Genomic DNA, 44,038 nt, shown 5'->3' with positions numbered 1-44,038 from the left:
GCTGGATTTTCAGCCCGTCCGGCGATTGAGGACACGGCCGAAGGCCGTACGGGGGCGAAGCCCCCCGGGGCGACGGTGACGTGCCCTGTGCGGGCTGCCCGCGGGGCGCTGCCCCGGACCCCGCGCCTCAAACTCCCCCAGACTTCGTCCGGGGGGACCCCCACGAGGCTGGGATCCCGCCTCAAACTCCCCCAGACTTCGTCCGGGGGGACCCCCACGAGGCTTGGATGGCCCCCTACCCCTTCCTCTCCGCCGCCGCCCTCGCCATCTCCTCCAGCATCGTCAGGAGCGGCATCGGGTCCGTGCCCACTGTTCCCGGGAGGAAGTCGGCGATCTTCTCCGGGGTCCAGGCGCCTTCCGCGTAGCCCGCCCGCAGTTCTCTCGGCTGGGCCCAGACCGCGATCTTGGGGCCCGCGATCGTGTAGACCTGGCCTGTGATGGCCTCCGCCTTCGCGCGGTCGGAGAGCAGGTAGACGACCAGCGCCGCCACGTCCTCCGGCTCGCCGATCTCCTTCAGCTCCATGGGGACGTTCGCCGACATCCGGGTCCGTGCCACCGGGGCGATCGCGTTCGCCGTCACGCCGTACTTGTGCAGGCCCAGCGCCGCGCTGCGCACGAGCGAGATGATCCCGCCCTTCGCGGCCGAGTAGTTGGCCTGCGCCACCGATCCCTGGTGGTTGCCGCTGGTGAAGCCGATCAGCGTGCCGCCGCCCTGTTGGCGCATCACCGCCGACGCCGCGCGGAAGACCGTGAACGTCCCCTTCAAGTGCGTCGCGACGACCGGGTCCCACTCCTCCTCGGACATGTTGAAGAGCATCCGCTCGCGCAGGATTCCGGCCACGCACACGACGCCGTCGATGCGTCCGTACTCCGCCAGCGCCACGTCCACGATCCGCTGGCCGCCGGCCATCGTGGAGATGTCGTCGGCCACGGCGACGGCCGAGCCGCCGGCCGCGACGATCTCCTTGACGACCGACGTCGCGACGTCCGAGGTGGGCTCGCCGCCCTCGATGGAGACGCCGTAGTCGTTGACGACGACCCGCGCCCCCTCCGCCGCCGCGGCCAGGGCCACCGCTCTGCCGATGCCGCGCCCCGCTCCGGTCACGGCGACGACCTTGCCTGCCAAGAAGTTCCCCACGCCTGGCCCCTTCCCGCGGTTTCTGACGGACCGTTAGATTCTACGGTCAGTCAGATACCCGAGCACAAGCCCCAGGAGGCCCGATGTCACGGCCAGCGCTGCCACCCCAGTTCCACGACATCGCCAAGCGCGTGAACAACTGGGGCCGCTGGGGCGCCGACGACGAGATCGGCGCCCTCAACCTGATCACCGACGACGTGGTCCGCAGCGCCGCCGCCGAGATACGCACCGGCCGCCGCGTCCCGCTCGCCCTCCCCCTCCACCAGGACGGCATCCAGACCGGCCTCATCCCGGGCAGGGTCAACCCCCTGCACACCATGGTCCAGATCAACCAGGAGCTCTTCGGCCCCGGCACGGTCGCCACCAGCGACGACGCCGTGACCATGGGCCTGCAGGCGGCCACCCACTGGGACGCCCTGACGCATGTCTCGCACTCGGGGAAGATCTACAACGGCCGCCCCGCCGACACCGTCACCGCGCACGGCCGCTCCGAGTTCAGCGGCATCGACAAGGCGCCGCACATCGTCTCGCGCGGCGTGCTGCTCGACGTGGCCCGCGCGAAGGGGCTCGACCGGCTGCCCGGCGACCACGCCGTGACGCCCGAGGACCTGGACGAGGCCGCCGAGCTCGCGGGGGTCACGGTCCGGTCCGGCGACATCGTTCTCGTACGGACGGGGCAGATTCAGCTGGCGCTGGGCGGCGACAAGCACGGCTACGGATATCCGTCCCCGGGCCTGTCCGTCCGTACGCCCGAGTGGTTCCACGCCCACGACGTCGCCGCCGTCGCGAACGACACCCTCACCTTCGAGATCTTCCCGCCGGAGATCGAGAACCTCTGGCTGCCCGTGCACGCCCTCGACCTCGTCGAGATGGGGATGCTTCAGGGGCAGAACTGGAATCTGGAGAACTTGTCCACAGCCTGTGCGGAAGAGCGGCGCTACGCCTTCCTGCTCTCCGCGATGCCCGAGCCGTTCGTCGGCGGCACGGGAACCCCCGTCGCCCCGGTCGCGATCCTCTGACGCGGGGGGAGGCAGGTCTCACGGGGAGGGTGAGCGGGTCTTTCCACGGGTGGCGGCACGTCCAATGCGCGCCCCGAGCACGGCACCACGGCCGCCACCCGCTCGCTACGGCGCACCTCGTGCTGCTCCTCCGCCCCGAAAGAGCCGACGCCGAGCCCGCGACCCGCACTCGCCGAGGTCGGACCTCGCCCGGGCCCTCGGCGTCCCCTCGCAGCGAATCGCTCACCCAAGGGTGATCAGACGGAATCCGTCCGTCAACAGCGAATCTGGGATTTACACCTTATGCCCGGTGTGTGACGGCGCACGACGGCTCGTATGACTCCGCGCCGAACGCGCCGGTCTTATACGCCCCGGAGGACGTCGGTTCGTACGCCCCCCTCGCCACGACCGGTGCGCATCGGTCCACCTCGCACCAGATGGACTTGCCGGCGCCCTCCGGCTGCCAGCCCCAGCGGTCGGCGAGTCCGTCGACCAGCTCCAGGCCGCGGCCGTTGGTGTCCTCGCCCTTGGCGTGGCGGGGGCGCGGCGGGCAGGCGCTGATGTCGGCGACCTCCACGCGGACCGTGCCCGCCTCCGTCGCTCCCGCGCCGAAGAGCATGCGCAGCACGGCCGGACAGCCGGTGTGCACCACGGCGTTGGTGACCAGCTCGGAGATCAGCAGGATCAATGTGTCGGCGAGCGGCTCGTCGTCTCCTATGCCCGACCCGGCCAGGCGCGAGCGGGCCCACCTCCGGGCTCGCCCCACCTCCGCGGGATCGGCCCCGACCTCCAGCTGAACCTGAAGCACCTGCACCGCTCACACCATCCGAACCGGCGGACACATCGCCTCGCGCCTCGACAAGGTCCTCAACAAGGTCACTGAACGTGACTCCCTTGTGGGACAGCATGGTTGACGTACAGTCACCGCAACAAGCGCTTCGGGCATATTCCAGCGCGAAGGAGTACCCGTAGTGCATACTGTGCGACGCACGTTGCGGGGAGTCGAACAGCAGAGCGCAGCCCATACCCATCCGGGGCGAGCAGCGCGCATTCCCGGGTCCGGTGCAGCCGAATCGGCAACACCGTGGAAAATGGCCCTCGGAACGACTCGCATCCACCGGAGAGTACCGGAGCAGGACCCCGACTCCGGCCCGTGACGAGTCGCGGGAAGGACACAACCCGATATCAACGTTCGATCATCGCTCGAGCGCTGTGCGTCAACTCTCGGTGACGCTTCAGAGTGCTGAGGCCAACGCCTCCCCCGCCGAATCCCCGTCCCCCGCCCACGCCCGGGCCGCCAGCGCCTGCGCCTGGATCTCCTGGGCCTCCGCCGCGCTCAGCCCCATCAGGCCGCGCACCCATGCCCGCTTGAGGTGGAGGTGGACGTCGGCCTCCCAGGTGAAGCCCATGCCGCCGTGGACCTGGAGGCAGTCGCGGGCGTTGCACACGGCCGCCTCGTCGGCGAGCAGCTTGGCCCCGGCGATCTCGGCGAAGTCCTCGGTGACGGCGGCCGCGTAGACGGCGGCGCGCGCGAGCTCCGTGCGTACGAGCATCTGGGCACATAGATGTTTGACTGCCTGGAAGCCGCCGATGGGCTGGCCGAACTGGTGGCGCTCCTTGGCGTATTGGACGCTCGTCTCGGTCGTGCGCGCCGCGCTGCCGAGCTGCTCGGCGGCGGTGAGGAGCACGGCGACGGGATCGGGGGCAAGGGCGGGGTCGGGTGCGGCCCGCCCGTGTCCGCCGGGCAGCCCGTGTCCGCCGGGCAGCCGGTGCAGCGGGGTGAGCGGGTCGACGGACTGGATCGGCACGGCGCCCGCGGTGTCGCCGAGGACCTCGTCCGCGGCCTCCAGCCAGGCCGCCAGCGCGCCGTCCGCCATAGCGACCGCCTTCTCCCCCTCGGCCGCGCCCTCGATCCGCCCGGCCGCCAGATGCGTGGCCACCAGCGGCCCGGGCAGCAGGGCCCTCCCCGCCTCCTCGAAGGCGAGCACGGCCTCGGGCAGCCCGAGCCCGACGCCGCCCCGGGACTCCGGCAGCCGCAGTGCGAAGAACCCCAGCTCGCCCAGCTCCCGCCAGAGCGCGCGGTCCAGACGCCCTGGGCGCTCCACGGCCGCGCGCAGGGCCTCGCGGCCGAAGCGGCGGGCCAGCATCTCCCGTATCCCGCCCTGCAACGCCTTCTGGTCGTCGGTCAGTTGGAAGTCCACGGTCAGCGGCCCTTCGGCAGGCCGAGGATCCGCTCGGCGACGATGTTCTGCTGGATCTGGGAGGTTCCGGCGGCGATGGTGTACGAGAGGGAGGAGAGCCGGTCCAGCGTCCACGGGCAGGACAGGTCGAGCGCGTCGGGCCCGAGGACCTCGGCGCTCGCCTCGTACAGCTCCTGGCGGGCGTGGGAGTAGCGCAGCTTGAAGACGGAGCCTCCGACGCCGGGGACGCCTCCGCCGCGCTGCGACTCGCTGACGTTCCACTGGATGAGCCGCCACAGCGCCGTGAACTCCGCGTTCAGCCGCCCCAGTCGGCGGCGCAGCGCGGTGTCGTCCCAGCTGCCGCTCCGCCGCGCCGCGCGGGCCAGCTCGGCCAGGGTGCGGCGGCAGGCCACGACCTCGCCGGCGAAGGCGGCGCCGCGCTCGAAGGAGAGGGTGACCATGGTGACGCGCCAGCCGTCGTTCTCCGCGCCGACCCGGTTGGCGACCGGCACCCTGACCTCGTCGAGGAACACCTCGGCGAACTCGGCGGAGCCGGCGAGCGTGCGCAGCGGGCGGACCGTGACGCCGGGCGCGTCCATAGGCATCGCGAGCCAGGTGATGCCTCGGTGCCGGGGGGCGTCGGGGTCGGTGCGGACGAGCAGCTCGCACCAGTCGGCGACCTCGGCGTGGGAGGTCCAGATCTTGGCGCCGGAGACCACGTAGGAGTCGCCGTCGCGGACGGCCCTTGTGCGCAGCGAGGCGAGGTCCGAGCCCGCGTCGGGCTCGCTGAAGCCCTGGCACCAGACCTCGTCGCCGCGCAGGATCGGCGGCAGCCAGCGGGCGCGCTGCTCGGGCGTGCCCTCGGCGGCGACGGTGGGGCCCGCGTGCAGCAGGCCCACGAAGTTCGCGCCGACGTAGGGCGCTCCGGCGAGCTCGGTCTCCTCGAGGAAGATCAGGCGCTGGGTCGGGGAGGCCTCCCAGTGGAGCTGCCCGTACCCGGCGTCGTACAGCGTCTTCTGCCAGCCGAGGTCGTAGGCGCGGCGGCCCGGCCAGTCGCCCGGGTCGGGCTTCGGCGGCAGCTTGGGCAGCGTCCGCCCGAGCCACTCCCGCAGCGCGGCTCTGAAGGATTCCTCTTCCTCCGTGCAGGCGAGGTCCACCGACGCCCTCCGTGTCCATAGCTGACGGTCAGTCAGATTTCAGGCTAGCTCCGCGGACTCTGGACCGACAAGGCGCGGAGCCCTACGCTCTCCCGCATGATCTGACTAACCGTCAGTTATGGAGGGGTACGGGCATGGACGAGACCACGGGCAGGAACGAGACCGCACACGCCCTGGGCGCATCGCGCACGCTCTGGGAGCTCGTCCAGCGCAGGGCGGACCTCACCCCGGACCGCCCGGTCCTCCTCCAAGACGACCGCACCCTCGACTTCGCCGGGCTGCGGGACCGCTCCGAGCGGGTCGCGGCCGGGCTGTGGGGGCTGGGGGTGCGGCCCGGCAGCGTGGTCGCCTGGCAGCTGCCCACCCGTATCGAGACGGCGCTGCTCTCCTTCGCGCTCGCCCGGATCGGCGCGGTGCAGTCGCCGGTCATCCCCTTCTACCGGGAGCGGGAGGTCGGGTTCGCGCTGCGCGAGTCGAAGGCGTCGTTCTTCGCGACGCCGGGCCGGTGGCGGGGCTTCGACCACACGAGGATGGCCCACCGGCTCGCGCTGGAGCTGCCCGAGCCGCCGCTCGTCTTCCCGGCGTACGACGTCCTGCCCGACGGCGATCCCGCCGTACTGCCCCCGCCGCCGGCCGACGGCACGGACGTGCGCTGGATCTACTGGACCTCGGGCACGACCTCGGACCCCAAGGGCGTGCTGCACACCGACCGTTCGCTGATCGCGGGCGGCTCCTGCCTGGCGCACGCGCTGCGGCTGTCGTCCCGGGACGTCGGGTCGATGGCCTTCCCCTTCGCGCACATCGCGGGACCCGACTACACAGTGATGCTGCTGCTGTACGGCTTCCCCGCGGTCATGTTCGAGCACTTCGCGCTGCCCGAGGCGCTGGAGGCGTACCGCGCGCACGGGGTGACCGTCGCGGGCGGCTCCACGGCCTTCTACTCGATGTTCCTCGCCGAGCAACGCAAGCAGCCGCAGCGCCCGCTCATCCCGAGCCTGCGGCTGCTCGCCGGGGGCGGGGCGCCCAAGCCGCCGGAGGTCTACCACGCGGTCGTACGGGAGATGGGCTGCCAGCTCACCCACGGCTACGGCATGACCGAGGTCCCGATGATCACTATGGGCGCGCCGGACGACACCGCGGAGAACCTCGCCACGACGGAGGGGCGCCCGCCGGCGGGCATGGAGATCCGGATCGCCGACGAGGACGGCAAGCCCCTGCCGGCCGGGGTCGACGGCGAGGTGCGGCTGCGCGGCGAAGCGGTCTGCCAGGGCTACTTGGACCCGGTCCAGAGCGCGGCCGCCTTCGACGGCGAGGGCTTCCTCCGCACCGGCGACCTGGGACACATGACCGCGTCGGGCCATCTCGTGCTGACCGGACGGCTCAAGGACGTCATCATCCGCAAGGGAGAGAACATCTCCGCGAAGGAGATCGAGGACCTGCTGCACGCCCACGCGGCCGTCGCGGACGCAGCGGTGATCGGGCTCCCCGACGCGGAGCGCGGGGAGCGGGTGTGCGCGGTGATCGAACAGCCCGCCGGAGCGGGCGAGCTGACGCTTCAGACGGTGACCGCGTATCTGCGGGGGGAGGGGCTGTCCGTGCACAAGCTGCCGGAGCAGCTGGAGGTCGTGGACGCCCTCCCCCGGAACGAGACCCTGCGCAAGGTGCTCAAGTACAAGCTCAGGGAGCGGTACTCCTGAGTCCTACGCGTCGGGGGCGGGGGTGACGTAGTACGCGGCGAAGGCGGAGAGGATCTCGTCCTCGCTGATCCGCCCGTCGGCGTCGGCGTCCAGAGCCGCCGCCACCTGGGAGGCGGTCTCGGGCGGCACGCCCAGCACGCGCAGCACGCGCTCGGCGGCGGATGGCTTCACTCCCTTGCCGTCCTCGTCGGCGATCGCGACGACGGCGTGCAGGAAGGGGCGTGCGATCTCGGCGAACCGCTCGGGATTGTCGCGAAGCCGCTTCACCGCGCCGGTCACGAACTCCGGCTTGGTGACCCGCTGGTCGCCGTCCACGTCGGCGATCCCGGCCAACCCCTGCCAGAACGCCTCGGCCCCGCTATAGAGGGCCTGGCCCTTGTCGGAGCGGGCGGTAGTGGAGAACTCCGCCAGCAGGGCGGCGGCCGCCCCGCTGAAGTCCTCACGGTCGATATAGCCATTGCCGTCCTGGTCAAAGGCGGCGAAGCGAGAAGCGATCTTGCGCTCATACTCTGCGCTGTCCATGCGGGGAGCGTACGACCCCGGAAGCTGACGCGTGCAACTACCCGTCGAATTGCGCACGGGTGAGCACCAGGTGACGGGAATCGGTCACAGGGGGTACGAAGTCGCATGCGGAGAGCGCTGCCGGGGGGCGGCGGTGGGGCGGGTCCGGTGACGAGGGTCACGTCGGGGCGCGGCGCCGGGACCGGCGGGCGATCAGTCGGCGACGTGGTCACGCGGTCGCCGTGGTGCCAGGTCACGCCGTAATGGCAGGTCAACCGGTCATGCGGGCTCCTCGGGCACGTCGTCACGCGGGCACGCGGTCGCCTCGGACACCCCGTCGCCCCGGCACGCGGCCCCTCGGGCACGCCAGCACGCCAGCACGCGCCCCTCGGGCACCCCGTCACCCCGCCACGCGGCCCCTCGGGCACGCCATCGCACCGCCGTGCCGCCGCCCGCGTCGCCTCACGCCGAGAGCGGCTCCGCGCCCTCCACCGTCGCCACCAGCGCGTCCGCGTAGACGTCGAAGAGGCGGCGCACGCCCAGCGCCGCCAGGACGCGGTTGACGTGCGAGCCGTCCTCCGCGCCGTGGGCCGGGAGGATCAGACGCAGCCTGCCCTGGCAGGAGCGCATCAGGCGGCGCGAGGCGACCAGCACGCCCACGCCGCTGGAGTCGCAGAAGAACACCTCCGACAGGTCCAGGACCACGTCGTGTCTGCCCGCCGCCACCGCGTCGTGGACCCGTTGCCGTACCACCGGCGAGGAGACCAGATCGAGCTCGCCGCAGACGTGCAGCACGGTCCACCCGTCGCGCCGGGTCTCGTCCACCTTGAGCGACACGCCTGGACCTCTCCTTCGACGACGCAGACACGGACTGCTGACTACGGAATTCGGAAGCCTGCCTTCCTGCGCGGCTGCCCAGCCGTCAACCCGCGAAACCCGATGCTCACAGCGGGTTCCCGAGCGCTGCGAGCCCTACCATTCCGGCCCTCTTCGGGGGCGCACTTGCCGCAAAGGAGGCGTGTATGCGCCGCCCTCGCATTACATTCGGGGGCAGGCGACAGGCGATATCGCGACAAGCACCGCACAGGGGCGCAAGGCTTGGGGGCCGAATGGCAAAGGACACACCGCCGCGCTGGGACCGCAAGATGCAGCAGCGGCTCGCGCGGGGAGAGGCCGCCGCGCTCGGCGAGCTCTACGACAGGTTCGCCTCGCTGGTCCACATGCTGGCCCACCGGGTGCTCGACGACGACGCGGCCGCCGACCAGGTGACCCGCGAGGTCTTCGGCTACATCTGGGAGAACCCCGACGCCTACGACCCCAAGCAGGGCTCCCTGCGCTCCTGGGTCGCCAAGATCACCAACAGCCAGGCCGTGAACCGGCTGCGCCAGACCGAGGCGGCCGCCCTCGCCGACGGCGGCGACGGCACCCCCGAGGAGCTGGAGCAGAAAGTCCGCAAGGCCGCCGTCGCCGCCCGCGCCGACTACATCGTCACCTCCATGCCCGCGCCCCTGCGGGCCGCCCTGGAGCTGGCGTACTACCAGCGCCGCGACTACCGCCAGACCGCCGCCGACCTCGGCGTCACCGAGGACGAGGCCCGACGCAGGCTCCGCCTCGGCCTCCAGCTGCTCTCCACCGCCAACACGCGTCCGCTCGAAGGCTCGTCCCCGCCCGCGTACGGACGGTCCCTGTGACCGGGCCTCTCGACGGCGGCCGGGGCGGCCGCGGGGACGGCGACGACGGCCGCGACGAGGTGCGGGGCGCTCCGCGCATACCGTCCCCGCGGTCCGCGGCCGACGATCTGGAGCCGCCCCTCACGCCGCCGCTGCCGCCGGCCGACGCGCCGGTCGAGCCGGCCCCGGCGCCCTCGCACGCCGTGCTGAAGTCCCTGCTCGGCGCGTGGGCGCTGTCCGCCTGCTCCGCCGAGGAGACCGCGGCCGTCGAGACGCACCTCGGCGACTGCGCGCCCTGCGCGGAGGAGGCCCTGCGGCTGCGCGACGCCGTGGGCCTGCTGCACACCGACCGCGACCTGGACCTCGATCCGCTGCTGCGCTTCCGCGTGCTCGAGAACTGCCTGGGCCGCAGGCCCGCCCGCATCCCCGTGCCCGCCTGGGCCAGTCCGTACGACGCCGAGACGGCGCGGCTCGACGCGCTGCTGCGGGACATCGGCGACTCGGAGTGGCACGCGCCGGTACGGCTCAAGTGGTTCGAGGGCGAGCAGCAGGTGACCCGCAGGACCACCGTCGCCGGTGTCATAGGGCATCTGATGTCCGTCGACGGACTGGTCGCCGGGGCCCTCGGCCTCGACGACCCGCTCGGCTCGGACGCGCCCAGAGCGCCCGCCGAGCGCACCGAGGCCTTCTGGGACACCTCGGGGCTGCCGCCCACCAGGACCGTGCGCGAGCCCTGGCGGGAACAGAGCCACACCCTGATCCGGACGGTCTCCTTCGCCGGCCGGAGCGTGGTCGAGCTCTCCGTCTCGTACGGCGAATTCGCCCTCCCGCTGCGGGACTCCCTCCTCGACCGCGCCTTCGAGTGCTGGATGCACGCGGGCGACATCGCGGACGCGGTGGACTATCCGTACGAGCCGCCCAGCGGCGCGCATCTCAACCGGATGATCGACCTGGCCGCGCGGCTGCTGCCCGCGGCGCTCGCCGAGCGCAGACGCGCGGGCCTCGCCGGACCCGCCAGGCAGCTGGTCGCCGCGGGCGCGCCGGGCCGGTCGCTGCATCTGGAGGTCGAGGGCTCGGGCGGAGGGAACTGGTACATCGCGCTGGACTCCCCCGCCGCGGTCGCCTCGCCCGACCAGTCGGTGGCGCAGGTGGCCCTGGACGGGGTGGAGTTCTGCCGGCTGGTGGCGGGCCACGTCTCTCCCGAGGAGGCCGCGGCCGGGCAGGACGGCGACCGGGAGGCGATCAGGGACGTGCTCTTCGCGGCGGCGTCGCTGAGCAGGCTGTAGGTGTAGGGCGGGCGGGGGTGCGGCTGCGGCCGCGCCCCCGGTTCTCCTCGGCGCGTCCTCCGTCGGCGGGCCAGGTCACGCGCCTCCCGCCCTGAGGTGGGGTTCACGCGCCTCCCACGCTGCCGTCGCGGTTCACGCGCCTCCCACTCCGACGTGGGTCACCCGCCTCCCGCCCTGCCGTGCGGGTCGCCTCCCACTCCGAGGCGCCGGTCACTCGCCTCCCACTCTGAGGTGCGGGTCCCCGTTCTTGCCCTCCGGCTTCAGCTCGATCTTGATCGTGTGCGTGCGGTCCCGGCCCGTCGAGGCGCCCCCGCCCGCCGTCACCACCCCGATCCGCAGCCCCGCCCGGCCGCCGCTCTCCGCGCGGACCTGCACCGCGAACTCCAGGTCCACCTTCTCCACGCTGAACTTGAGGTCGCGGTCCGCCCCCGCCTGCTGGGCCAGCTCCAGCTCGTCGCGGACCTTGCCGATCACCTCGGCCAGTCCTGCCACCGCCGTCTCGTCACGCTCAGCCATCGCGCCCCTCGCTTCCCGTAGTTATCGTTGAGCAGTATGAGGGAGCCGTCGAGCACGTCCAACTCATCCGGGTACGACGAGAGTTGGCGGGTCTGCCTGCTGCGGACGCAGGACCGGGCGGGCCGGCCGCTGGGGGCGGGCGTGCTGCTTCCCGGGGGCCTGGTGCTCACCTGCGCCCACACCGTGCTCTCCCGGCCCGGCAAGGACGGATCGCGCACGCCGATCGACACCGTCTACGCGGACATCCGGCGCACCGCCCACGACGACGGGGGCGCGCACCCGCCTCAGCTGCTGCGCGCCCGGCTGCTGCGGGAGTACTTCGTCCCGCCCACCCCGTACTTCAGCGGCGACCTCGCCCTGCTCAAGCTGGACCACGCGCCGCGCGTGCCGCACGCCGTGCTGCACCGCCAGATCCCCGCGCGCGGCGAGCCCGTGCACTTCACCGGCTACCCCGAGGACCTGCCGGGCGGCGAGCACGTCGACGCGCGGCTGATGGGGCGCGGCGGGCCCGCGCCCACGCCCGAGTGGGTGCAGCTCGACACGCACGGCTCGCCCTACGTCGTACGGCACGGCTACAGCGGCGGCGGAGTCGTGCACAGCCGCTCGCGCCGCCTCATCGGCATCGTCGCCCACCAGTTCGGCACTCCGCAGGCGCGCGTGCGCCGGGAGCACGCGTACATGATCCCGACCGAGACGGTGCTGCGGCATCTGCCGCTGGAGCGGCTCGGCATCACCGTCACCGGGCCCCGGGCCGTCTCCCGCGACGTCGCCGTCGCCCCCGACAGGACCGCGTCGGGCCGGGTCCCCGGGCTGCACCGGCGCCTGACGCGCTGGCTGGACGGCGAGCCGGACACCGGCCGCGTCGAGCTCGCCTTCGCCGGCGAGGGCGAGCACGAGCTGCTCCACACCGTCCGCACCGTCCTCACCCTCGCCGACCGCGAGCAGAGCCCGCCCTCCGCCTCCGGCGCGTCCCTGGCGGGCGAACCGCAGGTCGGCAGCATCGACTTCGCCGTCGACGCCACCAACAGCACCGCGGCGGACCTCGCCGAGGACGCCGCGGGCCGCATCGGTCTGGACACCGCGCCCGGCGCCTCCCCCAGCGAGCTGCTCGCCCAGATCGCCGACACGAGCCCGCCGCTCAGCGCCGCGTTCCTCGCCGTCGACCGCTCCGCATCGGCCGACGAGGAGATCGTGGCGCTGCTGCGGGCCCTGCTGGCCCACCCCGACAGCAGACTGCTGCTCGTCTTCAGCGATCCGCGCTCGCCGCTGCCGGCCATGGTCCGCGCCGAGCTGCTGGGGCCCCACTGGCCCGCGCGCCGCGCCGAGCAGCTCGCGGCGCGGGTCGGCCGGCTCGCCGAGACCGAGCAGCGGCTGCGGCAGCTGCCGCAGCGCACGGGGGCGCCCCGGCGGCCCGCCGCGCGCCGCCCCGAGAGCCGGGCCGCGAAACTGCGCCAGGAGCTTGTGCAGCTGAGCCCGGGCGGCCCGCTGCACGGCGCTCCCGCGCTGCCGCACGCCCTGTTCCGGCTCGCCGTCGACGTCGAAGGGGCGCTGCTGGAGGCCGAGGCGGCCGAGCAGGCGCTGGCCGGTCCGCTGGGCCCGCACGAGTTCGTGGTGGAGCCCCCGGGCGACGGGCTGACCGATCTGCCGGTCGTCGCCGTACGCGACCCGGACGCGCTGGTCACCGCGCCCGCCGGGGCGCATCTGGCGAGCGGCGACCGGCTGCACCAGCAGTACGAGGTGGTGGGGCCGTTCGGACAGGGCAGCCACGGCCAGGTCTACCTCGCGCGCGATCTGCTGCTGGAGAACCGGCCCGTGGCGCTCAAGGGCATCCTCGACCCGGGCAATCCCGCCGCCGTCCTCCAGGCGCACCAGGAGCGGCTGCGGCTGGTCAGCCTCAACCACCCGTCGGTCATACGGGTGGTCAACTACGCCCGCCATACGTCGACTTCGGCGGAGTTCATCGTGATGGAGTTCGCCGACGGCGCGCCTCTGGAGTGGGTCGCCGCCCGGATCGCGCAGGCGGACCCGCCGTTCGCGGGCCCCCGGGTGCGGGAGTTCATCGTGGCGTACGGACTGCGCATCCTGGACGCGCTCAGCTATCTGCACGACCAGGAGGAGTTCGTCTACGGCGACCTCTCCCTCACCAACGTGCTGCACTGCGGCAACGGCATCAAGCTCATCGACGTCGCCGGCGTACGGGAGCCGGGCGCGCCCGGGCCCGTCAGCCACCGGCCCCCGGAGACCGGGTCCGGCGGCGAGATGACCACCGCGGGCGACCTCTACAGCGTCGGCGCGGTGCTGGACCGGCTGCTCGCCAAGGACCCGGCGCCGCCCGCCGACCTCGGCACCGAGTCGCTCCAGCGGGCGCTGCGGCGGGCGATGTCCGCCGATCCGAGGCTGCGGTACGCCTCCGCCCAGGAGATGGCCGTCCAGCTGCGCGGGGTGCTGCGCGAGCTGAGGTCCCTGCGGCTGGGCGAGGAGACGTTCGAGCCGTCGCCGCTCTTCGACCCGGCCGCCATGGCGCTCGACGGGCAGCTGGGCAAGGCGCCGCCGCTGGAGCGCTGGCGGGCGGGCGGCGACGGGCGCCGGCTGGAGGCCGGGGTGCCGGGACCGGCCGAGGCGGCCGTCGCGCTGCCCGTGCCGAAGGCCGACCAGCAGGACCCGAACTGGAAGGAGCTCCAGCGCACCTCGTACGACGACCCGGCCGGGCTCCTCCAGCTCAGCCACGAGTGGCTGCCCTCCCCCGAGCTGCATCTGCTGCGCTGCCGGCTCCATCTGGAGCTCGCCCGCGACCAGGCGCGGGGACGGGACCCGGAGACCGCCGGCGAGCACGTCCCGGGCCGGGACCGGGAGCTGGTCACCGCGGCCCTCGAACTGGAGCGGGCCCACCGGCTGCTGGGCGACCGCGCGCGCTACGACTGGCGGCTCGACTGGCACCGCGGCCTGACCGACCTCGCCCAGGGCCGGCTGGACCGGGCGCTGGCGTCCTTCGACGCCGTCTACAGCGCCATTCCGGGCGAGTACGCCCCCAAGCTGGCTCTCGGCTACTGCCACGAGAAGCTCGCCGCCGAGCAGCGCGCCGTCGAAGGGGCGGAAGGCGTGACCGAGACGTACGACGGCGAGGGCGCAGAGGGCGCGAAGAGAGCGGAGGGAGCGGAGTCGAACGGCGAAGGGGCGCACGCGATCGGCAAGGCGCGGGCGGCGCGCGAGAGGCGCGAGGCGCACGAGCGGCAGGCCATGCAGTTCTACGACGCCGTGTGGCGGCGCAACCACGCGCTCGGCAGCGCCGCCTTCGGCCTCGCCCGCATCCATCTCGCCCGCGGCCGGCCCGACCAGGCCCTCGCCTCCCTCGACGGCGTGCCGCCGGACTCCCGGCACCGCACCGCCGCCCGTACGGCGATGCTCCGCATCCACGCCAGCCCGCCCGCCGACGGCTCGCCGCCCACCACCGCGTCGGCCGTGCGCGCCTTCGCCGCCCTGTACCGGCTGGTCAGCCACGAGGGCCTGACCGACCGGCACGCCCACGAGCGGCTCACCGCCGAACTGCGCGAGCTGCTCCTCGAGCTGGTCGGCGCCGCGCGGGACGGGGACCCCGATCCGCTCGCCGAGATCCGCGCCTCGCTGCCGCCCGCGGCGCCGGTCCCGAGCGGCGAGCGGGAGCTGCGCGAGCAGCTCTCGGCCAGCTACCGGCTGCTGGCCAAACAAGTGCCCCGCACCGACCGCGCGGAGGGCGCGACGCTCGCCGAGGCGCTGCTCGACAACGCCTATCGCACCCGTCCTCTGGGCATGAAGCACTACCGGAGCCGCAGACGGGAGCGCGGACCAGGCCGGTTCGGCCCGTGGGCTGTGCTGCCGCGCTCGGGGGAGGGCAGATGAGCCGACGGACCGAACTGCTGAGGTCCTTATGGCGAAGAGCCGCCGGCCGCACCGCCGACGGCGCGAGCCGCCCCACCGCTGCCTTCCTGCGCCGGCGGATGCTGGTGCTGCCGGCGCTCGCGGTGGTCGCGCTCGCCCTGTGCGCCGCCGCGTACAGCGACGTCCACAGCCGTACGGAACGGCTGCGCGACCGGAGCGCGCCCGCGCTGGTGGATCTGGCGCAGGCCCGCACCTCGCTCGAACTCGCGCAGGATCAGGCGGAGTTACGGCTCCAGAAGGCCAGGCAGGCGGGGCTGGTCGAGCTAGGCGAGAAGTACCGCACGCTGCTGACCGAGGCGACGCAGAGCCTCCATCGGGCCGCCCAGTCCCGGGCGCTGCGCAAGGCGCAGGAGCAGGAGCTGCGGGTGGTGTCGGGGCTGGTCGTCGCCTACGCCGACAAGATCGCCTGGGCGGACCGGCACCGCACGACGCCCCTGCTGCGGGACGCCGGGGTCGACTACGCCGCCGAGATGCTCGGCGACGGCGGCGCCGCGGACTCGGCCGATGCCAAGAGCAAGGCCAAGGAAGCCAAGGCCAAGGCCGCGGACAAAGCCAAGACCCAGAGCACGAGCAAGACCAAGAGCACGGGCAAGGCAGGGGCCGCCAAGGCCAAGGCCGGGGCCGAGGTCGAGTCCAGTCAGGAGCCCACCGCCATCCTCGAACGCCTCACCGAGCTGGAGGCCCAACTCCGGGACGGCAACAGCGACTTGGCAGCCTGGAGCCCGCTGACGCTCGCCGCGGCGGCCGCCGCCGCGCTGGCGGCGGCCCTGTTCGCGGTCGCCGTCGCCGGCACGCTGGACTTCCTGCGCCACCGGCTGCGGCTGATCAGCGTGCAGCTGGCGGCGGGCGCCGCGCCGGTGCTGCTCGTGCCCGTGCTGCTGGCCGTCGGCGGCACGGAGGAGCATCAGGCGCAGCAGAGAGTGCACCGCGAGGTCGCCGCGCTGGAGAAGGTGGCCGCGGACGGCCGGGCCCCGCGCGCGATCGAGACCGCCGAGAGCCGCGCCACCACTCTGATGCGCGACTCGCACGCCGAGGGCTGGTCGCTGACCGCGGGCATCGCGCTGCCCGCCGCGGCCGTCGGCGCGCTCGGCTGCGGGGTCACGCTCTTCGTCTACAGCCGCCCCTATCCGGCGGCCCGGGCCCTGCGGAAGTACGCGGACGCATGAGGGGGCATATGAGGACGCGTATGCGCAGGCTCGTACGGCATGTCGTCGGGGGTCGGGGCTCGCAGACCGTGCGACGGACGGCCGTGAGACGGACTGCCGTGAGAGGGACGGCCGTGCAACAAAGGGCAGTGCGACGGGCGGCCGTGAGACGTACGAGAGTCGTGCTGGCCGCGAGTCTGCTCGCCGTGGCCGCCACGGTGTCCGGCGGCTGCTCGGCGCCGAGCGAGGACCGCACCCTGGTGGTCCTGGGCCCCTGGGCGGACGGCGAGGAGAAGCCGTTCGTCGCGGCGCTCAAGACCATCGAGCGCCGGACCGGCCGGTCCTACGTCTACAAGGGCACCAGCTCCCTGCGCGAGACCCTGCTCGCCCAGCTCCAGGCCGGCGCCCCGCCGGACGTGGCGATCTTGAACAGCCCCGGCGAGCTGGCCGAGTACGCCCGCGCCGGGGACCTGTTCCATCTGCCCGACCATGTGGCGGGCGCCGCCGTCCCGCCCTGGGCGCCCGCCGTCACGCTCGAGAACGAGAACGGCGAGGCCCGCAGCCGCGCCTACTGGGCCCCGGTCCGCGTGGACCTCAAGTCGCTGGTGTGGAGCCGCGAGGCGACGGCCGGCAAGAAGCCCGACTGGTGCCTGGGCATGGGCTCCGGCGCCACCTCGGGCTGGCCCGGCACCGACTGGGTGGAGGATCTCCTCCTGCAGCGGCAGGGCTCGGGACCGTACGAGGACTGGGCGACGGGCAAGACCCCGTGGAAGGCCACCCGGCCGGCCTGGGAGGAGTGGGCCGCACTGCTCGCCGCGAACGGCGGGAAGGGCGGCAGCCTGGGCGAGGAGGCGCTCGCCAGCGGCTTCGAGCAGTTCGACGGCGGGTACGGGCTGCTGAACCGCGGCGACTGCACCCATGAGCACCAGGGCTCGTTCATCCGCCGCCACTACGGCGACGACGTCCTGCCCACCCCCACCGCCCGCTTCCGCAACGCGGAGAAGTCCGCCGCCGCGGGCGTCTACGAGGTGTCCGGGGACATGGCCGCGGTGTTCAAGCCGAGCCCAGCGGCTTGGGACCTGCTCTCCCGGCTCACCTCGCGGCCCGCCCGCGAGAACTGGGCGGGGGAGGCGCAGCCCGGCGAGCGTCCGTACTTCCCGGGCGGGACGGTCGGCGACTCCCCGCGGTCCCGCAGCACCCAGGCCGTCCAGGACCTCTTCGACGCGGCCGGCGAGGTCTGCCTGGACGCCTCGGACGCGATGCCGCCGACGCTGCGGGACGCCTTCCACCGGGCCGTGCTGGAGTTCCTGGGCGCGCCGCAGGACGGAGAGCTGCTGACCCGGCTGCTGGAGCAGCTGGAGGCGGAGCGGATGCTCCAGCTCGCGGACGGGGCGTTCGTACTGGACGACCTGTGCGACAACCCGCCCTAGCCGCTCCTCGCGCCCGTCGGGGCCCGTGCCCGGGCCCCCGGGGCGGACGGAGGCCGGTCAGCCGAAGACGACGGTGCGGCGGCCGTTGAGCAGGATGCGGTGCTCGGCGTGCCACTTCACCGCGCGCGCCAGCGCCTGGCACTCCACGTCCCGGCCGATCGCCACCAGCTGCTCGGGCGTGACCTCGTGGCCGACGCGCTCGACCTCCTGCTCGATGATCGGACCCTCGTCGAGGTCGGCGGTCACATAGTGGGCCGTCGCGCCGATCAGCTTCACACCGCGGTCGTGCGCCTGGTGGTAGGGCTTGGCGCCCTTGAAGGACGGCAGGAAGGAGTGGTGGATGTTGATGATCCGGCCGTTGAGCTGCTTGCAGAGATCGTCGGAGAGGACCTGCATATAGCGGGCGAGGACCACCAGCTCGACGTTCTCCTCGCGCACCAGCTCCAGCAGCCGCGCCTCGGCCTCGGCCTTGGTGTCCTTGGTGACCGGGATGTGGTGGAAGGGGACGCCGTACGAGCCGACGAGCTCGGCGAAGTCCGTGTGGTTCGAGACGACCGCCGCGATCTCCACCGGCAGCGCGCCGGTCCTGGAGCGGAAGAGCAGGTCGTTGAGGCAGTGGCCGAACTTGCTGACCATCAGGACGATCCGCATGCGCTCGTCGGCGAGGTGGATCTGCCAGTCCATCTGGAAGGAGTCGCCGACGGCGGCGAAGCTGGCCCGCAGCTTCTCCACGGTCACGGGCGCCTCGGCCGAGAAGTGGACCCGCATGAAGAACAGACCCGTGTCCCGGTCTCCGAACTGCTGGCTGTCCTCGATGTTGCAGCCGGTGATGAAGAGGTAGCTCGACACGGCGTGCACAATGCCCTGTTTGTCCGGGCAGGAGAGCGTCAGGACGTACTGGTCAGTCATCCTCGTAGGGTGCCATATCCGCTGCGGCGAGCAGCAGCCCGTCCGTCAGCCGGACGCCCGGCGGGACTCGTGCGCAGGGACGGAGACGGACGCGGGCTCGGGCACGGGGTCGGGCTCGCGCTCGATCTCAGGCTCGATCTCAGGCTGACCGCGTCATGATGCGCAGCACGTCGAGCGAGCGCGGCGGAGCGTCCGGGTCCTCGCCGTCGCTCGCCGCCATCCGCACATGCGCCTCACGGGCGGCCCGTACGGCCTCGGGCCAGCCGTGGTGCTCCAGATACGCGGAGACCGGGGCGTCCGCGCCCACCTGGTGCATGATCCGCAGCACGCGCAGCACGGCGACGTCGACCAGGGCGGCCTCGCCCGAGTCGCGGAAGATCGTCCCGACGTATTTCTCCGCGGACCAGTTGTCGAGCCAGGTGTCCTCGACCAGGCGGTAGACGGCGTCGGTGACGTCGCCGTATCCCTCGTGCCCGGCCAGCCAGCACTCCTGGTGGAAGACCGGGTCGGAAAGCATGTGGAGCGCCGATCGCACGTTCGCGCGCCAGCGCCACCAGGGCATGTCATTGAGCGGCATGCCGCCCATGGTGGAGGAGCGACGGCCTCGACGGGAAGGGTTGACCGAACCTTGCTGCACGCCGTCGATCGTACGTTCCCCTTGCGGGCGCCCCGATCGCCCCCTGCAATTCACCTTCCCGTCACCCTTCGTTGAACGACGCACACCATTCCGTTACCCCCGTACCGGAAGTGTGAGGGGACATGACCGGTCGGCGACGCTCCTCCTCCCCCCGCCCATCAAGGACCGCACGAGTCCGACGTGCCGTGCGCAGAGTCACGGCAGCGGCGGCTGGAGCGTGTCTGATCACCGGCTGTGGCGCGCTCCCTGGCGGCTCGGGGGGCTCCAGGGAGCCCGTCAAGGTGATGACGTTCGCACCCGTGGACACCCGGGCGACGAACATGCCCGGAATGCCGTCCATGGCGAAGGCGTACGCACGCTGGGCCAAGGAGAACGGCGGCATCGACGGCCACGAGCTGCGCGTGATCACCTGCGACGAGGAGAACACCACCACCGGCGCGGCGAACTGCGCCCGCCGGGCGGTCGAGGAGGGCGTGGCCGCGGTCGTCGGCTCCTACAGCCAGCACGGCGACGCCTTCATGGCCCCGCTGGAGGCCGCCGGCATCCCCTTCATCGGCGGATTCGGCATCTCCGAGGAGGAGTTCACCAGCTACCTCTCCTACCCCGTCAACGGCGGCCAGGCCGCCCTGCTGGCCGGCAACGGCAGACAGCTCGCGGACTCCTGCGACAAGGTCGCCCTGGTGCGGCCCAACAGCCTCGCGGGCGACGAGATGCCCGAGCTCCTCAACGCGGGCCTGACCGAGGGCAGTCGGCGCGAGTCCGCGGACATCCTGGCGGAGGAGGACGCGACCGACTACACCTCGCAGGCCGTCGAGTCCCGCAAGCGGGCGGCGAAGCCGACCTTCGCCGAGCTGTCGGACGGCGACCGGCCCGGCTGCGTCACCACCGCGCTCGGCGACCGTACGGAGACCTTCCTCGACTCCTTCCGCCGACTGCCCGAGGACGGCCGGCAGATCAGGATCTCCTCGGTCATGGGCAGCGTCAGCCAGTCGCTGATCGACAACACCGGCGGGCGCAACGGCCCGTTCGAGGGCGCGTACATCACCGGCTGGTACCCGGCGGCGGGCGACCCCCGCTGGGAGCCGATGCTGAAGGTGATCCGCGAGCACGCCTTCAGCGACGACACCATCGACCCGGCGGACGCGGGCGTGCAGACCACCTGGATCGCGTACACGGTCCTGAGCCGGATCGTCCACGCGATCGACGAGGACCGGATCACCCCGAACAAGATCGCGCGCTCCCTCGACAACGGGGTCGAGGTATCGACCGGCGGCCTGACGCCGGCGCTGCGCTGGGAGTACGAGGACATGCTCGGCGCACCCGGCTACCCGCGGATCGTCAACCGGGGCGTGATCTTCCAAGTGGTGCGCGGGGGACGTCTGGTGGCCCAGACCCAGGACTTCGTGGACGTCAGCAAGACACTGGCAGACGCGGCGGCGGTGACCTGAGCCCGCCTATGGCGAGCCTTGCGTGGCGGCTCGCTATGGCGGCGCCCTGATGCGGGGGGCCCGCCGAGGGCCGAGGGCGTCGCGCTCCCCGAGGGCCCGAGCGGCATCGCGCCCGCCGAAGTCCGAGCGGCGTCACGCTCGGCGGCGGCCGTGCGGCTTCACGCCCGCTGAGGGCCGAGCGCTTCACGCTCGCTGAGGGCCGGGCGGCTCCACGCTCCCGAGGACGGGCGACGTCACGCTTGCCGACGGCCGGACGGCGTAACGCTCGCCGAGGTCCAAGCGGGGCCATACTCGCCGACAGCCGGACGGCTTCACGCTCCCGAGGACGGGCGGCGTCGCGCCCCCCGAAGTCCAAAACGGCGTCACGCCCGCCGAGGGCCGGGCTGCGGCCCCCTCACGCGACGGCCGGGCGGCTTCACGCTCGCCCACGCCCGCGAGGCGCTGGCGCTCGCGCTTGCTAGAGCGCGACGGGCTGGCGGGGGGTGAGACCGTACTTCGTCGCGATCGCGTTCCACAGCCCGGAGGCCTCGGTCTTCGCCTTGGTCGCCTCGCCGCTGGCACGGTTCGCCTGGGCGGTCTGCGGGGTGACCCGCGCCTTGCCGCCCCTGCAGCCCTTCTTGCCCTTGGTCTGCTCGGCCCAGGCCGCGTAGTGGTCGTCGGCCGAGGCCGAGGCCTGCCACGCCTTGGTGAGGGCGGCGGTCAGCCTGGCGTTGTCCGGCAGCTTGTCGACGGTCAGGCCCTGGAGCTGGGTCACCAGGCCCCGGCGCTGCGTGGCCGCGCCGCGCAGATCCGTGGCGGCCTGGTCGAGGTTGTCGCACTTCTTGATGTTCTCGACCGAGCGGATGACCGCCTCGCGACTGTTGCCGCTGTCGGCGAGGAGCCTGTCGAGCGCCACGGCCTGCGGCTTGGCGGGGTCCGCCGGGGCGCTCTCCTTGGCGGGCTCGCTGGGCGCCGGGGAGCTGGCGGCGACGTTCGTGCCCGCGTCCGGGGTCTTCTTCTCGTCGTCCCCGCCGCCGAACACCACGGCGCTGACGCCGAGTCCGAGGACGGCGCAGCCGACGACGACCGCGGCGATCAGCGGCACGGGCGAGGACCGGCGCCGACGGGTCTCGGGCTCCGGCTCGGGCTCCGGCTGCTGGTACAGCGGAGGCTGGTACTGCTGCGCCGGAGGCTGGTACTGCGGGCTCTGATGCTGAGGAGGCTGGTGCTGGTCGGGCTGGTACGGGGGCAGCTGGGTGGTGGCGTCCGCGGGCTGGACCGCCGGGCCCTCCGTACGGAAGAGGCTGTCGAACTCCGCGGGCGGCTGCCGGTCGCCCGGCGCCCCCGGCCGTATCCCGAAGGGCGCGGCGGCGGGAGCGGGCGGGACGGGCGCGATGTACTGCGTGGCGTCCGCGTCGGAGGCGGCCGGAGCGGCGGCCTGCGCCGGCAGAGTCCCCAGGAACGTCGTGGACTCCGCCGGCCGCTCGGGCGGCAGCGCGCCGGGAGGCGTGTCGCGGACCGGCGGGATGTACTGCGTCGCGTCGGTGTCGGCGGGCGCGGGCGCCTGCGGAGGCAGGGCCTGCGGGAGCGGCGACTGAGGGGGCAGCGCGTGCGCGGGAGCGGCCTGCGGCAGCGGCTGCGCTCCGTACCCGCCCTGGTAGGCGCCGGGCTGCGCCGGCTGCTGGCCGTACTGCGCCTGAGCCTCCGGCTGACCGGCCGACTGCTGGCCGTACTGCCCCTGCCCCTGCGGCTGACCGGCGGGCTGCTGGCCGTACTGCGCCTGCCCCTCCGGCTGGCCAGCGGTCTGCTGTCCGTACTGCCCCTGCCCCTCCGGCTGGCCAGCGGTCTGCTGTCCGTACTGCCCCTGCGGCGAACCCGCGGGCGGCTGCTGCGGCGGGCCGGCGTGAGCGCCCTGCTGCGGCGCCCCCGCAGCGCCCTGCGGACCAGGCTGCTGCGGTCCCCAGGGCTGCCCCCACGGCTGTCCGCCGGCCGGCGCCACCTGTTCCCCGCTGACTCCGGGTATCCAGGGCTCACTGCCGTCGGCGGGCAGCACGACGCCTTCGTGCGCGGGCTGCACAGCAGGCTGCTGCTGTCCGTCACCCTGTCCGCTTTGCGTCACCGGGACTCCTACACATGGACCTACGGGGAACCGTCGGCCCACGCTACCGGGTCGCTCTGCCGCTCCGCACACACTGTGGCGGCAGTAACAAGAAGCCCGCCGAAGACGCTGTTAACACCCCTCTCCCGAGCCTCCCGACGGCCTCACGCGGCCTGCATCTCCAGGCGTGCGCCGAACTCGCGGACCGCCGGCTCGTCGGCGTACGGCTCGAGCCGCTGCTGGAAGTCGTCCAGATACTCCGCGCCCCTGCTCGACCGCAGCCGCCCCAGCAGCTCCACCGCGCGCGAGCCCGTGTCGCAGGCCTGCTCCACCTCGCGCTGCTGGACCTGGGCCGTCGCCAGCAGCACCAGACCGATCGCCCGGCGCCGGGCCCGCGACTCGGGCAGGCCCGCCAGCGCGTCCTTCGCGTGCCGCCCCGCCGCCTCGGCCTGCCCCAGGTCGCGGTAGCAGTGCGCCAGCTCGTCCGCGAGGTACGCCTGGTCGAAGTGGGAGATCCAGTCCGGGTCGTCGCCCGCCGACGGCTCGGCCCGCTCCAGCGAGGCGAGCGCCTTGCCGGCCATCTCGTGGCAGGTGCGGGCGTCGCCGAGCACGGCGTGGCCGCGCGCCTCGGCCGCGTAGAACATCGCCTGGACCCGTGGGGTGACCTGCCCCCGCGCGCCCTCCTGCGCGGCCCGCGCGAGCTGGGAGATCTCGCGCGGATTGCCCAGCTGCGCGGCCAGGTGGCTCATGGAGGCGGCCAGCACATAGCCGCCGTACGCCCGGTCCCCGCCCGCCTGGGCGAGCCGCAGCGCCTGGATGTAGTAGCGCTGGGCGAGCCCCGGCTGGCCGGTGTCGACGGCCATGTATCCGGCGAGCTCGGTCAACCGGGCGACCGCGGCGAACAGTTCGCGGCCGACCGACTCGCGGTACGACCCCGAGAGCAGCCCGGAGACCACGCTGTTCAGATAGTGCACGACGACCGGTCGCACATGGCCGCTGCCGAAGCGGTGGTCCAGATCGGTGAGCGCCGCCGTCATCGCCTGGACGGCCTCGACGTCGGACGTCCCGACCCGCGCCCCGGCCGTGCGCGCCACATGGGTGTCGGCGCCGGTGATCAGCCAGTCGCGGCTGGGCTCGACGAGCGCGGAGGCCGCGACCGCCGAGCCGGAGAGGAAGTCGCGGCGGCCGACGTCGCTGCGCCACAGCTCGCAGACCTGCTCGATCGCGCCGAGCACGGTGGGCGAGAACTGGAGGCCGACGCCGGAGGCGAGGTTCTTGCCGTTCGCCATGCCGATCTCGTCGATGGTGACCGTGCGGCCGAGCTTGCGCCCCAGCGCCTCGGCGATGATTCCCGGCGCGCGGCCGCGCGGCTGCTGCCCGCGCAGCCAGCGTGCCACCGATGTCTTGTCGTAGCGCAGGTCCAGCCCGCGCTCCGCGCCGACCATGTTGACCCGACGTGCGAGGCCGGCGTTGGAGCACCCGGCTTCCTGAATGAGCGCCTGCAACCGTTCGTTCGGCTGACGGGCGACGAGAGGCCTGGCTGCCATGAAAACCCCCTGTGGCCGCGGTGATCCATTACGTGATCATTGCCCGGCTGTTATGCGGAGAATGCAGAGTTGGTCGGTTTCGTTCGCGACGTCCCGTTCGAGCGGCCCTCTTCGGCGCCGCCGGTTTCCGCGCTGTCCTCTAGCTCATGCCTGCGGACGCCCTGCTCACGACGCCCCCCGGACGCCTGCTCGCGGCGCCCCTGCCTCTGGCTACCCTCCCGCCGCGACGCAGCAGCATGCGCGCCCCCGCCTGTGCACCCATGCGCCCCGCGTGCAGGATCGATGCGCCTCGGCCCTGCGGCGTGACGCCCGTAACCCAAGGTGATGGCGGGAGTTGAGTGTTGCGTGGAAGACACCATCGGAGTCACGGAAGCCGCACAGATCCCACAGCAGCGAGGCGAGCAGCTGCTCGACAACGCCGTGCGGTACGCGGAGGAGCGGCACTGGGACGTGTTCCCCGGCACCTGGCTGGAGGCGGTGGACGGCCGGGAGCGCTGCTCGTGCGGCGAGGGCTCCTGCCCCTCGCCCGGCGCGCACCCGGCGCGGCCGGACTGGGCGAGCCAGGCCACCGGCAGCGCGACGGCGGCCCGCCGGATGTGGTCCAAGCAGCCGAAGTCCTCGATCCTGCTGCCGACGGGCCGTACCTTCGACGCTCTGGACGTCTCCGAGTCGGCCGGCTTCCTCGCGCTGGCGCGGCTGGAGCGGATGGACCTCCCGCTCGGCCCGGTGACCTGCACCCCCGACCGCCGGATGCTGTTCTTCGTGCTGCCCGGCGCCGCGGTCAAGGTGCCCGAGCTGGTGCGCGGCCTGGGCTGGACGCCGAGCGCGCTCGATCTGGTCGCCCGGGGCGAGGGCCACTATGTGGCGGCTCCGCCGACCCGCGTCGGCGGCCATGGGGCAGTGCAGTGGGCACGCCGGCCCACCCCGGCCAACCGCTGGCTGCCCGACGCGGAGGAGCTGATCAGCCCGCTGTCGTACGCCTGCGGCCGGGAGGCGGCGGAGCAGCGGATCCGCCGCGGCTGACGCGGAGTCTCGGGTCCGGCGCTTGATCCGGCGCCCGGCCCGGGTGCGGCCCGGTAGGTCTTAAATAAGGTGTACCCGTAAGTAGGGGATACGGGGACATCGAAAGGCAGGGCGCCATGCCAGACCAGGCAGTTGGAGCCACCGAGGCGGGCGGGGCGCGAACGGCGCCGCCCGCCGTTCGCGTCGAGGGACTGTGGAAGCGGTTCGGCGAGCAGGTCGCCGTCTCGGGGATCGATCTGACTCTCCCCGCAGGCAAGTTCATCGGCCTGGTCGGCCCGAACGGCGCGGGCAAGACGACCACGCTGTCCATGGTGACGGGACTGCTCCGCCCGGACCAGGGCCGGGTGGAGGTGGCCGGGCACGACGTCTGGACCGACCCGGTCGAGGTGAAGTCCCGTATCGGCGTGCTGCCTGAGGGCCTGCGCCTGTTCGAGCGCCTCTCCGGCCGTGAGCTCCTCGCCTACAACGGCCGGCTGCGCGGTCTGCCCGGCGACGAGGTGGACAAGCGAGCCGCGCAGCTGCTGGACGTACTGGACCTGGCCGGCTCGCAGCACAAGCTGGTCGTGGACTACTCCACCGGCATGCGGAAGAAGATCGGGCTGGCGGCCGCGCTGCTGCACAACCCGGAAGTGCTCTTCCTGGACGAGCCGTTCGAGGGCGTGGACCCGGTCTCGGCGCAGACGATCCGGGGCGTGCTCGAGCGCTATACGGCGTCGGGCGCGACCGTCGTCTTCTCCAGCCATGTCATGGAGCTGGTGGAGTCGCTCTGCGACTGGGTGGCGGTGATGGCCGCGGGCCGTATCCGCGCCCAGGGCCCGCTGGCCGAGGTGCGCGGCGACGCGCCGTCGCTGCAGAACGCGTTCCTGGAGCTGGTCGGAGCGAACGACCGGGCGACGGGCGACTCCCTGGACTGGCTCGGCGGCAGCCGGTGAGCGCCGCGTCGACGAATCCGTCCCCTGCCGACCCGGTCGCGGCCGAGCCGGCCTCGCCGCACCGCGCGCCGGGCCGCGGCGCACTGAACACGGCGTCCCTGACGCCGATCTTCGTACGGCTGAAGCTGTCGCTGCTGCGGAACGGACTGCACCAGTCCGGCACCCGCAAGGCCGCCTTCATCTCGTCCCTGGTCTTCACGCTGCTCATCGCGGCGCTCCAGCTCCTCGGTCTGGTCATGCTGCGCGGCAACGAGCACGCGGCGTCGGTCACCGTGCTGCTGACCGGGCTGCTGGCGCTCGGCTGGGCGTTCCTGCCGCTGTTCCTGCCGGGCGGCGACGAGACGCTCGACCCGACGCGGCTGGTGATGCTGCCGCTGCGTCCGCAGCCGCTGGTGCGGGCGCTGCTCGTGGCGTCCCTGGTCGGGATAGGCCCGCTGTTCACGCTCTGCCTGATCGTGGGATCGGCGATCGCGCTCGCGCACGGGGCGTTCGCCGCGGTGGTCGCCGTGATCGCGACCCCCCTCACGCTGCTGGTGTGCGTGGCGCTCGCGCGGGCGGTCGCGGCCGGCAACATCCGGCTGCTGAACTCGCGCAGGGGCCGCGACCTGGCGGTGCTGAGCGGTCTCGTGATCGCGATCGGCATCCAGGTGGTCAACTTCGGCGTCCAGCGACTCAGCGAAGCCGGCGGCCTGTCGACTCTGGACCCCGTAGCGTCGGCGGCCCGCTGGATCCCGCCCGCGTCGGCTATCAGCGCGGTGGACTCGGCGAGCCAGGGCGACTACGCGGTCGCCGTGGCCCAGTTGGCGCTGTCGGCGGCGGCGCTGGCCGCCCTGCTGCACCTGTGGCAGCGCAGTCTGACCAAGCTGATGACGACCCCCGACGGCTCGACCCTCGCCGCCGCCTCGGAGCCCACCAAGAAGGACTCCAAGTCCGGCTCGCGCTTCCAAGGGCTGCTGCCGGAGGGGCGTACGGGAACGGTGATGGAGCGCAGCCTGCGCTATGCGCTGCGGGACCCGAAGACGAAGGCGGCGTGGGTGACGTCGCTCGGGCTGGGACTGATCGTGCCGCTGTTCAACGCGCTTCAGGGGACGGGCTCGGTCTACTTCCCCTGCTTCGCGGCGGGGATGCTCGGCATGCTGATGTACAACCAGTTCGGGCAGGACACCTCGGCCTTCTGGATGGTCGCGCTGACGATTTCCTCCACCAAGGACGCGTACGTCGAGCTGCGCGCCCGCGCTCTGGCGCTGCTGGTGATCACCCTCCCGTACACGGCTCTGGTGGTGACGCTCACCTCGGCGCTGATGGGCGAGTGGGAGGCGCTGCCGGAGGTGATGGGCCTGTCGTTCGCGCTGCTGGGCGCGATGCTGGCGACGGGCGCGGTGTCCTCGGCCCGCTTCGCGTACTCGATCCCGCAGGACAGCGCGTACAAGAACGTCGCGCCCGGCCAGGGCGGGCTCGCCTGGATGTCGATCTTCGGCGGCATGCTCGCGGCGGCGCTGCTGTGCGCTCCGCTGATCGCGCTGACGATCTGGCTGCACAAGACGGACGCGCATGCGGCGCTGTGGCTGGTCTTCCCGGTGGGCACGGCGTACGGCGCGCTGATCGGCTGGGCCGGCGTGCGGGTGGCCGCGCCGCAGGTGGCGAAGCGGCTGCCGGAGATCCTGACGGCGGTCAGCAAGTAGCGGGGGCGCGTCCGGCGGGGACGCGGGTGCGGGATATGCGGGATATGGGTGGGAGATATCGGGTGCGGGATATCGGGTGGGGTGCGGTGGATCGGTGACATAGCGTGAGGCGCATGTCGACGCCGCCGCCACAGAACCCTTATGCGCAGCCGCAGTTCCCGCAGCAGCCGTATCCACAGCAGCAGCCTCAGCCGTATCCGCCGTATCCGCAGTATCCGCAGCAGGGCCACGCGCCCTATCCGCAGCAGCAGCCGTATCCGGGCCAGCCGTATCCGCAGCCGGCGGGCCCCGGGTACGGCTGGGGCGCGCCGCCGCCTGTGCCGCCGAAGAAGAACCAGGCGGGGATGGTGGTGGCGATCACGCTCGGGTCGGTCGCGGCCGTAGCGGCCCTCGCCTGGCTCGCGAGCACCGTGGTGGGCGGCGCGAATAGCAGCTCGTATCCGGCCGCGGAGTACAAGCTCACGATCCCCCAGACGCTTCTGGACGGCACGTACAAGCTGTCGGAAGACCAGTCGGCCGAGCACCAGGACGAGCTGGCGGGCACCAGCGAGGCCGACGTCAAGGACGCCCGCGCCGCGGTCGCGCGGTACGTCTCGACGTCCGAGTCGGAAGTGCTGATCGTCTCGGGCATGCACGGCCGCGTCAGGAACCCGGACCGGGTCCGGACCAAGATGCTGAAGGGCGCCCGGGAGTCCGAAGGGGCCGAGGTCATGGTGGCGCCCAAGGACTTCCATCCGGCCGGCTCGGACGTGACGATCACCTGCCAGGCGCTGAAGAGCCAGCAGACGGGCGGGGGCAGCGTCACCATGACAATGTGCGCCTGGGGCGACGAGAACACCGGCGCCACGGTGGGCTTCGTCACCCCGGAGACGACGCAGCAGTCCGCCGACGAGGTCGACCTCGAGTCGGTCGCCGAGAAGGCGGCGAAGATGCGCGAGGAGATGCGCAAGCCCATCGGCTGACGCCGGCGCCGACGCTTCCGGCACCGGGCGGCGGCGGTCGATCGGGCGTCCGCCCGCACCTGTCTCCAGGGCCGGGCGGGAACGTTTGTAGAGTGCGCGGCATGGGGAACCGAGACGGGGGCTGGCATAGCGCCCCGGCGTACGCAGGGTCCTGGCAGCCGCCGACCGATGTCGAGCAGCAGCTGTACGAGGCCAAATGCCGGGGCGACTGGGCGTCTTACTTCGACGTCCTGGCCGGCGCACGGCTGTTCCACGCCATGCCGCGGGCCAAGGCGGAGGCCACCGTGGACGGGCTGACCTGGACTCCGTACTGGAACCCGGTGAACCGCACGCACTGCTTCGCGTTCCTCACCGAGGGCACGCTGCCCGCGCCGATGCCGGATCCCGTGTACTTCGCGGTCCGACTCGGGGACCTCGCCGGGCGCACGTTCTGGGACGGCGCGTGGCTGGCGGTGAACCCCGGCACCCCGTGCGAGGCGTACTTCCCGGCGAGCCCGGGCGACCGCGCCGTCTGGGCGCAGCACGCCGCCCGGAACCCGAGACCCCACCAGCCGAAGCTGCGCGCGCTGCGGGCGGGCGGGGCGCTGCAGGGGCCGGTGGCCCACGGGCTCGCCTGCGGGGCGCTGCTGTGCGTGAACAACCGGTCCCTGTGGAACGCGATGGGCTGGCACGGCACCGGCTTCCGCGCCGAGCGCGAGCGCCTTCGGGAGTGGTGGGGCATCACCAGCCGCGAGCAGTGGGTCAGCTACGAGGAGCAGCTGCTGCGCGGCCAGATGAGCGACCCGATGTGGGAGTCCGCCCTGAAGATCCGCCGCTCCCTGGGCGAGGAGCTCGGCGCGGCGGTCGAGCCCGGGGTGTGGCGGCATGTGGTGGAGAGCTCCATACGCGGGCGGGCCATGGAGACGGGAGAGACCGCCGGCGTGCAGGAGGAGGTGGAGGAGGCCGAGGAGTTCATCGACCGGGTCACCCGCTACGAGACCCGCTTCCGCGCCGACGGTCTGCTCGGCGAGAGCGCCCAGATCCGCTCCGTCCTCGCCTGGGACTACGGCCGCGCCTCGAAGATGGCCCGCTGGGGCCTGGGCTCGCGCTTCTGCGATCTGCGCGAGGCTGAGGCGGCGGTCGTCCGCGCGGGCAAGGTCAGCCAGAGCGCGTACGACTCGTGGGAGGAGTTCTCCGTCGGCTACATCCTGGGGCGGTGCCTCCACTTCGACGGGGACGAGTTCGGCGAGTGGTACGGCAACATGCTGGAGGCGCACCGGATTCTGACGACGGCGCCGGGGAGCCCGTGGCTCAACGTCCCCTGGAAGTGAGCCGCCTGGAATGGAGCTGAGCCCGAGCCGAGAGCGGAGTCTGTGACGGGAGCGCGGACGCGATCGGAGTCGGGAGCGGCGCCGGGTCCGTCACGCGAGCGCACGGCTGGACAGCGAACGGCTGGATATGGACCGCGCCCGGCCGATGCGTCTCACGGCGTCAGCACTCCGTCCAGGAACGGCTCGACCGCCGTCCGCCAGCCCTCCGGCTGGTCGTAGTGGACCAGGTGGCCCGCGTCGGCCACCTCCGCGTACTCGCCTCGGGGCAGGACCCGGACCATCTCCTGGGACTCCGCGCGGCCCAGCTCGCCGTCCAGGCCGCGGACCACGAGGGCGGGGCACTGGACCTGGGCCAGCTCCTCCCAGTGGGCGTCGTGGACCCAGGTCTCGCGGGAGACGAGCATCTGGCGGCGGGAGAAGACCGGACGCCAGCCGTCCGCCCGTTCCGCCATGACCTCAGCGAAGAACTCCCCGCGCGAGGGGACCGGGCGCTCCAGCCAGGGGTCGTCCTCGCCGAACCACTTGCGGACGTCCGCCAGCGTCGCGAAGGGGACCGGCCAGGTGCGGAACCAGTCCTCCCACTCCCGCTGCGAGGCCGCTCCCAGCGCCGACGCGCGCATATCGCAGATGATCAGGGCCTGGACGAGGTCGGGCCGCCGGGCCGCCAGCTGCCAGGCGGTGAGCGCGCCCATCGAGTGGCCGATCAGGGTCACAGGACCGAGGTCCAGCTGTTCGATCACCGACTCGGCGTCCGACACATACGCCTCGCGGGTGAACGGGCCCTCGGGAGGCTTGTCGCTGCGACCGTGCCCCCGCTGGTCGAGGGCGACCGCCCGGTGGCGATCCGCGAGCCACCGAGCCGTGGAGGCCCAATGGGAGGCACGCCCCATCAGACCGTGGAGCAGTAAGACCCCGGGGACGTGCTCCGCCTCGCCGCGGCCCTTGGGAGAGTCTGCGAACTCCCAGGCAGCGAGGCGTACGCCGTCAGCTCCGGTTACGTCGATGCGCCGCACCATGTGGCCTGGCACCCCCTTCTCTCCCCCGGTGATCGAGCCCGCGCCGAGCTCCTGTCGTGTATCGCCAGACTATCGAACTCTTATTCGAAAACTGGGTTCTGGCGCGCAACACCCCTCGTTCGAGTGACCGCGCTCAAGGGTTGACCCCCGCCGCCGAGGGGAGATCTTCTGCGGGAGGCGGGCCGCTCGGGGAAAACGGTCCGCGGGAGCTGACCCTGGGAGCTCGGGGCTCCGGGTCAGCACAGGGGAGGACAGGCCCCGGCGCCTCAGGGCGCCGGGGCCCTCCTGCGCACAGCGGGGCGAGGGCGAAGGTGCACGTGGGGAGGGTGGGGGCGCGCACGAGGACGGCGAGCGGGAGGCAGGCGCGCATACGGATACGTCGCACAGCGTCTGGCGCCGGGCGCGCTGCCCCGCGCGCGCGGCGTACGACGGGCGCATCACCCTGATCCTCCCCCTGGCTTCGCCGGGGGGACCCCCACCCGGCCACGGGTCATCTGCCTCAGCCACAGAGTGGCACGCGATTCGCCCGGGCGCTGCCATTCCGGACGGAAAGCGATTCCAGAATCGGTACGAGGGGCCGCGCGGGAGCGGTACGGAGGACCGCGCGGGATCGGCCCGGCGGTCCGCTCCGGGAGCGGGTCCGGGGCGGTTCCGGGGTGGATCCAGGGCGGTTGCGGAGCCCTTGCGGGGCGGATATAGGCGGTCGCGGGGGCCGTCTCGGTCGCTTCCGCCGTCGGTCCGGCGGCCGTTCGCGTCTCGCGGGCGCCGGCTCCGGATCGCTTCCGGGGCTGGTCCGGCAGCCGGGCCGCGGGGTCGGTCCCGGCCGAACGGCCTGCTTCAGCCCAGCGCGGCTACTGCTTGGCGACGAACACGTGCGACGCCACGTCCGCCTCGAGCTCCGCCGCCTCGCCGCTGCTGCCCACCAGCACGCCGCCCGCGGACTCCGTCACGCTGACCACCGAGCCGGGCTGCACGCCCGCCCGACGCAGGGTGTACATCAACTGAGCGTCCGTCTGGATCGGCTCGCCAATTCGGCGTACGACGACCGTCTTGCCGTCTGTGCCCGGGTCGAGGTCGGCCAGCGAGACCATCCCCTCGTCCAGGAACGCCTCCGCCTCGGCCTTCTCGCCCAACTCCTCCAAGCCCGGGATCGGGTTGCCGTACGGCGACTCGGTCGGGTGGCGCAGCAGCTCCAGCACGCGCCGCTCCACCGCCTCGCTCATCACGTGCTCCCAGCGGCAGGCCTCCGCGTGGACCTGCTCCCACTCCAGCCCGATCACGTCGACGAGCAGACACTCGGCGAGCCGGTGCTTGCGCATCACGCGCGTCGCCAGCCGCCGGCCCTCGCCGGTGAGCTCCAGATGGCGGTCTCCCGCCACCGTCACCAGACCGTCCCGCTCCATACGGGCCACGGTCTGGCTGACCGTCGGACCGCTCTGGTCGAGTCGCTCGGCGATGCGGGCCCGCATAGGCACCACACCTTCCTCTTCGAGCTCGAGGATGGTGCGGAGATACATCTCCGTCGTGTCGATCAGTCCGGACATACGTGCCCCTCGATGAAATCGTGTGCGCTGCGGCCCCGACTCAATTCTGACGCATCCCACTGACAACCGTGCCGTGCTGGCGAGAGCCCGTCGCTGAGCTTGCCTCAGACCCGGTCTGAGCGTTCGTATTGATTCGTATTGACAGGGCAATGGTCCAGACCGCAACGTGATCCGCGGCGCGGATATTCCCGCCGCGCCCATGCCATGCGCATCCACCTCCGGAAAGGGCTCGGCGATGAGCGAGAGCAAGCTGGCCGGTCAGTTCTTCGACGCCGCGATCGGTCTGCTGCAGCGTGTGCGGGACGAGGAGTCGGACAACATCGCCGCCGCGGGAGAGGCCGTCGCCGACACCGTCGCCGCGGGCGGCCGGCTCTTCGCCTTCGGCGCCGGGCACTCCTCGCTGGCCGCGCAGGACGTCGTCTACCGGGCGGGCGGCTTCGCGCTGATGAACCTGCTGGCCGTGCCGGGCGTCGTCGGCGTCGACGTCATGCCGGCGACGCTCGGCTCGGCGCTGGAGCGGGTGGACGGGCTGGCGGGAGCGGTGCTCGACTCCAGCCCCGCGAAGGCCGGGGACGTACTCGTGGTCGTCTCGCTCTCCGGGCGCAACGCGCTGCCCGTCGAGATGGCGATGAACGCGCGCGCGCTCGGGCTCAAGGTCATCGGCGTGACGTCAGTGGCGTACGCCGAGGAGACCAAGTCCCGGCATGTCTCGAACACGTTCCTCAAGGACCACTGCGACGTCGTCCTCGACTCCAAGATCGCGGTGGGCGACGCGGAGCTGAGCCACGAGGGCATCGAGGCGCCGTTCGCGCCCGCGTCGACGGTCGTCACGAGTGCGCTCATGCAGGCGACGATGGCGGCGGCGGCGGAGTCGCTCGTGCGGCGGGGTTTGGAGCCGCCGCTGCTGAGGTCGGGGAATGTGGACGGGGGGCATGAGTGGAATGGGCGGGTGATGGCGGAGTACGGGGACCGGATCTTCTACCGGCGGTAGGGGGCGACGTGCCCTGCGCGGGCAGCCCGCGGGGCGCTGCCCCGGACCCCGCGCCTCAATCGCCGGCGAGGCTGGGTTTGCGCCTCAATCGCCGGCGGGGCTGAGTTTTCAGCCCGTTGGGGGTCCCCCCGGACGGAGTCTGGGGGAGATTGAGGACACGCCCGTAGGGCGTACGGGGGTGACGGGCCCTGCGCGGGCAGCCCGCGGTGCTCCGCCCCGGACCCCGCGCCTCAATCGCCGGCGGGGCTGAATGCGCCAGGCTCAGTCCGCGATGTCGTCGTAGCCCGTGATCTCGCGGGGGTCGCGGGGGCCCGGGCCCACGTAGTGGGCCGAGGGGCGGACCAGGCGGCCGGTGCGCTTCTGTTCCAGGATGTGGGCCGACCAGCCCGCCGTGCGGGCGCAGGTGAACATGGACGTGAACATGTGGGCCGGGACCTCCGCGAAGTCCAGCATGATCGCCGCCCAGAACTCGACGTTCGTCGCCAGAACGCGGTCCGGCCTGCGGCTGTGGAGCTCCTCCAGCGCCGCCCGCTCCAGCGCCTCCGCCACCTCGTAGCGCGGCGCGTCCAGCTCCTTGGCCGTGCGGCGCAGGACGCGGGCGCGCGGGTCCTCGGCGCGGTAGACGCGGTGGCCGAAGCCCATGAGGCGCTCGCCCTTGTCGAGCGCCCGCTTCACGTACGCCGTCGCGTCGCCGGTCCGCTCGATCTCCTCGATCATGCCGAGCACGCGCGAGGGCGCCCCGCCGTGCAGCGGCCCGGACATCGCGCCGACCGCGCCCGAGAGCGCCGCCGCCACGTCCGCGCCCGTGGAGGCGATGACGCGGGCGGTGAACGTGGACGCGTTCATTCCGTGCTCCGCCGCGGAGGTCCAGTACGCGTCGACCGCCTTGACGTGCTTGGGGTCCGGCTCGCCGCGCCAGCGGATCATGAAGCGCTCGACCACCGACTGCGCCTTGTCGATCTCCCGCTGCGGCACCATCGGCAGCCCCTGCCCGCGCGCCGACTGGGCGACGTACGACAGCGCCATCACCGCGGCTCGCGCCAGGTCCTCACGGGCCTGCGCCTCGTCGATGTCGAGCAGCGGTTTCAAGCCCCATACCGGCGCGAGCATGGCCAGCGCCGACTGCACGTCGACGCGGATGTCGCCGGAGTGCACGGGGATCGGGAAAGGCTCCGCGGCCGGCAGGCCGGGGTTGAACGCGCCGTCCACCAGCAGGCCCCACACGTTCCCGAACGAGACGTGGCCCACCAGGTCTTCGATGTCGACCCCCCGGTAGCGGAGCGAGCCGCCCTCCTTGTCGGGTTCGGCGATCTCCGTCTCGAACGCGACGACTCCCTCGAGTCCAGGTACGAAGTCGGACATCAGGCGGCTCCTCAAGATGTGTACGACAAATATGCGTGGCACGCGTGGGCTGGTCACCCCGGTGATTCCCCGTCCGGCCGGTGGTCACCCAACCGTCGGGAAGGCAGGCACGGTATCCCCCGCTGTATGGAGGCCACAGTGGCCCGAGGCTAGATTTTGGCGGGTTCGTAGGGTGCGGGGAAGCGTGACATCCGGCACACTTACCCATTCCGCCCGGCGAGGATTAGCACCACTCGGCGCCGGGAAGACTGGGCCGCTGCGGCAGGATGGCCCCCGTGACCGACCACGACGACGCCTATGACCCCGCTCACGACCCGTCCGTCATGCGAGAGCAGTACCGCTCGACCCCCTTCCTCGAGGCGGACCTCGCCCCGGCGCCCATGGACCAGTTCACCCGCTGGTTCAAGGAGGCGGCGACCGGGGGCCTGCACGAGCCGAACGCCATGATCGTCTCCACGGCGACGCCGGACGGCCGCCCGTCCTCGCGCACGGTGCTCCTCAAGCAGTACGACCACCGCGGCTTCGTCTTCTTCACGAACTACGACTCCCGCAAGGGCCGGGAGATCGCCGCCAACGCGCAGGTCTCCCTGCTCTTCCCCTGGCACCCGTTGGCACGCCAGGTCTCCGTGACCGGCACCGCGAGCCGTGTCGGCCGCGACGAGACGGCCGCGTACTTCCGCACCCGCCCGCACGGCTCCCAGCTCGGCGCCTGGGCGAGCGAGCAGTCGTCGGTGCTCGGCGGCCGCGAGGAACTGCTGCGCCGGTACGAGGAGTTGGACGCCCGCTACCCGGAGGGCAAGCAGGTGCCGGTGCCGCCGCAGTGGGGCGGGTTCCGGGTGGCGCCGCAGGAGGTCGAGTTCTGGCAGGGGCACCGCAACCGGCTACACGACCGGCTGCGCTATGTGCGCACGGACGCGGGCGAGTGGCGCGTGGAGCGCCTGGCGCCCTGACGCCGCGCCCGTATCAAGTACCAGTACCAAGTACCCGTACCCGCCGCCGGGCGCTGAGGCTCACTCCTCGGCGATCCGTCGCCCCGCCTCCAGCGCCGCGGCGACGGCGGCCGGGACGTCCGTCACCGGGAACTGCACATGGCGCACGGCCCGCTCCCGGTCGACGGTCAGCACCGCCCGCTTCAGCCGCAGCGCCTGTCCCGCCCGGAACGTCGGCAGCCGCAGCGCCGCCGAAAGACGGGCGTCCATGTCCGAGAGCAGCGGGAAGGGGATCTCCTCCGCCGCGGCGAAGTCCCGCTGCTCGTCCGGGCGCTGGGTGCCGACGCCGCGCACGGCGACGCCCGCCGCGGCGAAGTCGTCGTACGCGTCCCGGAACAGCCGGTTCTCCAGGGTGCAGCCGACCGTGCCCGGGATGCTCGACCAGCCGTCGGGCAGCGGGGAGGGGCGGCCGGTGGCCGGGTAGCAGAAGAGCACCGTGGCCGCGGCGGACGGGTCCACGGGGTCGAGCTCGCCGCCGGTGTGCGCGGGCAGCGCGATCCGCGGCAGCCGGGCGCCGGGCAGGGCCAGCATCCGGTGCGCCTCCGCGCTGTGCTCGTCCGCCGACGCCGTGAGCGTGCCGTCGCCGAGCAGCCAGCGGTCGGCCCAGTCCTGCATGGACACGAGCACCGGGAGCAGCGCGCGGCCGGCGTCGGTGAGCCGGTACTCGTACCGCACGGGGTTGTCCTGGTACGGCGCCTTCTCCAGGACCCCGCTGTCCACGAGGTGGCCCAGCCGCTCGGCGAGGACCTTGCGGGAGATGGCGAGCTCGTGCTGGAGCTCGTCGAAGCGGTGCCGGCCGCGGGCGGTCTCGCGGATCAGGAGCAGGCTCCACCAGTCGCCGATCACGGCCGCCGCCTGGGCGATGCCGCATGCGGCATCGCGCTCCGGTACTGCTCTGGCCATGGGTCCGGCTCCTCCGTCGAGTAGGGGACCATCCTGCGCCACCGAGTGAGTTCCCGATAGAAACTCAGCGCAAGTTCCCAAATGGAACTCACTGGCGCCCCGCTCTGGTCGGCCAAGGAACTCATCACCGAGCAGCGCCGAGGCGCCCTGGGCGCGCTGCTGCTCGGCGCGGCGGCCCTCGTTCTGCGCGTCGGCGAGGCGCGGTCGCAGCGGACGGGGGGCTCGGCCTGGCATAGGCCAAAAGCGAGGCAGCCGCCCTGAACGCAGAAACCCGCGGGCTCTGGTCCCTCCTGACGGAGGAGCCGGCCGGATGAGCCGGCGAGCCCGCGGGTCGGTGACTGCTTGGTATTTCGGCCGACGGTCAGTCGGCTGCACACAGAGTGCGACGACGGGCCGTCAGCCCGCAGTCACCTCACGCATCCGAAAAGACATCACTTCCGGATCACCTCCTTTCACCGTGTGCTCCACACCCTAAGAACGCCCCCCCAGACGGTTCAAGCGAATTATCGCGCCGGATCGAAAGCCCCAGCTCACAGCCCTTTCAATGCCCCCTCCGGCGTCTCCGCAAGGCAACGATTTCCAGGAACCGGGTGTGTCCTGCGTCACGTTCGAGTTGAATGATCTGACGGGCGTCAGCTCGCGCGAACGCGTCCTGCAGGGGGTCCAGGATGAGTGCTTCAAGGAGTGAGACTGCCAACACGCTCGGGCCCGACGAGCCGGAGCCGAAGGGCACGGGTCCATCCGAGTCTGCCCCGGTGGCCGGCGCCGAGCTGCTGGCCGCGCTGCTCGACGGGATGGACGCGGCGCTCTGCGCCTTCGACGCGGACGGCGCCGTCACCCACTGGAACCGCGAGGCCGAGCGGATTCTCGGCTGGACGCCCGAGGAGGCGGTGGGGCGGCGCGGCTTCGCCGGCTGGGCGGTGCGGACAGCGGACGCGGACGAGGTCCACGAGCGGCTGATGGCCTCGATGGACTCGCCCGGACGGCAGGTCCACGAGTTCGCGCTGCTGCGCAAGGACGGCGGGCGGGTGCTCGTACGGACCCAGTCGGCGCGGGTGCTCGGCGCGGACGGGAAGCCGGCGGGGGTGTACTGCGCCTTCAGCGAGGTGCACGCGCAGATCGATCTGGAGCGGTCCATCGCGCTGAGCGAGGCGCTGTTCGAGGACGCGTCCTGGGGCGTCGTCCTGGTCGACGTGGACCTGCGGCCGACCGTGGTGAACGGCTACGCGCTGCGCGCGCTGGGCGCGGGACGGACCTCGCCGCTGGGGCGGCCCCTGGGCGAGCTGGTCGTCCAGGGCGTGGAGGAGCTGGAGGGCGCGCTCCACCATGTGCTGGCGGAGGGCGCGCCGCACGGGCTCACCGAGCTGTGGGTGACGCTGAGCGCGGGGCAGACGGAACAGCGCAGGTGCTGGCGGAGCGGCTTCCTGCGGCTGGCGTCGCCGCTCGCGGAGGAGCCGGTGCCGCTCGGGGTCGGCTGGCTGTTCCACGATGTGACGGAGGCCAAGCTGGCGGAGCAGGAGGCGGACCGGCTGCGCTTCCGCTCGAGCCAGCTGCACCGCGCGGGGCGGGCGGCGGCGGAGTGCGAGGACCCGATGGAGGCGGCGACGGCGTATATCGACTTCGCGCTGGCGGGCTTCGCGGACCATGCGCTGATCGATCTGCTGGCCCCCGACGGCGAGCGCCTGATCCGCACGGCGGCGACTCCCTCGGGCGCGCCGGGCCCGTGCGTTCCCGTGGCGGGCGCCGGCATCCCGGTGCGCTACCCCCACGGCCACCCGGCCCTCCAGGCGGTCGACCGCAGCGGCTCGGTGCGCGCGAGCGCGCCGCTGGAGAAGTCCCCGGGCGACTGGGCCGCCGAGCGCCAATGGCCGCGCGACGCGGTCCACGCCCTGTGCGCGGTGCTGCGCAGCAGGGGGCGGACGCTGGGGGTGGTGACGTTCCTGCGGGGCGCGAGCCGGCCGCCGTTCGAACGGCCGGACGCGATGTACGCGGAGAGCGTCTCGGTCCTGACGGCGTCCTCGCTGGACCTGCACGCGCTCGGGCCCGCCGACGACTGAGGCCCGCCGAAGGGCGTAGGCCCCGGGGCGGGGGGACATGCCCTGTGCGGGCGGCCCACGGGGCGCTGCCCCGGACCCCGCGCCTCAAACGCCGGCGGGGCTGGATTTTCAGCCCGTCCGGCGTTTGAGGACACGGCCGAAGGCCGTACGGGGCGCAGCCCCCGGAGCGGGGGGACATGCCCTGCGCGGGCTGCCCGCGGGGCGCTGCCCCGGACCCCGCGCCTCAATCTCCCCCAGACTTCGTCCGGGGGGACCCCCACGAGGCTGAATGTGCGCGCCCACGCCCGGCCCGGCCGGGTATCGCCTCAATCGCCGGGGAACGGCCCGCCGACTCGTCACCCCTGTTCTCTCAGCCCCTCCTCCACCAGCGCCGCCCACTGCGTCACCACCCTCTGGCGGCGGGCGGCGTCGTCGGTGAGGAGGTTCGCCAGGCCTAGTCCGCGGGCCATGTCCAGCAGGCCCTGGACCGTCTCCCGTACGCCGGGGCGGGACTCGTCCGCGTCCAGCAGACGGACCGCGATCCGGTGGGTCTCACGGCCGACCCGGGCCTCCAGCTCGGTGACCCGGGAGCGGAGCTGCTCCTCGTTGGAGGCGGCCGCCCACAGGTGCAGCGCCGCCCGGAACAGCGGTCCCGTGTAGAGGTCGACCAGCGCCGCCACGACCGCCGTGCGGTCCTGCGTGGGCAGCGCCCGCAGCGCCTGCGAGCGCTCCTCCGCGACGTACTCGACCGCCGCCGTGAACAGGTCCTCCCTGGTCGGGAAGTGGTGCTGGGCCGCCCCGCGCGAGACCCCGGCCCGTTCGGCGACGACCGAGACGGTGGAGCCCGCCCAGCCGTGCTCGGCCAGGCAGTCCACCGCGGCCTGCAGGAGCCGCTGCCGGGTCGCCCGGCTGCGGTCCTGCTTGGGGGGCGTCACAACACCCATGCGGGGTCCCGTCGTTCGAGAAAGGCCGTCATCCCTTCGCGTGCCTGCGCCGACGCGAAGAGCGACGCCGAGCGCTGGACCAGGTCTTCCGCGTCCCGGTCGAAGGTTTCCAGCACCCTAGCGGCGACCAGTTCCTTCGCCGCCGCCAGCCCCTGCGCGGAGGCTCTGCGCAGGCCGTCCAGCACCGGCGCGAGCGCCTCGTCCACGTCGTCCGCGGCGAGCGTGAGCAGCCCCGCGCGCACCGCCTCCGCCGCGTCGAAGCGCTCCCCGGTGAGGTAGTAGCGCGCGGCGGCCCGCGGGTCCATCCGCGGCAGCAGGGGCAGCGAGATGACGGCCGGGGCGACGCCGATCCGGACCTCCGTGAAGGCGAAGTCGGAGCCGCTGGAGGCCGCCGCGATGTCGCAGGCGCCCACGATGCCGAGGCCCCCGGCCCGTACATGCCCCGTCACCCGTGCCAGCACCGGTTTGGGGTGGGCGACGATCTGCCGGAGCAGCGCGACGAAGGTGTACGGGTTGGGCGGGGCCTTCAGGTCCGCGCCCGCGCTGAACGTCGAGCCGGTGTGGGCCAGCACCACGGCCCGCACCGAGTCGTCCTTCGCCGCGTCCGTCAGCGCCTGCGCCAGCTCGGCGACGAGCTGCGCCGACAGGGCGTTGCGGTTGGCGGGCGAGTCGAGCGTCAGCGTGGCGACCCCCCGGTCGCGCGCCGTCGTCAGAAGCGTCATGTGTTCTCCTTCTCGCGGTCGCGCAGTTCACGACGGAGGATCTTCCCCGATGCGGCCCGCGGCACGCCGCCGACGAACTCCACCCGGCGGACCTTCTTGTACGGCGAGACGCGCTCGGCCACATAGGCCAGCACGTCGTCCTCGGTGAGGTCGCCTGCGCCCTGCTGCCGTACGACGTATGCCTTGGGGATCTCGTTCCCGTCCTCGTCGTACACCCCGATCACCGCCGCGTCGGCGATGCCCTCGTGGGTCAGCAGCAGCGCCTCCAGCTCGGCGGGGGCGACCTGGAAGCCCTTGTACTTGATGAGCTCCTTGACCCGGTCGACGACGAACAGCCAGCCGTCGGCGTCGACGCGGCCGATGTCGCCGGTGTGCACCCAGCCCTCGGCGTCGATCATGTCGGCGGTGGCCTCGGGGCGGCCGAGGTAGCCCTTCATCACCTGCGGGCCGCGGACGGCGATCTCGCCGTCCTCGCCGACGCCGGCGTCCCTGCCCGGGTCGTCCAGGGACAGGATGCGCATCTCGGTGTTGGGCAGGAGCGTCCCGACGGCGCCCGGCGGCGGGCTGGCCGCCGACAGCGGGACCACATGGGTGCCGGGCGACAGCTCGGTCATGCCGTACGCCTGGCGGACCGGCGGGAGCCCGAGCCGGTCCGAGCACGCCTGGCCCAGGCGCGCGTCGAGCGGGGCGGCGGCGCTGACGATGTACTCGAGGCTGGAGAGGTCGTACTGGGCGACCGCCGGGTGCTTGGCGAGCGCGAGGACGATCGGCGGGGCGACGTACAGGCCGTTGATGCGGTGCTTCTCGATCGCCGAGAGGAAGGTGTCCAGGTCGAAGCGGGGCAGCACGACGACGGTCGCGCCCTTGCGCAGCGGGGCGTTCATCAGGGCGGTGAGGCCGTAGATGTGGAAGAACGGCAGCACGGCGAGTATCCGGTCGCCGGGGCCCATCGGGATGAACGGGTCCAGCTGGGCGAGGTTGGTGGCGATCGAGCGGTGGGTGAGCATGACGCCCTTGGGCACGCCGGTGGTGCCGGAGGAGTACGGCAGCGCGGCGACGTCCTCGCACGGGTCGATCGCGACCTCGGGCTCGGGCGCCGTCGAGGTGATCATGTCGAGGACGCTCACATGCCCGTCGGCGCGGTCGCAGACGAAGATCTCCTGGATGCCGGCGGCCAGTTCGGCGGCCCTGCGGGCGACCTCCAGGAGCGGTGAGACGGTGACGATCCAGCGGGCGGAGGAGTCGCGCAGCTGCTTGGCGAACTCCTCCGCGGTGGCCAGCGGATGGACGGTGGTGACCGAGGCCCCGGCGCGGGTGGCGCCGTAGAAGACCGAGGGGTAGGCGATGGTGTTGGGGCTGTGCAGGGCGAGGACGTCGCCCTTGGCCAGTCCCGCGTCGGCGAGCGCGGCGGCGATCCGCCGGTGGAAGAGGTCGAGCTGGGTGTAGGTGACGCTCTTGCCGTTCACGCCGTCGACCAAGGCGACGGAGTCGCCGTACTGGGCGGCTGCCCGGCCCAGCACGACCTCGTGGATGGGCTCTTCGACGGCCTGGACGTCTGCGTACGCGCTGCGGAACACGTTTTCCGGCATGGACGGCCCCCTCGGCTTCGTGGACGGCCAGAATCTCCCGTGTCAGTACGACTTGGGGAGACCCAGGGACTGATGGGATACGTAATTGAGGATCATCTCGCGGCTGACCGGGGCGATCCGGGCCACGCGCGCGGCGGTGACCAGGGACGCGAGGCCGTACTCCCTTGTGAGGCCGTTCCCGCCGAGGGTGTGGACGGCCTGGTCGACGGCGCGCACGCAGGCCTCGCCGGCGGCGTACTTGGCCATGTTGGCGGCCTCGCCCGCGCCGACGTCGTCGCCCGCGTCGTACAGGGCGGCGGCCTTCTGCATCATCAGGCGCGCCAGCTCCAGCTCGATGTGGGCCTGGGCGAGGGGGTGGGCGATGGCCTGGTGGGCGCCGATGGGCTGCTTCCACACCTGCCGGGTGCGGGCGTAGTCGACGGCCTTGGCGACGGCGTACCGGCCCATCCCGATGGCGAACGCGGCCGTCATCACGCGCTCCGGGTTGAGCCCGGCGAAGAGCTGGAGCAGCCCCGCGTCCTCGTCGCCGACGAGGGCCTCGGCGGGCAGCCGCACATCGTCCAGGACGAGCTCGAACTGCTTCTCCTGGGCGCGCAGCTCCATGTCGATCTGCGAGCGCTGGAAGCCCTCGGCGTCGCGGGGGACGATGAACAGGCAGGGCTTGAGGCTGCCGGTCCTGGCGTCCTCGGTGCGGCCGACTATCAGGGTCGCGTCGGCGATGTCGACGCCGGAGACGAAGACCTTGCGCCCGCTGAGCATCCAGTCCTCGCCGTCGCGGCGCGCGGTGGTGGTGATGCGGTGGGAGTTCGAGCCGGCGTCGGGCTCGGTGATGCCGAAGGCCATGGTGAGGCTGCCGTCGGCGAGGCCGGGCAGCCACTGGCGGCGCTGCTCCTCGGTGCCGAAGCGGGCGATGACCGTGCCGCAGATGGCGGGCGAGACGATCATCATCAGGAGCGGGCAGCCGGCGGCCCCCAGCTCCTCCAGCACGATGGACAGCTCGGCCATGCCGCCGCCTCCGCCGCCGTGCTCCTCGGGAAGGTTGACGCCGAGGTAGCCGAGCTTGGCGGCCTCGGCCCACAGCTGTTCGCGCCCGTACTCGCGTCCGTGCCGCTGTCCGAGGGCGGCGACGGCGGCGCGCAGGTCCTTGTGCTCCTGGCTCTCTACGACGGTGCTCATGCTTCCCGTTCCTCCTGTGCGTCCGGTGCGTCTGGTGCCTTCTGTGCTTCCGGTGCTTCCGGTGCTTCCTGTACGACGGCGAGCAGGGCGCCGACCTCGACCTGGCGGCCGGGGGCGGCGTGGAGCGCGGTGAGAACGCCGGAGGCGGGAGCGAGGATCCGGTGCTCCATCTTCATGGCCTCCAGCCAGACGAGCGGCTGTCCTTGGGCGACGCGGACCCCTTCCGCGAGCCCGTCCCCCACGCGTACGACGGTCCCCGGCATGGGCGCGAGCAGCGAGCCGGGCTCGTGGCGGGCGGCGGGGTCGGGGAAGCGGGGGCGCTCGACGAGTGCGTGGCCGCCGGCCGCCGAGTCGACGTGGACGGTCCCGTCGCCGTACGCGGCGACGTCGAAGTGCCGTACGACGCCGTCCGCCTCGAGCGTCGCCCGGCCGGGCGCGACGGCCGCGACGCGCAGGCCCGGCATGCCGTCGACGGCGTATCCGTCGCGGGTCGCCCGGTAGCGGACCTCGTGCTCGGCGCGGCCCTCGTACGTCTTGGCCTGCGGCTGCGAGGTCAGATTGCGCCAGGCGCCGACGCGTCCGGGCGCGCGGGCGGCGCCGGTGCGC

37 protein-coding genes are annotated in these 44,038 nt (G+C 72.9%); 17 read left to right on the top strand and 20 right to left on the bottom strand.

The window, feature by feature from the left end; translation table 11 throughout:
- Window positions 1-235: 235 nt before the first annotated feature.
- Window positions 236-1,138 carry an SDR family oxidoreductase gene (locus AB0M39_RS30940; protein ID WP_365369484.1) on the bottom strand — a complete coding sequence of 301 codons (903 nt, stop codon included), beginning with the start codon at window positions 1,136-1,138 and terminating at the stop codon, window positions 236-238.
- 83 nt (window positions 1,139-1,221) lie between these two features.
- Between AB0M39_RS30940 and AB0M39_RS30935 the strand changes: the two genes are divergently transcribed.
- Entirely contained in the window at window positions 1,222-2,157 is a 936-nt protein-coding gene (locus AB0M39_RS30935; RefSeq protein ID WP_365369481.1) for a cyclase family protein, read from the top strand.
- A gap of 280 nt (window positions 2,158-2,437) precedes the next feature.
- Here AB0M39_RS30935 and AB0M39_RS30930 read toward each other — a convergent pair whose 3' ends face one another.
- From AB0M39_RS30930 to AB0M39_RS30920, 3 genes are all read right to left on the bottom strand, one after another.
- Window positions 2,438-2,950: an ATP-binding protein gene (locus AB0M39_RS30930; RefSeq protein WP_365369478.1), complete on the bottom strand. Its 513-nt coding sequence runs from the start codon at window positions 2,948-2,950 to the stop codon at window positions 2,438-2,440.
- Window positions 2,951-3,371: 421 nt separating this feature from the next.
- Window positions 3,372-4,337 (bottom strand): acyl-CoA dehydrogenase family protein, encoded by a 966-nt coding sequence (locus AB0M39_RS30925; RefSeq protein ID WP_365369475.1) that lies wholly within the window; start codon window positions 4,335-4,337, stop codon window positions 3,372-3,374.
- Between the two features lie 2 nt (window positions 4,338-4,339).
- Window positions 4,340-5,473 (bottom strand): acyl-CoA dehydrogenase family protein, encoded by a 1,134-nt coding sequence (locus AB0M39_RS30920; RefSeq protein ID WP_365369472.1) that lies wholly within the window; start codon window positions 5,471-5,473, stop codon window positions 4,340-4,342.
- A gap of 134 nt (window positions 5,474-5,607) precedes the next feature.
- Here AB0M39_RS30920 and AB0M39_RS30915 point away from each other — a divergent pair, with 134 nt between their 5' ends.
- Entirely contained in the window at window positions 5,608-7,170 is a 1,563-nt protein-coding gene (locus AB0M39_RS30915) for an AMP-binding protein (protein ID WP_365369470.1), read from the top strand.
- A 3-nt stretch (window positions 7,171-7,173) separates the two neighbouring features.
- Here the strand turns inward: AB0M39_RS30915 and AB0M39_RS30910 are convergent, their stop codons facing one another.
- Together AB0M39_RS30910 and AB0M39_RS30905 are read right to left on the bottom strand one after the other, a co-directional pair.
- On the bottom strand, window positions 7,174-7,692 hold the full coding sequence (locus AB0M39_RS30910) for an EF-hand domain-containing protein (RefSeq protein ID WP_365369467.1): 519 nt from the start codon (window positions 7,690-7,692) through the stop codon (window positions 7,174-7,176).
- Between the two features lie 441 nt (window positions 7,693-8,133).
- Window positions 8,134-8,508, bottom strand: a complete 375-nt coding sequence (locus AB0M39_RS30905) for an STAS domain-containing protein (protein ID WP_365369464.1) — start codon at window positions 8,506-8,508, stop codon at window positions 8,134-8,136.
- Between the two features lie 272 nt (window positions 8,509-8,780).
- On the opposite strand from AB0M39_RS30905, the gene AB0M39_RS30900 reads away from it, so the two are divergent.
- Together AB0M39_RS30900 and AB0M39_RS30895 are read left to right on the top strand one after the other, a co-directional pair.
- On the top strand, window positions 8,781-9,362 hold the full coding sequence (locus AB0M39_RS30900) for a sigma-70 family RNA polymerase sigma factor (protein WP_365369461.1): 582 nt from the start codon (window positions 8,781-8,783) through the stop codon (window positions 9,360-9,362).
- Window positions 9,359-10,627 carry a maleylpyruvate isomerase N-terminal domain-containing protein gene (locus AB0M39_RS30895; RefSeq protein WP_365369459.1) on the top strand — a complete coding sequence of 423 codons (1,269 nt, stop codon included), beginning with the start codon at window positions 9,359-9,361 and terminating at the stop codon, window positions 10,625-10,627. The genes AB0M39_RS30900 and AB0M39_RS30895 overlap by 4 nt, the downstream gene beginning before the upstream one ends.
- A 210-nt stretch (window positions 10,628-10,837) precedes the next feature.
- On the opposite strand, the gene AB0M39_RS30890 is transcribed toward AB0M39_RS30895, so the two are convergent.
- Entirely contained in the window at window positions 10,838-11,143 is a 306-nt protein-coding gene (locus AB0M39_RS30890) for a trypco2 family protein (RefSeq protein WP_365369456.1), read from the bottom strand.
- A gap of 36 nt (window positions 11,144-11,179) precedes the next feature.
- Here AB0M39_RS30890 and AB0M39_RS30885 point away from each other — a divergent pair, with 36 nt between their 5' ends.
- The 3 genes from AB0M39_RS30885 (at window position 11,180) to AB0M39_RS30875 (ending at window position 17,633) form a co-directional block, all read left to right on the top strand.
- Window positions 11,180-15,019: a tetratricopeptide repeat protein gene (locus tag AB0M39_RS30885; RefSeq protein ID WP_365369454.1), complete on the top strand. Its 3,840-nt coding sequence runs from the start codon at window positions 11,180-11,182 to the stop codon at window positions 15,017-15,019.
- Complete coding sequence (locus AB0M39_RS30880; protein ID WP_365369451.1) at window positions 15,016-16,224, top strand: hypothetical protein; 1,209 nt, start codon at window positions 15,016-15,018, stop codon at window positions 16,222-16,224. The genes AB0M39_RS30885 and AB0M39_RS30880 overlap by 4 nt, the downstream gene beginning before the upstream one ends.
- 143 nt (window positions 16,225-16,367) lie before the next feature.
- Window positions 16,368-17,633, top strand: a complete 1,266-nt coding sequence (locus tag AB0M39_RS30875) for an extracellular solute-binding protein (RefSeq protein ID WP_365369449.1) — start codon at window positions 16,368-16,370, stop codon at window positions 17,631-17,633.
- A 57-nt stretch (window positions 17,634-17,690) separates the two neighbouring features.
- On the opposite strand, the gene purU is transcribed toward AB0M39_RS30875, so the two are convergent.
- Window positions 17,691-18,542: a formyltetrahydrofolate deformylase gene (gene purU, locus AB0M39_RS30870; RefSeq protein WP_365369446.1), complete on the bottom strand. Its 852-nt coding sequence runs from the start codon at window positions 18,540-18,542 to the stop codon at window positions 17,691-17,693.
- Between the two features lie 139 nt (window positions 18,543-18,681).
- Entirely contained in the window at window positions 18,682-19,128 is a 447-nt protein-coding gene (locus tag AB0M39_RS30865; RefSeq protein ID WP_365369493.1) for a hypothetical protein, read from the bottom strand.
- 173 nt (window positions 19,129-19,301) lie between these two features.
- Between AB0M39_RS30865 and AB0M39_RS30860 the strand changes: the two genes are divergently transcribed.
- Window positions 19,302-20,627 (top strand): ABC transporter substrate-binding protein, encoded by a 1,326-nt coding sequence (locus tag AB0M39_RS30860; RefSeq protein WP_365369443.1) that lies wholly within the window; start codon window positions 19,302-19,304, stop codon window positions 20,625-20,627.
- A gap of 457 nt (window positions 20,628-21,084) precedes the next feature.
- Here the strand turns inward: AB0M39_RS30860 and AB0M39_RS30855 are convergent, their stop codons facing one another.
- Entirely contained in the window at window positions 21,085-22,725 is a 1,641-nt protein-coding gene (locus AB0M39_RS30855; protein WP_365369440.1) for a hypothetical protein, read from the bottom strand.
- A gap of 143 nt (window positions 22,726-22,868) precedes the next feature.
- Window positions 22,869-24,251, bottom strand: coding sequence for a transcriptional regulator (locus AB0M39_RS30850; protein ID WP_365369437.1), 1,383 nt, complete (start codon window positions 24,249-24,251; stop codon window positions 22,869-22,871).
- A 324-nt stretch (window positions 24,252-24,575) separates the two neighbouring features.
- Between AB0M39_RS30850 and AB0M39_RS30845 the strand changes: the two genes are divergently transcribed.
- From AB0M39_RS30845 to AB0M39_RS30825, 5 genes are all read left to right on the top strand, one after another.
- Window positions 24,576-25,274, top strand: a complete 699-nt coding sequence (locus AB0M39_RS30845; protein ID WP_365369435.1) for a bifunctional DNA primase/polymerase — start codon at window positions 24,576-24,578, stop codon at window positions 25,272-25,274.
- Window positions 25,275-25,390: 116 nt separating this feature from the next.
- Complete coding sequence (locus tag AB0M39_RS30840; protein ID WP_365369432.1) at window positions 25,391-26,206, top strand: ABC transporter ATP-binding protein; 816 nt, start codon at window positions 25,391-25,393, stop codon at window positions 26,204-26,206.
- 83 nt (window positions 26,207-26,289) lie between these two features.
- The gene (locus tag AB0M39_RS30835; RefSeq protein ID WP_365369490.1) at window positions 26,290-27,888 is read left to right on the top strand and encodes a transporter; all 1,599 of its coding nucleotides are present in this window, start codon (window positions 26,290-26,292) and stop codon (window positions 27,886-27,888) included.
- Between the two features lie 113 nt (window positions 27,889-28,001).
- The gene (locus AB0M39_RS30830; protein WP_365369429.1) at window positions 28,002-28,850 is read left to right on the top strand and encodes a hypothetical protein; all 849 of its coding nucleotides are present in this window, start codon (window positions 28,002-28,004) and stop codon (window positions 28,848-28,850) included.
- Between the two features lie 101 nt (window positions 28,851-28,951).
- Window positions 28,952-30,160 carry a DUF1266 domain-containing protein gene (locus AB0M39_RS30825; RefSeq protein WP_365369426.1) on the top strand — a complete coding sequence of 403 codons (1,209 nt, stop codon included), beginning with the start codon at window positions 28,952-28,954 and terminating at the stop codon, window positions 30,158-30,160.
- A gap of 152 nt (window positions 30,161-30,312) precedes the next feature.
- On the opposite strand, the gene AB0M39_RS30820 is transcribed toward AB0M39_RS30825, so the two are convergent.
- Window positions 30,313-31,176, bottom strand: a complete 864-nt coding sequence (locus AB0M39_RS30820; RefSeq protein WP_365369423.1) for an alpha/beta hydrolase — start codon at window positions 31,174-31,176, stop codon at window positions 30,313-30,315.
- A gap of 851 nt (window positions 31,177-32,027) precedes the next feature.
- Window positions 32,028-32,720, bottom strand: coding sequence for a metal-dependent transcriptional regulator (locus AB0M39_RS30815; RefSeq protein WP_365369421.1), 693 nt, complete (start codon window positions 32,718-32,720; stop codon window positions 32,028-32,030).
- Between the two features lie 235 nt (window positions 32,721-32,955).
- Here AB0M39_RS30815 and AB0M39_RS30810 point away from each other — a divergent pair, with 235 nt between their 5' ends.
- Window positions 32,956-33,711: an SIS domain-containing protein gene (locus AB0M39_RS30810; protein WP_365369418.1), complete on the top strand. Its 756-nt coding sequence runs from the start codon at window positions 32,956-32,958 to the stop codon at window positions 33,709-33,711.
- A 261-nt stretch (window positions 33,712-33,972) separates the two neighbouring features.
- On the opposite strand, the gene AB0M39_RS30805 is transcribed toward AB0M39_RS30810, so the two are convergent.
- Window positions 33,973-35,073 carry a citrate synthase 2 gene (locus tag AB0M39_RS30805; RefSeq protein WP_365369415.1) on the bottom strand — a complete coding sequence of 367 codons (1,101 nt, stop codon included), beginning with the start codon at window positions 35,071-35,073 and terminating at the stop codon, window positions 33,973-33,975.
- 323 nt (window positions 35,074-35,396) lie between these two features.
- Here AB0M39_RS30805 and pdxH point away from each other — a divergent pair, with 323 nt between their 5' ends.
- A complete protein-coding gene (gene pdxH, locus AB0M39_RS30800; RefSeq protein ID WP_365369487.1) occupies window positions 35,397-36,023 on the top strand; it encodes a pyridoxamine 5'-phosphate oxidase in 627 nt (208 codons plus the stop codon).
- Window positions 36,024-36,083: 60 nt separating this feature from the next.
- Here the strand turns inward: pdxH and AB0M39_RS30795 are convergent, their stop codons facing one another.
- On the bottom strand, window positions 36,084-36,965 hold the full coding sequence (locus AB0M39_RS30795; RefSeq protein ID WP_365369412.1) for a winged helix-turn-helix transcriptional regulator: 882 nt from the start codon (window positions 36,963-36,965) through the stop codon (window positions 36,084-36,086).
- 81 nt (window positions 36,966-37,046) lie between these two features.
- Here AB0M39_RS30795 and AB0M39_RS30790 point away from each other — a divergent pair, with 81 nt between their 5' ends.
- Together AB0M39_RS30790 and AB0M39_RS30785 are read left to right on the top strand one after the other, a co-directional pair.
- Window positions 37,047-37,226: a hypothetical protein gene (locus tag AB0M39_RS30790; RefSeq protein ID WP_365369409.1), complete on the top strand. Its 180-nt coding sequence runs from the start codon at window positions 37,047-37,049 to the stop codon at window positions 37,224-37,226.
- A 407-nt stretch (window positions 37,227-37,633) separates the two neighbouring features.
- The gene (locus AB0M39_RS30785) at window positions 37,634-39,022 is read left to right on the top strand and encodes a PAS domain-containing protein (RefSeq protein ID WP_365369406.1); all 1,389 of its coding nucleotides are present in this window, start codon (window positions 37,634-37,636) and stop codon (window positions 39,020-39,022) included.
- Between the two features lie 335 nt (window positions 39,023-39,357).
- On the opposite strand, the gene AB0M39_RS30780 is transcribed toward AB0M39_RS30785, so the two are convergent.
- The 5 genes from AB0M39_RS30780 to AB0M39_RS30760 all read right to left on the bottom strand — a co-directional run.
- Window positions 39,358-39,945 (bottom strand): TetR/AcrR family transcriptional regulator, encoded by a 588-nt coding sequence (locus AB0M39_RS30780; RefSeq protein WP_365369403.1) that lies wholly within the window; start codon window positions 39,943-39,945, stop codon window positions 39,358-39,360.
- Entirely contained in the window at window positions 39,933-40,667 is a 735-nt protein-coding gene (locus AB0M39_RS30775) for an enoyl-CoA hydratase family protein (RefSeq protein ID WP_365369401.1), read from the bottom strand. The genes AB0M39_RS30780 and AB0M39_RS30775 overlap by 13 nt, the downstream gene beginning before the upstream one ends.
- Entirely contained in the window at window positions 40,664-42,256 is a 1,593-nt protein-coding gene (locus AB0M39_RS30770) for a 4-coumarate--CoA ligase family protein (protein WP_365369398.1), read from the bottom strand. Before AB0M39_RS30770 ends, AB0M39_RS30775 begins: the two co-directional genes overlap by 4 nt.
- 42 nt (window positions 42,257-42,298) lie before the next feature.
- A complete protein-coding gene (locus tag AB0M39_RS30765) occupies window positions 42,299-43,432 on the bottom strand; it encodes an acyl-CoA dehydrogenase family protein (RefSeq protein ID WP_365369395.1) in 1,134 nt (377 codons plus the stop codon).
- Window positions 43,429-44,038 (bottom strand): biotin/lipoyl-containing protein (locus AB0M39_RS30760; protein WP_365369392.1); only part of this gene is annotated, 610 nt, incomplete at its 5' end. The genes AB0M39_RS30760 and AB0M39_RS30765, both read right to left, overlap by 4 nt.

Source organism: Streptomyces sp. NPDC051907, from assembly GCF_040681075.1.
GTDB lineage: Bacteria > Actinomycetota > Actinomycetes > Streptomycetales > Streptomycetaceae > Streptomyces.
The sequence above is the reverse complement of the archived record's forward strand: the minus strand, read 5'-3'. Positions and strand labels throughout refer to the sequence as shown.

What these genes read in the sequence shown, in the direction of transcription:
- AB0M39_RS30850 (WP_365369437.1), bottom strand. Translation starts at nt 24,251, where the DNA reads ATGGCAGCCAGGCCTCTCGTCGCCCGTCAGCCGAACGAACGGTTGCAG.
- AB0M39_RS30910 (WP_365369467.1), bottom strand. Translation starts at nt 7,692, where the DNA reads ATGGACAGCGCAGAGTATGAGCGCAAGATCGCTTCTCGCTTCGCCGCC.
- AB0M39_RS30890 (WP_365369456.1), bottom strand. Translation starts at nt 11,143, where the DNA reads ATGGCTGAGCGTGACGAGACGGCGGTGGCAGGACTGGCCGAGGTGATC.
- AB0M39_RS30860 (WP_365369443.1), top strand. Translation starts at nt 19,302, where the DNA reads ATGACCGGTCGGCGACGCTCCTCCTCCCCCCGCCCATCAAGGACCGCA.
- AB0M39_RS30880 (WP_365369451.1), top strand. Translation starts at nt 15,016, where the DNA reads ATGAGCCGACGGACCGAACTGCTGAGGTCCTTATGGCGAAGAGCCGCC.
- AB0M39_RS30790 (WP_365369409.1), top strand. Translation starts at nt 37,047, where the DNA reads ATGGAACTCACTGGCGCCCCGCTCTGGTCGGCCAAGGAACTCATCACC.
- AB0M39_RS30810 (WP_365369418.1), top strand. Translation starts at nt 32,956, where the DNA reads ATGAGCGAGAGCAAGCTGGCCGGTCAGTTCTTCGACGCCGCGATCGGT.
- AB0M39_RS30900 (WP_365369461.1), top strand. Translation starts at nt 8,781, where the DNA reads ATGGCAAAGGACACACCGCCGCGCTGGGACCGCAAGATGCAGCAGCGG.
- AB0M39_RS30830 (WP_365369429.1), top strand. Translation starts at nt 28,002, where the DNA reads ATGTCGACGCCGCCGCCACAGAACCCTTATGCGCAGCCGCAGTTCCCG.
- AB0M39_RS30770 (WP_365369398.1), bottom strand. Translation starts at nt 42,256, where the DNA reads ATGCCGGAAAACGTGTTCCGCAGCGCGTACGCAGACGTCCAGGCCGTC.
- AB0M39_RS30840 (WP_365369432.1), top strand. Translation starts at nt 25,391, where the DNA reads ATGCCAGACCAGGCAGTTGGAGCCACCGAGGCGGGCGGGGCGCGAACG.
- pdxH (WP_365369487.1), top strand. Translation starts at nt 35,397, where the DNA reads ATGCGAGAGCAGTACCGCTCGACCCCCTTCCTCGAGGCGGACCTCGCC.
- purU (WP_365369446.1), bottom strand. Translation starts at nt 18,542, where the DNA reads ATGACTGACCAGTACGTCCTGACGCTCTCCTGCCCGGACAAACAGGGC.
- AB0M39_RS30820 (WP_365369423.1), bottom strand. Translation starts at nt 31,176, where the DNA reads ATGGTGCGGCGCATCGACGTAACCGGAGCTGACGGCGTACGCCTCGCT.
- AB0M39_RS30935 (WP_365369481.1), top strand. Translation starts at nt 1,222, where the DNA reads ATGTCACGGCCAGCGCTGCCACCCCAGTTCCACGACATCGCCAAGCGC.
- AB0M39_RS30785 (WP_365369406.1), top strand. Translation starts at nt 37,634, where the DNA reads ATGAGTGCTTCAAGGAGTGAGACTGCCAACACGCTCGGGCCCGACGAG.
- AB0M39_RS30795 (WP_365369412.1), bottom strand. Translation starts at nt 36,965, where the DNA reads ATGGCCAGAGCAGTACCGGAGCGCGATGCCGCATGCGGCATCGCCCAG.
- AB0M39_RS30865 (WP_365369493.1), bottom strand. Translation starts at nt 19,128, where the DNA reads ATGGGCGGCATGCCGCTCAATGACATGCCCTGGTGGCGCTGGCGCGCG.
- AB0M39_RS30805 (WP_365369415.1), bottom strand. Translation starts at nt 35,073, where the DNA reads ATGTCCGACTTCGTACCTGGACTCGAGGGAGTCGTCGCGTTCGAGACG.
- AB0M39_RS30915 (WP_365369470.1), top strand. Translation starts at nt 5,608, where the DNA reads ATGGACGAGACCACGGGCAGGAACGAGACCGCACACGCCCTGGGCGCA.
- AB0M39_RS30885 (WP_365369454.1), top strand. Translation starts at nt 11,180, where the DNA reads ATGAGGGAGCCGTCGAGCACGTCCAACTCATCCGGGTACGACGAGAGT.
- AB0M39_RS30845 (WP_365369435.1), top strand. Translation starts at nt 24,576, where the DNA reads ATGGCGGGAGTTGAGTGTTGCGTGGAAGACACCATCGGAGTCACGGAA.
- AB0M39_RS30780 (WP_365369403.1), bottom strand. Translation starts at nt 39,945, where the DNA reads ATGGGTGTTGTGACGCCCCCCAAGCAGGACCGCAGCCGGGCGACCCGG.
- AB0M39_RS30765 (WP_365369395.1), bottom strand. Translation starts at nt 43,432, where the DNA reads ATGAGCACCGTCGTAGAGAGCCAGGAGCACAAGGACCTGCGCGCCGCC.
- AB0M39_RS30815 (WP_365369421.1), bottom strand. Translation starts at nt 32,720, where the DNA reads ATGTCCGGACTGATCGACACGACGGAGATGTATCTCCGCACCATCCTC.
- AB0M39_RS30825 (WP_365369426.1), top strand. Translation starts at nt 28,952, where the DNA reads ATGGGGAACCGAGACGGGGGCTGGCATAGCGCCCCGGCGTACGCAGGG.
- AB0M39_RS30775 (WP_365369401.1), bottom strand. Translation starts at nt 40,667, where the DNA reads ATGACGCTTCTGACGACGGCGCGCGACCGGGGGGTCGCCACGCTGACG.